We start from the raw sequence: 57,671 nt of genomic DNA, 5'->3' as shown, positions 1-57,671 counted from the left end.
TATTATCTTTAGTCCTAACACCGGAAAATGAGGTCTTTACAAAACAAAGTATAAACGAAGCAATTGAGATAAGCCAGGTTCGTTTAGTATCAACAGATTTGCCTACAGAAGAGATATTTTTTTAAATCAAAAGTGTAAGAAGAAACTATTATAGTAATTTGATACAAAATAAGGAGGAAAAAAGAATGATAACTCAAATACGTGTGGACGATCGACTAATCCATGGTCAAGTAGCTGTAGTTTGGACGAAAGAATTAAATGCGCCATTATTAGTGGTTGCTAATGATGAAGCAGCAAAAAATGAGGTCATGCAAATGACATTGAAGATGGCTGTACCAAATGGAATGAAACTATTGATTCGTTCGGTGGATGATGCTATCAATATATTCAATGATCCAAGAGGAGCCGACAAACGAATTTTTGTCATTGTAAATAGCGTATCCGATGCAAATAAAATAGCTCAAAATGTAGAAAACATAGAAACAGTCAATGTTGCTAACGCAGGTAGATTTGATAAATCTGATCCATCAACGAAAAAAATGATATTTCCTAGTGTGCAGTTGAATCCTAATGAATTAGCTGCAGCAAAGGAATTAGCTAAATTAGATCGAGTAAATAGTTACAACCAGGTGTTGCCGTCAAATCCGCAATTAAGTTTAGAAGATGCATTAGAGTAGGGAGGAATAAAATATGTTAATGCACGCAACTATGGCAGCTTTAGCAGTATTTATCTGTTTTGCGGGTAACTATTTGACTGGACAAAGTATGATGGAACGTCCATTAGTAGTAGGTCTCGTTACAGGTATTTTAATGGGGGACATGAAAACGGGTATTTTGATGGGAGCCTCTTTGGAAGCCGTATTTTTAGGAAATGTAAATATTGGCGGAGTGATAGCAGCAGAGCCAGTAACGGCCACAACTTTAGCTACAACTTTCGCCATCATTTCTAATGTAGAACAAAAAGCAGCAATGACTCTCGCTGTGCCAATTGGTATGTTAGCTGCATTTGTCGTTATGTTTTTGAAAAATGTTTTCATGAATATCTTTGCTCCAGCTTTAGATAAAGCTGCACGTGAAAATAACCAAAAAATGATCCTTACGCTACATTTTGGTACATGGGTGATCTATTATTTAATCATTGCATCTATTTCTTTCATTGGAATTTTAGCTGGGAGTGGTCCGGTAAATTCCTTTGTTGAACATATCCCTCAAAGTCTAATGAATGGTCTTAGTGCAGCTGGAGGGTTGTTGCCTGCTGTTGGATTTGCCATGTTGATGAAGCTCTTATGGGACAATAAGTTAGCTGTTTTTTATATCCTTGGATTTGTTCTAACCGCTTACTTACAACTGCCGGCAGTGGCTGTTGCTGTGATTGGGGTTGTTATCTGTGTTGTCAGCGCTCAGCGGGATATTGAAATTAGAGAGGTTGGTAAAAATGGTAATAGGCATGACAAAGGGCTAATGACAAAAGCAGAAGAAGAGGAGGACTTTTTCGCATGAGATTCCAAGAAAACTTGACAAAAGAAGAAAAGAAAATGATGCGTTCTGTCTTTTGGCGTTCATGGACGATGAATGCCAGTCGTACTGGAGCAACGCAATACCACGCAGTAGGCGTCATTTATACGCTGCTGCCAGTTATCAATCGTTTTTATCAAACAAAAGAAGAACGTGCAGAGGCAATTGTTCGCCATACAACCTGGTTCAATGCAACGATGCATATTAATAATTTCATTATGGGATTAGTTGCTTCAATGGAAAAGCAAAATAGTGAAGATGAACATTTTGACGCCAGTTCAATCACTGCTGTTAAAGCATCATTAATGGGACCAATATCAGGTATTGGAGATTCATTTTTCTGGGGAATTTTACGGGTAATCGCAGCGGGTATCGGTATCTCTTTAGCAGCAACTGGTTCTCCGCTAGGTGCAATCATATTTTTATTGATTTATAATATTCCGGCTTTTCTCATTCACTATTACGCACTGTATAGCGGTTATTCTGTGGGTGCCAGTTTTATTCAACGAATGTATGAATCAGGTGGAATGAAAATTTTGACAAAAGCTTCAAGTATGTTGGGCTTAATGATGATGGGATCAATGACAGCATCGAATGTCAAATTCAAGACCATCTTAGAAGTGAGCGTGGAAGGCAGCAAAGAAGTGATGAAAATTCAAGATTACCTTGATCAATTATTTATAGGCATCGTACCATTAGCGGTGACGTTATTTGCATTTTGGTTATTACGGAAAAAAGTCAACGTAAATGTAGTAATGTTTGGTATTATGTTTTTAGGTATTATATTAGGACTGTTAGGGATATGCTAGAAAACACTGCTGTTTTTTTCGATATTGATGATACATTATTAGACAATTATAGTGCCTTCAAATGTACCATCCGAAAGTACTATCCTGACTCTTTCCTCGAAGAACCTTTTTTAAAGCGTCTTTATCATGAATTCCGCTGTCATAGCGAAAAGATTTATAAGTTTTATCAAGAAGGAAAATTAGATAAAAAAAAGAAAGACGAACGATGGTTACTAGTGATGGAAACATTAAATTCAAAGAAGAATACCAATTTATCTGAATTAGATGCTTACTATCATTTATGCCAAAGCAAACAGACTTTGTCAGTTGAAATGTCTTTACTTTTAAGTGTTTTGAAAAAAAGTGGAATTCTATGCGGAATTATAACAAATGGATTCACTCAGCAACAGCAAAGTAAACTAGATCAATTAGAACTTGATCGTTTTATCGAACCGAGATGGCAATTTATTTCAGAAAAGTTAGGTGATGCAAAACCAAGTGTAAGCTGTTTTCGAAAAGTTTCTAAACAATTGCCAGAAAAGATAACAAAAATTTATTATTTAGGGGATAGTTATCAAAATGATGTTATTCCATCTAGATTAGCCGGCTGGTGTCCGATCTGGTTGAATCATTTTGTTGATGATGAAGCAGCAGAGATTCTACAAGCTAAAACCGACAATGAAGCAGCCACCTTGATATTATCTCAATTACTACGTTCGAAATAAGTAGAGCCGTGTCCCATAGGAAAAACTACTGTAGCTAAGAGTATGATTTGATACACTCTGACTGCAGTAGTTTTGATTTTTTAGTATTCCATCTGCTGTAAGTCTTTTTGGAGGATATGGCATTTCCATTTCTTATCATATACTATATTTTTTATGAGGAGGTTTGAGTATGCGACAAGAAACGAGAGAGCAGTTACTGAATTTATTATCTGGAGCAACTACCTTGACAACACAGGAGATTGCTGATTCTATCTCATTAAGCCGCTCAGCAACAAGCTTATATTTGAATGAATTATTAGATAAAAATGAAATACAAAAAAGCGGAACAAAACCAGTGTACTGGTCAATTGCTGAATCAGAAAATAAAGGCGTGAAAGATGCGTTTGCTCAGTATATTGGAAATAATGGTAGTGCTAAACGAGCAATTGAGACGTGTAAGGCAGCAGTATTGTATCCACCATTAGGATTACCACTTCTTTTGCACGGAGCAAGTGGAGTTGGAAAAAGTTTTTTAGCACACTTAATTTTTAAATATCTTAAAGAAAAAAAGTGTAAAGGAACAAAAAATTTCTTTGTCTTCAATTGTGCAGATTACGCTAATAACCCTGAGTTATTATCTTCTATTCTATTCGGACACACAAAAGGTGCTTTTACAGGAGCAGAAAAAGAAAAGGTTGGTCTTTTAGCGCAAGCTGATGATAGTGTTTTATTTTTAGACGAAGTACATCGATTATCTCACGAGAATCAGGAAAAACTATTTCAATTTATGGATACAGGGAATTTTCGGCCTATCGGCGAAGAAGCAGAAATGATTTCTTCGAATGTTCGATTATTATTTGCAACGACTGAAAAGCCTGAAGAAGCACTATTACCGACATTTTATCGACGTATTTCCGTTATTGTTGAATTACCAGCTTTTCATGAACGACCAATATTTGAGCGTCTAGAGCTAGTCAAATATTTGTTTGAACGAGAAGCAAAGCGAATAAAAAAGAATATAGTTATTTCAAACGAGAATTTTTTTGCCTTAACAACACAAGAACTTTCAGGTAATATTGGAAGCTTATCAAATCAGGTAAGGATGAGTTGTGCTGATGCATTAAGGCTGACACCTCATAGTCAAACATTATTTATAGGTCAAGATAAGAAAACAACAGTTAAAATAACTTACCCCTCTACATCTAGTCCATCTATTGAGGAATACCAGATTTTTGCAGAGAGACTGATGCCTATATTAGATATAAATGAATTTGCTGAATTAAAAGAAAAATTACAAAAATTTGATAGTCAATACTTAGAAAATGTAGTGACTTTGTCAAATGATAGTTTGTCTTTAAGTATGAAAACAAGCATCCAAAAACAAAATCGTAGAATCATCGACAATGAAGCGATGACGCTAGAACCCCTTGAAATTGTTTGTAGGTTACTACAAATTTTAAAAGGAAAACTACCAGAAAAAAATTTAAAAGAAAAAATACATCTACTATCAAAACAGTATCCTAGAACTATACTTTTAACTACTAATCTCACAAGAGAGCTTCCTCTAGAAATTCGCCCCTTTGTTACTTTCTTCTTAGGTGTAATGCTGATTGGCAAGGTCTCAGAAGACATCCGTTACCAAGCATTACTAGTAGCTCATGGAAATGCGACTGCTAGTAGTATTCAAGCTGTGGCAAATAAAATGTGTGGAGATTACGTTTTTGATGCTATCAATATGCCTTTATCATCTTCTGCTAGAGATATTATCACAAAAGTTAATGATTGGCTTTCAGAAAGAGATACATCTGAAGGAGTGATCATGCTTGTGGATATGGGCTCATTAACTCATTTATATAAGAGCTTGAAGCCTCAAATTTTAGGAGAATTATTAGTTATTAATAATTTAACTACCTCTTATGCACTAGAGATTGGACAGCAACTAATCAATGGAAATCTTTTTTATGAGATTGCAAAAACGGCAGAAAGTGATTTTGTAACGAATATCCAGTATTTTGAAGGTTTTGCTGTAGAAAAAAATGTCATTATTTCTAGTATATCTGGTCGTGATATTGCTAAGAAAATAAAAATGATCTGTGAAAAATACTTTAATCCTGACATTAAACTAATCGTATTAAACTACGGAGAATTAGTGAGCACATTAGAACGAGCTTCTTCGGAAGAAGGATATTTGAAAGAGACGGCGTTGATCTTGACAACTTCCTATCTGGATAACACAACCCCGGTTCCTAGTATTAATCTAATTGATGTTTTGGATGAAGATGCAGAGAATAAATTGAATAGACAATTGAGAAACCTAATTCATCCTAGTAGTGTTCCATTATTAACGAACGAATTCATCCATTTCTTTTCAAAAGAAGGTTTATCTGAAAAACTCGAATTTTTAAACCCTGATGTGATTATCCGACAAGTAGAAGATGTAGTAGAAAAGTGCGAGAAAAGATTCAGTCTTCAGTTGAATGCTAAAATGAAGTTCAATTTAATGATGCATCTAGCTTTGATGGTCGAACGAACGATACTTGGTGCAGAAGACTATCCAGTCCCAGAAGATATCAACCAGCTGAAAATCAACAACAAATTGTTTTATCAAAATACACAAACGATTTTCTATACTTTGGAACAGTTTTATAAAATCAAAATATCGACATGGGAATTATATATACTTTATGAAATTTTAGTGGGATAGAAAGTATGAATCCATCTGTTTGAATATTTTTTATTTGAGTATGATCAATACCAATAAACGTGTATCATTGATTAGTTTTATTCATTACTTTTAAATATTTATAGTCATAGATAAGCTTCATGTAGGAATTCGTCAGCCGCGTATTATTCTACATGGAGTTTAATTTTTGTATGGTGATCCAGTCAAACTTTATTTAGGATAGAACGTGTAAGCCATGATATTTTTAGAGAATATACGGTTTAAGATATTGAAAGCTGTTCTCAATTTTTTAGTTTAAGAAATTTGAAAAAGCGTTTGATTATTTATATTACGACTTAGTGCAATAAAAAACGTATTTTAACAGTACATGTAGTCGTCTTTATAATAGATAAACTCTGTAAGTTTAGTTAAAAAGCTATAAGTTGCACTTAGTTAAGTGCAAACATTTCATATTGTTGTTAGTTTAGAAAACGCTTATATTAGCAATGTAAGGAGAGATGATAATGCAGCAGCTAACAAAAAGAGAAAGGCAGCTTTTGATTTACTTGGTGGAAATGTCTGAACCGGTAACAATCAAAAAGTTGGCTGAAAAAGAAAATGTTAGTGTTCGGACGATAAAATACGATCTAGATGATATAAGAGAGTGGCTGAATGAACGGAAGCAAGTCCTATATAGCAAACGTAGTCAGGGAATTTGGATGAATATTAGTAGCTCTGATCGAATCAAATTAAAAAGCGAATTGATGGATGTTAATCGTTTTGAAATATTTGCAGATCAAAGTCTCCGAATCAAACGTTTACTAATTATGCTTTTAGTAACAAAAGAAGCTATTACTGGAATGAAAATGGCCAACGCATTAGATGTCAGCAAAGATACGATCATGAATGATTTAGATGTGCTGGAAAATAATTTTCTTAAGGAAGGATTGACCTTGAATCGTCAGGCGCGAAAGGGTTTTTGGATCACAGGAGAAGAACGTCTAGTTCGATTAACGATTGAAGAGATTCTTCAAAAAGAGTTCACGGATTATGACATTTATAAATTAATGTCATTGTTATTGAACGGCGGTGAGACTGAATACTTTGAAATGTATTCTGCTACTGCTACACCTATCCAAGAGGTATTTAATCAAGTAATCATTCGAATGCGGCACTTACTGGAATTTGAAAATCTAGAGAAACTGAATTACGCGGAATTACTAAATATTCTGATTCGAGTGACAATTGCTACCGTTCGCTTACGCAAAGAGGCTACAATTGGTCGTTATCAATTGGTTGCTGAACAAGAATTAGACAAAAACGATCTTTCTTATCGCGTCATGCAGCAGGTCTTTGATTATTATCAGTTGCCACTGTTCGAGGATGAATATCATTATATCTATAGTGATACATTCGACACGATTCACCAGCAAGACGTTATGAAACTAGTTGAGAATGTGATTTATAAAGTAAGTAAAGCAATCAACCATTCTTTTTATCAAGATCCACAATGGTTGACGAATCTGTATGCTCATTTATCTATGCGATTATCGAGAAAGAAAAAATTTGTCAATGAATATAATCCTTTTAAAGAAGATATCAAGCAGAAATACCCGGAATTATTTGATGCAATCAAGCAAGCAGTTCGACAAGAAATAAGTGAACAAAATATTCTGATCAATGATTCTTTCGTGGCATATATCGCCTTACACTTTTTGGTTTCCTACGAAAGAGAAGAAGATCTACGAAGCGTTAGAGCCGTCTACATTTGTTCAACAGGGTTGGGTGTGACTAGTCTGATCAAGCAAAAGATCAATGAAGAATTAAATAATATCACTATCGTGGCATTTGCTTCAGTATTGAATGCGCAAGAAATGATTGCTACCAAAGATCCTGATTTGGTGATTAGTATTTTTCCAATCAATGGCATCGATCGTCCTTTCATCAAAGTCCATCCATTACCCACTGAACAGGACTTGAAAAAAATTCAACAAATAATAAAAAAAATACTAGCTTCTTCCAATCAGCAGGAAAGGCATAACTTGAATCTTAGAGAAACGTCCATCAATAAAGATACTTTAGAAGACTTTAGCAAGGAATTGATTTTGAAAGCTTATACGATTTATGAACGTTTACTTGTCATTTTGGAAGCAGAATTGATCCAAGAATATCGAGAAGCTTTTTTGCTTCATGTATTCTTAATGGTTCATCGTATCACATTTGATCAACAATATATGGCAGAAGGTCGTCAAGTAGATCAGATTATTTTAGACAAAGGAACACTGGTAGGAAAAATCGAAGCAGTTTTTGCAGAAAATAATTTAGGAATCAATCAGTCAGAAATCAGTGCATTATTCTCATATATAAAAGAAGGAGCGTCAAGTTAGTGAAAATGTCAGACGAGGCTTTAAAAATTATCGAGGAAAGTCAAAATCGGGAAAAGTTAAAACAAGTGATTGATCTAATTGAAGAGCGATTAGTAGAACATGCTATTGTACCAACCGAGTTGCAGTGGACCATTCTAATTAATCACTTGAATGAGATGCTGAAACGTTCTCAAAGAAAGGAAACGATTCCCGTAGTCGATCGGGATTTGTTCAAAGAAGTATCCAAAGAAGCCATAACTATTTCTGATGAAATAGTTAGAAGTATCGGTAATTTAACCGATGATGAAATATATGTTTTGTCGATTCATTTTGAAACAGCAAAAAATAATTAATATTTAGGAGGGAACAATCATGATTACAGTAGTTATTGCAGACCGTATGGGTAAAGGACAAAATGTGGCCAAAGGGGTAGAAGCAGCTGGCGGCAAAGCATTTGTCGTACCAGGAATGGGGGCAGATATGCGTTTGGGCGATGTGATGCAACAAGAGCATGCAGATATGGGTATCTCTTTTTGTGGTAGTGGTGGTGCAGGTGCATTAACAGCAGCAACAAAATATGGCTATCCAGAACGACATGGTATGCGTTCGATTGAAGAAGGGATTACAGCTATCAAGGATGGCAAAACTGTTCTAGGTTTCGGCTTTATGGATCAAGAGGAATTAGGGAAACGTCTGACAGAAGAATTTATCAAAAAGCATGGAAAATAGAAAGAGGGACATGAAATGAGCGTTCAAAAGACAATTCAGCAAAAAGTTATCGTCTCCGGTAAAGGGGAAACAAAGCAACATGCTTTTGCATCAGCGTTAGCAGAAATTCAAAACAAAATAATGGAACAATCAAACGTATTATTGCGAATCGAACCAGTCAATGTGGATATTTTAAAGGCGGTCGAAAACAAATACACAGAACGCTTTCTATTTTTCTTCTTCCCACGGCAACGTATCAGCTATGAAGTCGAACTTTCTATTACTGTGGCTGTAACAGAAATAAAATTGGCAGACATATCGTTCAGCCAGCAAATGACTGAAGATCCAAATGGGATTGCCATTCCATTTGTAACTAAAAAAATCTAATTTTGAATTATAAGGGGGAAAGAATAACGTGGATTTCGTAATCATTCTAGTCAAATCGGTTATTATCGGGGGATTACTTGGTTTTGCAGCATCTGTCGGGGCAGCTCGAATGTTTCATGCACCTAATACACAAGGTTTAGGAGCTTTTAGAACATTAGGCGAAATGAATGCCTGCATGGGTGATCCAGCTTCTCATTTTTCATTTGGTTTAGGCTTTTTCTTTAATGCATGGGCTTCTTCAGTTGGCGCTGGTGCATTCACACAAGATGTGACGCATCGAATCATTCCCAATTGGGCAGCGGCAGCACTTCTAGCAAAAAACAAAGATGTCACCCAGACCATGCATGATCCGAAAAAAATGGGGATCATTGGAGCGGTTATCGGGGCAGGGGTGGTAGCCTTCTTAAACACAACAGCTGCAGCAATTCCAGAGGCGTTACAAGTGACGGCGGTTTCCGTTTTGGTACCAGCGGCGACGATTCTGATCAATACAGTAATGCCAGTTATTTTTTGGTTGGCAGCTTTAGACGCAGGGAAACGAACTGGTTTTTGGGGCACTCTTTTTGGCGGTATCGCGCAATTGATCATGGGAAATGCGGTACCTGGTGTTGTTCTAGGAATCTTGATTGGTAAAGGCGTCGATGAGAGCGGTTGGAATCGCGTCACGAAGAGCATGATGATCGCTATTGTTTTATTATTTATTTTCAGTGGATTTTTCCGTGGATTTGATATGGAAATGATCAAGAGCTTCCAGCTTCAAGTGCCTAATTGGCTTGATAACTTGCACAACATCTTTAGTGTGAAATAGGAGGAGAATCATGGAGACAACAGAAGAACAAGCAAAAGTATTAGAAGTAAAGCGGCAAAAGAGCTTTTGGTTTGCAGACTGGTCTTTTCCGCTAATCGTAGGAATTATGTCCGCTGCTGTATTTGCAGGAACACACATGTATGTGATGTATGGTGTGGTTGCATTCAATGAAGTTTCGATCGTGGCGATGTTAAAAGCCGGGCTGGATGGCGGATCCTATGGCGCAGCGGCAGCGTTTGGTGCTAGTTTCTTATTTGCCAGAATTTTAGAAGGCTCTTTAGTTGGGATCTTGGACTTAGGCGGTTCGATCCTAACTGGGATCGGAATAGGGGTACCAGCAATTCTCTTAAGTATGAAAATAGCGGCACCAATCGATAATTTTGCACTCTCTTTATTGACTGGTTTGGTTCTAGGTTTGATTGTTGGTGGCATCATTGTCTTGATTCGTAAATTTACGATCAATCAATCAAATTCCACTTTTGGTGCTGACGTCATGATGGGGGCAGGAAATTCATCTGGACGTTTTTTGGGTCCATTAATTATATTAAGCGCGTGTGCAGCATCTATTCCAATCGGCATTGGCGCTACATTAGGAGCACTAGGATTCTATGCTTGGAAAAAACCAATTGCTGGAGGTGCTATTTTAGGAGCAATGATTTTAGGAGCAATCTTCCCGGCAGTAAATTAATAGAAAGAGGGTCATTAAATGTTTGATACTTTGATTAAAAATGGAAGGTTGGTTGATGGATCTAAGATAGAGGTCGCTATAGAAAAAGGCATGATTAAAGCAGTTGCAACAGAAATAAATCAGCCGGCGCAAGAAGTAGTTGACTTGGAGGGAAAGTATTATTTATCCGCTGGGTGGATCGATGATCATGTCCACTGCTATGAAAAGATGAATCTTTATTATGACTATCCTGATCAGATAGGGGTCGAAAAAGGTGTGACGACGGTCATTGATGCTGGAACTACGGGAGCAGAAAACATCCGTGAATTTTATCAATTGACGAAATCGGTCAAGACAAATGTGTATGCGCTAATGAATATCTCTAAATGGGGCATTGTCAAACAAGATGAACTTGCTGATCTAACAAAGATTCAAGAAGATCTAGTAAGTACTGCGTTAGCAGAACTGCCGGAATTTATTGTCGGGATCAAAGCGAGAATGAGTAAGACAGTTGTTGGTGAAAATGGCATTAAGCCATTAGAATTAGCTAAAAAAATCCAGTCAGAAAACAATGATCTGCCATTGATGGTTCATATCGGTTCTGCACCTCCTGAGTTAGAAGAAGTATTGTCAAGAATGGAAAGAGGCGATGTATTGACCCATTGTTTTAATGGAAAACCAAACGGTATTTTAGATCCAAAGACAGATCAAATTAAAAACTTTGTCTGGGATGCTTACAATAATGGTGTTGTCTTTGATATTGGACATGGGACGGATAGCTTTAATTTCCATGTGGCAGAAACCGCACTAAAAGCAGGAATGAAAGCTACCTCTATTAGTACGGATGTCTACATCCGCAATCGTACAAATGGCCCAGTTTTTGATCTAGCAACTACTTTAGAAAAATTGAGGGTAGTCGGCTATTCTTGGGAAGAAATCATTGAAAAAGTTACAGCAGTTCCTGCACGGAATTTTCATTTGAAGAATAAGGGCCAGTTAGCTGTCAATTATGATGCAGATTTGACGATATTTGAGATTGTTGAAAATGAAAAGGAATTGAAAGATTCCAACGGATTTACACGTATAGCTAAAGAACAAATTTTACCGATTAAAACAATTATTGGAGGCGTCATATATGACAATTAGCTATGGAAAGTTTGATTTAAAAGAAGTCATTAATGCATCGGGAAAAATGACGATCCTAGGGGTTTCTAAGGTATCTGAAAGTGTCCTAGCAGCACAACGATTTGGAGGCGAGCATTTTTTTGAGATGAGTGATCTTGCCATCAAAACCGGCGCTTATCTTTCTCAATTACTGAAAGTGGAAGATGCGCAAATCGTTTCTTCTGCTTCAGCAGGGATAGCTCAATCTGTTGCTGCTTTAATCGGACAGGGCAACATGTACCATGTCTATCATCCCTATACAGAAAAAATCGCTAGACGGGAAATCATCATACCTAAGGGACATAATGTAGATTATGGGACACCGGTTGAAGTAATGGTTGCTCAAGGTGGAGGAAAAGTCATAGAAGCTGGCTATGCAAATATGTGTACACCGGAACATGTTTCCATGATGATTACGGAAAAAACTGCTGCGCTTCTATATATTAAAAGTCATCATGCAGTTCAGAAAAGTATGCTGACGGTGGCAGAAATGGTAGAAGTTGCCAAAGCTCATCGTTTGCCATTGATCGTTGATGCAGCTGCGGAAGAAGATTTATTCAAATATAGCGAAATGGGCGTTGACTTAGTGATTTACTCTGGGGCAAAAGCAATCGAAGGTCCGAGTGCCGGACTGGTCATAGGAAAAAAGAAGTATATTCAATGGATTCGGCTACAGTCTAAAGGTATTGGCCGAGCAATGAAAATCGGTAAAGATAATATTTTAGGCTTTACCCAGGCACTAGAAGATTATTTAAAAAATGGGAGCGAATCCGGTGACTCCATGAAGCAACGATTAACGCCTTTTGTTAACGCAATCAATCAACTTCCTGACCTATCAGCGAAAATAGTTCAAGATGGTGCCGGCAGAGATATTTATCGAGCAAGTGTAACGATTAATGGCGATAAAAGTGCGAAAGAAGTCATTCAGGAATTAAAAGCACGAAATCCAGCAGTCTACACCCGAGAATATCAAGCAAATAACGGAATCATTGAGTTCGACATTCGTTCCGTCAGCCAAAACGAAATGGAAAAAATCATAAAAAGATTGAGAGAAATCATGTAGGAGGCTTTTAAATTGTCAGTTATCCCAAATTATTATAAAAATCGTGTATGTTTAAATGTATTAGCTCATTCAGTTGAAAATGCAAAAGCATGCTATGAAGCAGCGGAAGGGCATGTCGTACTAGGTGTGCTATCGAAAAATTATGCTAGTGATGAAGCAGCAATCGAAGATATGAAAAGGTACCAAGACGCAACCAATAATGCGTTGTCAGTTGGATTAGGCGCTGGAGATCCAAACCAAAGTCAGATGGTTTCGCGTTTATCTGGGGTTTTACAACCACAACATGTCAATCAAGTATTTACTGGCATGGGGACTTCTCGTGCTTTATTGGGTCAAAATGATACGGTCATCAATGGATTGGTTTCACCAACAGGTAAGATCGGCTATGTCAATATTGCTACAGGTCCGTTAAGTTCACAAGCGCCAGCAGCTGAAGTGCCTATTGAAACTGCCATTCAAATGCTGCAAGACATGGGAGGTACTTCAATCAAGTATTTCCCGATGAAAGGCTTAGCACATAGGGAAGAATTTAAAGCAGTTGCGGAAGCTTGCGCAAAATATGATTTCTATTTAGAGCCAACAGGAGGAATTGATCTTTCAAACTTTGAAGAAATTCTGAAAATTGCAATCGATGCAGGTGTAAAAAAAGTGATTCCTCATGTTTACAGTTCAATTATAGATAAAGAAACAGGAGATACGCGTATAGGAGACGTAAGGATACTATTAAGCATGGTAAAAAAAATTATTCACTAACTCATTAGAAAATAAGAAGCTTATTCCAGAATGAAATGGAATAAGCTTTTTATAATTAATTACGGAAATTGTTAATGTAGATAATAATTTAGATGTACGTAAGCAGAAGTACAGAAATGTAAGATTTTCCAATAGTATTTTATTCAACATAATAAATTGTATATCAATTTTTTAGCGAAATTTCTATTTATTCCAAAAATTTCAGTTATTACGGAATCATTTTGTGCTTAATAAAAAGAAACCGTTTTTATATACTGTAAGTGTAGAAAGAAAGGCGGTAGGAAAATGAAAAAAATTATTGCAATCACATCCTGTCCAGTTGGCATTGCCCATACATACATGGCAGCAGAAAACTTAGAGAAGGCGGGGAAAGCAGTTGGCGCCGAGGTAAAAGTCGAAACACATGGTTCTATCGGTATCGAAAATGAATTGACTGCAAAAGATATCGAAGAAGCAGCTGGTGTAATCATCGCAGCGGATACTAAAATAGATAAAACACGATTTGGCGGCAAACCATTGATAACCGTAGGCGTGCAAGAAGGAATTCATCATGCAGATGAATTGGTAGGAGAGATTTTAGCAGGAAAAGCGCCAATCTATAAAAGTACAGAGACCACTATTTCTGCCGAAAATAAAAGTGAATCAGAAAATTTAGGTAAGAAAATCTATAAGAGTTTGATGAATGGTGTTTCATATATGGTGCCATTCGTAGTTACAGGAGGATTATTGATCGCGATTTCATTAACATTGGGTGGAACAGCGACGCCTGAAGGAATCAAGATACCAGAAGGAACGATTTGGGCAACGATGAATAGTATCGGAAGTATTGCTATGGGATTGATGGTTCCAATCTTATCTGCATTTATTGCGCAAAGCATTGCAGATCGTCCGGGACTTGTTCCTGGATTTGTTGGGGGGATGTTAGCAGCAAATGGCGCATTATATGGTAGTGATGCGAATGCAGGGTTCTTAGGCGGAATCATCACTGGATTTTTAGCAGGTTTCATTGCTTTAGGAATCAAGAAAGTACGAGTACCGAAAGCTTTACAATCGATTATGCCAATCATTGTTATCCCAATTTTAGGATCATTGGCAGTTGGTTTTGTGTTTATCTACGTTATTGGAGAACCAGTAGCTCTTTTATTTAGTTCGTTGACTCACTTTTTAGCAGGGATGCAAGGAGGAAGTGAATTTGTTTTAGCTATGATCTTAGGAGCAATGATTGCTTTTGATATGGGTGGACCGTTCAATAAAGTAGCCTTTCTGTTCGGGTCTGGCTTGATTGCAGAAGGAAATTATTCCATTATGGGTCCAATTGCTGTAGCTATCTGTATCCCTCCGTTAGCATTAGGATTGGCATCATTGACATTGAAAACCAAATTTACAAAAACAGAACGAGAAGCTGGTAAGGCATCCTTAGCAATGGGGCTGTTCGGGATCACAGAAGGTGCGATTCCGTTTGCTTCAACAGATCCATTACGAGTGATTCCAAGCATTGTAGTCGGAGCGATGACAGGAAGTGTCATCGCAATGCTTTCAGGAGTGACAGATCATGTCGCTCATGGCGGTCCAATCGTAGCAGTTTTAGGAGCAGTCGATCATGTAGCCATGTTTTTTGTAGCAGTGATTGCAGGTATTGCTGTCACCGTGTTAATGTTAAGAATCTTGAAACGAACATTACAACATACTGCAGTTGCTGCAGCAAATGGGGTAGCGGTAGCGGATTTAACAGAATCTGAAACAAGGGATGTTTATACAAAACCTGAAACGTTTGATTCTATTACGGATATTATGTCAGATGAAGCAATCGTTCTAGGAGAAACAGCAACAACAAAAGACGGAGTAATCGAAGATTTAGTCCAACGTTTAGAAAAAACAGCGGCGATCACAGATAAAAACGGATTTAAAGAAGTCATCTATGATAGAGAAAAGGAAAGTACAACGGGAATCGGCATGGGAATCGCTATTCCACACGGAAAATCAGCTTATGTTCGTAAACCAACGGTGGCTTTTGCCAAAAGTCAAGATGGAGTAGAGTGGCATTCTTTAGATGGAAAACTTGCACATATGATCTTTATGATTGCTGTACCTGAAAACAGCCAAGGAGATATGCACTTGAAAATACTGCAACGTCTTTCACGTAAATTGATGGATGATGATTTCCGTCAAGCATTGATGGATGCGCCAGATAAAGCAGCGGTTCACCAATTATTAAGTGAAATGTAATAACATAAGATGAAAAATCGACCGTGATGAGACATAATAGATGTGTTATCATGATCGATTTTTTATTTGGAAGGGAGTTTCTGCTTATTATGAATCAGCGTCAGCAATCTTTGATTTACCAATTAATTGAAACGAATAATTATATCACAATAAAAAAGCTAGCAGAGCATTTCCATGTGTCGGAAAGAACGGTTCATAGCGATTTGAATGTCATCGAAACTTGGTTCAGGGACAAACAGCTGCCTTTGATGATTGAAAGAAAAAAGGGTACAGGAATCTTGTTGAATGGTCTGCCTCACGAAAAGGAACAATTGAAACGAGCACTTAATGAAGAGGCACAAACAGAAATGGATAAAAACCAGCTTCGTCAATTATTGATTTTCCATCTGCTAGTAGCAAAAGACGGATTTAGTCTTGAAGAGCTTTCAGAAAAACTATATGTTGGAAAACGTACGATTCGTAAAGAATTGACAGAGCTGAAAAGCTTTTTTGAGTACCATCATTTACAGCTAGTATCCAAAACAAAACTTGGCACTTTTCTTAAAGGCGATGAACAAGAAAAAAGACAGCTGCTTGTTAAGACGCTACGCAATATGCAGAAAGAAGATCCACAAAGTCCTTCGTTGAAAGAATTTTTTGCCAAAGATACGTTAAAAGTCATCCAACATACATTAAAAGAAGTTTTCTATGAAAATCATCTAGAACAACCAGGAGGACTGACTAGTGTAGAGATTCATATCTATTTTATGCTTGAGCGAATGAAACAGTACCAGAAAGTGAAATTAAGTAAAGACGAAAATGAAGTCGTTGAGCATACCCAAGCACAGCAGTTAAGTAGTCAGATCTTAGCAAAGTTAGCTACTATTTACCCAATTGAATTTTCTCCTGATGAAATCAATTATCTGGCTTTACGTATCGCCAATCTTTTTACAAACTCACAAGCAGCCACACGATTTCAAAAGGAATCTAGTACACTTGCTGATCATTTGATTGTACAAGTGGAGCAGTTTTTAGGTTATTCATTGAAAGAAGATCAGTTACTGAAACAAAACTTAAGGTCTCATTTATCTTCGACCTATTTTCGACTCCATTACGGCTTGCAGATTTCTAATCCACTGACGAAAAATGTATTTAGTACGTACACACAACTTTTTTTAGTTTTACAGTTGATTCTAGAAGATTATTTTGAGAAAGAAAATTTTTATGTTCCGCAAGATGAGACAGCTTATTTAACGATCCATTTCCAAGCGGCGATCGAGCGACACAAACATCAGAAAAGTAAAAGATATCAAGCCGTTTTAGTTAGTGAATATTCAAAAGCTATGGCTACTTTTCTTGAAGCACGGCTGAACAGAGAACTTCCGGAATTAACGATTATAGATTTAATTGAATATAAGCCAGAACTAGAGAGGGAAGACTTTCCACCTGTTGATTTTATTTTAGCTACATTACCGTTTAAACATGCAAATATTCCAGTAATCGAGATTTCACCAATGATCACAGAAACTGACCTGGCTTATCTGACAAAATATATGCTGGAACATGTACCTATCAAGAAGAAAAAAACGTTTGATCTAGCAAGCTTTACTCATCCATTTTTGATCTTTCCTCATCTTGAATGGGCTGACCCAGTAGATATTTTAAATTTTATGGGGAATGTCTTAGTAGAACATCATTATGTGGAGCCGGAATTCGTCGATTCTGTCTTGGAACGAGACCGTCACGCCAGTACTAGAGTGGCACCATTTGTAACGATTCCTCACGGTAATCCGCTGTATGTAAAACATTCGATGATTTCTATTGCAACAATGAAAGAACCGATCCTATGGCATGGGGAACAGATACGTATCGTACTGCTGTTAGCAATAAAGAGAAAGGATTTGAAACATGCAGAGTTCAAAAAAATTTTTTCTGTTATTCACTATTTAGAAAAGCAACCAGAACAAATGGCACAGTTGATGCAATCCAATCATCCACTAGAGATTTTAACCTTGTTGTCTAGTTATGAATAAGCAGATATTAAAAAACTGCCTTTATATCTATAATAATTCTATCTATTTATTTAGAAGTAGAAAACTAAATACAAAAAAAAGAGGATGTGGTCAAAGTTGTGTCACATCCTTAAATACATGTTAGAAACAATCATTTTGAGTCAAAAAACAACGATGGAAAAGACTATTAAAAGAGATTAAGACATGGCAGATGATGAAGGAAGTAGGGGTATAGTAAGCCAATAGATTTCTTGAATATGATGCGAGAACAATTATTCGTCTTTTAAGAAAAAAAGTAGTAGAATCAGTTCATATTAAAAATAAAAAACCTTCCATTTTTGTAGGGTTGGAGGAGGTCACTACCTTGAAAAAAATCGGCTTTTTAAGCTTTGGACATTGGATGGAGCAAGGATCACTCGTGAAAACAGCTCAAGATGCTTATTTGCAATCAATCGATTTAGCAGTGGAAGCAGAAAAAATTGGAGTAGACGGAGCGTTTTTCCGCGTACATCATTTTGCCCCTCAGATTGGGTCGCCGTTTCCTTTGTTAGCTGCAATCGGCGCAAAGACGAATAAGATCGAAATCGGTACAGGACTTATCGATATGCGCTATGAAAACCCTTATTATATGGCAGAAAATGCCGGATTGACAGATATCATCACGCAAGGAAGAGTGCAACTAGGAGTGGGGCGTGGTTCACCTGAACAAGTCCTAGATGGCTGGAAATACTTTGGTTATGATTACAGTGAAGAAGAAATCAAAGAGGTAACACGGGAACGCACCCTTGAATTCTTGGAATTACTTGAAGGAAAATCATTTGCAGAACCAAATCCTCAACCAATGTTCCCACAAGGATCAGGAAAATTACGGATCGAACCTTATTCAGAAGGATTACGACAAAGAATCTGGTGGGGAGCTGGTTCACAGCAAACGGCAATCTGGGCAGCACAACATGGAATGAATCTGCAATCATCTACATTAGTCAATTACGAATCCCATGAGCCGTTCCATATCCAACAAGCAAACCAATTACGTGCGTATAAAGAAGCGTGGAAGCAAGCAAGTCATGATTTTGAACCAAGAACATTGGTCACTCGCTCGATCCAGCCAATCACCACTGATTTGGATCGACGCTTATTTGGACAAGACGGTAATCCGCAACAAGATGCTGTCGGCTATCTTGCTTATCATCGGAACCCGACGATTTTTGGAAAAACTTTTGCAGGTGAACCTGATCAATTAATCAAGGAGCTAGCTGAAGATGAAGCAATCAAAGAAGCAGACACAGTACTTGTCACGATTCCTAATACTTTGGGGGTAGAATACAACATGCACTTGCTTGAAACAATCGTAAAAGATATCGCTCCAGAATTAGGTTGGCGGTAAAAAGGATATTTCTGTAAGTGCAGGATACTTGAGTGAAAAAATAAACACTTCTAATAATCAGTTTAAAGCAAACTCCAAAAGCTAGACTTGAAAATCTGACTTTTGGAGTTTTTTTGTGAATAAACATATAGATAGGGGTACTTATTTTGGATATTCCATTGAGCAGTGAAAATAAGATAAATGAAAAAATTGTTTGTTTATTCATCATTTAGAAAATATTCGATATACTCCGTTTAGTAGATAGAATCGGTTGATATCTGTAGGGTATCATTAGTGTTTTTTACTTTTGTCTCACGCTCTTTTTTGTCTCATTTCATATAAACAATTATTTACTTTGTACTATTTATTTCATTTCTGTGATTTTAATACTTTTTGCTAGATTTTTTACATCAGCTGGAATAACTTTCCCGACTTCTGATTGCTGTGCATTTGACATGCCGCAAGCCATTGCGTACCTTACACATTCTTTTAAAGGATAATTCTGTTCTAATGAATGAGCAAAACCTCCAACAGTGGCATCCCCAGAGCCTGTTGTATTAATGACAGGAATCTTAGGGATCTCAACATTCCAAAATTCTTCTTTTACTTTGACTACTGCACCATACGAGCCGCAAGAAATCATGATAACATCGATATCTTTAAATAAAGGATTTGTTTTTAAATGGTATTTTATATCGCTTTTTTTAGTAATTTTTTGATGGATGATATCTGAAAACTCATGGATATTAGGTTTGATAAACATCGGTTTATACTTACTTGCTAAGACTTCACGGAGATGTTGTCCAGATATATCCATTAATATATAGATGGAAGGATCTATTTGTTCTTTGATATATTGTAATAATTTAGCATACAAAAAGGGGTCTTGATTGTTGACAGAACCATTTATTGTAATGACTGAAAGGTAATTATTTGTGCTGATTTGTTTGATATCATTCATTAATTTTTTGATAGTAGTATCTGCTATTTCAGGACCAGCTTCCACTAGCTCTGTCTGCGTTTCACCATCATGCATGATGGTGACGGCACCTCTTGATTCTTCTGCAATAGGTAAAAAATGCAAATCAAACAAATTTTCATTTTGCAGCATATCTTGAATCATACCGCCAAAATAACCGCCCAAAAACCCCGTTAAAATAACTGATGAACCTAGTAAAGCAGAAGCTCGTCCGCAATTGATTCCCTTGCCGCCTACATAGCGTACCGGAGAAGCAAAGCGTGTCATCGTACCTAATTCAAAGTGTTTTGTAAAATAAATGGAATCAATGGATGGGTTCATCGTGATTGTCAGTATCATTTTTTGGCTCCTTTAATATGGTTAAGTATTTTGAATAATGATGGAAATCTTGTTCTGATAAATGATTATCGGTTATTAGATAATCAAAATCGGTTAATTTTCTAAAAGTATAGACATCTGATTTATTTAATTTTGAATAATCTGCAACAATACATTTGATTTTGGCTGCATTGAGCGCTGCATTTTGAATATTTCCCTCAATAAATTGAGCAGTTGTGACATTGTTTTCAAATATTCCATTTGTTGCAGCGAAAGAGATATCGACATTCAAACTTTCAAAAGATCTTTCTGCAACTTCCCCAATGAACTCTTCTGTAATAGGAGAAAATTCGCCACCAGTAAGTAAAATCCGATAACTAGAATGATTCTTCAAATAGTTGAAAGCAATCAAACTATTTGTAATTACAAATAGATTTTTCTTTTGAATGAAAGGGAGTGCATACAGGATTGTTGTACCGGCGCCTACATAAATAGTAGAATTATCCGGAATTATACTGTTCATGACTTGACCAATATATTTTTTTTCGGCTACATTCGTATCAATCTTTTCTTGAGTCGATAGTTCTCGATTATAAGGTTCCTTTCGTTCAACGCCGCCATACAGCTTTTTTACTTTATTTTTTTTTGCTAATTCAGTGACATCTCGGCGTATGGTCATTTCTGATACGCCTAATTTGTTAGCGATTTCTGAATTAGTTAAATAAAAATCTTTCTCTAATAACGTAATGATTCGTTCTTGTCTTTCTTTTTTCAACATATAAATTACTCCTTTAACATAAAAGTCAAGTTTTGTTCGACTTTGTTCTTCTTAATTATATAGATAAACGATTTTATTTTCAAGTAGATCAAATTTAACAAAATAAATTTCTTTTGAAAGCGTTGACAAAACGAACTAACAGAAATATAATATTCTTGTAAACAAAGATGAACTTAGTAGAACACGAAATTAACAAACTTAATCAAAAAGAGGGTGGAGAAATGGAATATAAAGAGATGTTTGTTCCTAGTCTGATTCAATTAGCGGTAGACGTAAAAAATAAAGAAGAAGCTTTTTTAATAGCTGCCCAACGATTAGAAAAAATGGGGTACGTCAATGAGAATTATTTGAATGGGCTAATTGCAAGAGAAAGAAAATTTCCTACAGGATTGATTACTAAGTATTTAAATATTGCACTGCCACATTCGGAATGTGAATATGTCGAAAAGCCATTCGTTTTTGTTATGCAGCTGAAGAACCCAATTTATTTTTATCAAATGGGGGATAATCAGGAAATGACTGTAGAAAATCTATTTTTTTTAGGAATCAAAGAACCAAAAGAACAAGTAGGATTACTTCAAGCGTTTATGAATTTATTCATGGATGAAACATTCGTAGAAAATTATAAGAAACAAGAAACACCGCAAAAAATATACGAACTTATTACAAATTATATTTAGGAGGAAGAAAAATGAAGAACCGGTTAATTGTCGCATGTGGAAGTGGCGTAGCAACGAGTCAGACAATCGCGAGTAAGATCCAAAGTATGTTAGAAGATGATGGCATTACATTTCCTGTAGAAGCAGTTGATTACAAATCAATCCAAAATGAGCTTCCTACTGCTGGAATCTATGTGTATGTCGCACAGCCTGATGATGAAGTACTTGAACAAGCAAAAGATTTAGGTATTGAAGTATTTCCAGGAATTCCATTTTTAACTGGAATGGGCGTAGAACCTATTTATGACAGTATCAAAGAGTTAATACAGTAAAGGAGGATTGTTGGATAAAAAATTGTCTCGTAGTTTTTCTACTATATTTCAAAAGAAAGAAGGTTTATTTATGGAAGTCTTCCAAACCGTGATCAATTATGTTTTGAATTTAGGATCAGCTATTTTTGTTCCTTTGATTATTTTGATACTTGGATTATTGGCAGGGATGAAATTTAAAAAAGCATTCATGTCTGCATTGACTTTAGGGATCGCTTTTAGCGGGATGTCTATGGTCATTGGCTATATGTCTAACGCAGTAAGTCCAGCATCAGAAGCATTGGCTAAAAATACGGGAATCAGTTTGCCGGCGCTCGATCTAGGGTGGACGGGTGCAGCAAGCATCACATGGTCGTGGAGTTACGCTTTTATATTCTTTGCAGTAACGATTGGGGTCAATTTTGTACTCTTACTTTTTAATTGGACGAAGACGTTAAATGTTGATATGTGGAATGTTTGGGGGAAAGCTTTAACTGCTTATTTAGTTTATTATGTTTCTGGTAGTTTGGCTGCAGGCTTTCTTACAGCAATGGTTCAAGTTATATTGGAATTAAAGCTTGGTGATATGTTTCAGAAGCATATACAGGATCTCACAGGGATTCCATTAGTAACAGTGACTCATTTTATGACATCTGCCGCTGTCTTGTTGCTCCCTTTCAATATGATCATGGATAAAATACCTGCATTGAATAAACGAGCGGATACGAATGCATTGAAGAAGAAAATTGGGATCTTCTCTGAAAACTCTGCAATGGGATTCATTATTGGCTTGGGACTTGGCTTTGCTGCTGCGTACGGTGTCTCAGGTTCTCTTAATCTGGCAGTACAGACTGCGACTGCATTAAGTCTGTTCCCGATGATCTCTAAAATGTTCATGCAATCTTTGTCTCCTTTAGCAGACGCGATGTCAGAATTTATGAAAAAGCGATTTAAGGATCGTGAAGTATATATTGGATTGGACTGGCCGATATTAGCTGGTCGTTCAGAGATTTGGGTTACTGCTATTTTACTTGTTCCTGTGTTTATCGGTTATGCTATTATTTTGCCAGGAAACCAAGTATTACCATTAGCAGGGATCATCAACTATTCGATTGCGGTCGGCGGATTGCTTCTAACAGGAGGAAACTTGGCTCGTATGCTGATCCTGGGAATCCTCACGATGCCTATTTATTTGTACGGTGCCACTTATCTTGCGCCAATACTCAGTGATTTAGCAGAAAAAAGCGGAGCAGTTGAGGGAATCAAGAAAGGACAGTTGATCACATGGTCATCAATAGAAGGGCCGGAGTTCAGGGTTTTATTTGCGGAGGCATTTAATAGAAATATTCTCGCTATTGTAGGATGCGTAATTTTTCTAGGATTGTTTGTTCTACTTTATAAATATATGATAAAAGCGAAAGTCCCGAGCGAACGTTATGCTGAACTGCAAAAATAGCATCGAAATGGTGGGAAAGCAATGAAAAGAGAAGAGATAGAAAAAATAAAATGGACAGTCGTTCTTTGTGGTACACTTCTGCTATTTCTATATGGACTCTTTACTCAGAATATCATCATCAATCTATTGGTCATTTTTTTCGCACTAGTGATCTATAAATATGGAAATCACGTTTTATTCAGAGAGTACGATGAAAAAAGAAAACAGAAAATAGAAGAATCAATGAAAATAAAAGAAGCTACCAAAGAAATATTGAGAGAAAAAAGTTTTATAAAAAGATAATGGAGGGGTCATTATGTCAGATGGACGTATGTTATTTGAGAGAGAGCGACAGGACATGGCACGTATCGTAAGAGTGATTTTCGAAAGGAAAAATACAAATGTGGCAGGAGGGAATTTTTCCTTTAAAACCACTGATGATCAAGGAAAAGACTACATTATCATGACACCGACCATGATGTCAGAAGCCTATCTTGGAGAGATTTCTCCTGCACAAGTTCTAGTAGTAGAACCAAGAACGCGTAGAATCGTTGATGGAGTCGGTCATTTAACTCGTGAAATCAATATGCATGAAGCGATGTACGAGACTAATCCAGCAATCAAAGCTGTCTTGCATGCACATGCGCCTAATGCAATGTTCTGGGCGACTACTGGGTTGCCTATGCCTAATTTGACAGAAGCCACAGCTAAAGTAAAAGAGATTCCTGTCATGGACTTTGAGCCTAATTGCTCTGAAGAACTTGCTGAATTGACAAGCGATTATGTAAAAACACATGATTTAGAGTTGCCCCATATGTTATTACTCAATTCACATGGCGTATTGATCAACACAGGTGGAGAATCAGGAATCGAAGCTATCCATAAAGCACTGCAAATCCTTGATACAGTCGAATGGAATGCAGAAATCGCTTATAAACAGACGATTTTCCAAGCACTAGGGATTACTGATGGGTTTTATTCGAAAGGTGAGAAAATCGGTAGATTGGAAGATTTGAAACATAAAACGGCTATTTATAATAAATCTGTTATTACAGCTAGCGGAGACTAACCTATCTGGCAAAAAAACTACGACTTTCACACACTATGATCCAGATTGATGTCTGCTTCAGGTTGTGTCATATAAGTCGTAGTTCTTTTCTTTTATTTAGTTAGAAGATGCTCTGTCCATTCCCTCGCTTGCTCGATTTCGTCCATCGTCAACTGATGACCTGTTACAGTTAGCTGAATCGTCACATTTGCTTGGCGTGTTTCGAATTGATCGGCCAATTCTTTAAAGGAAGCAGGGGAAACGATTGGATCGTTATCACCATAAGAAAGCCAGACGGTTTTATCCTCTAATGTGGAACGGCTTTGATGGACACCTAGAGACATTGGATGGAAAAACAACCCTTTATTTAGCATGGTCTCACGCTCCAATAATAAATGAGCAGCGATGTTTGCGCCATTTGAATAGCCGACAAGCAGCCAATCGCTTAACGGTATCTGTTCTGTTTCGCTGATATCTTTGATTTTTTCATGGAGCTTATCTGTTTCTTTTTCCAAACTGTCCAGGTCGAATTGATTCAATCCATTACGCTTGAAAAAACGATTCATCCCATCTTCTTGGACCGTGCCACGAAAAGAAAGCAACGTACTGTTTGGTGCAAGAAAGTGAGCGATATCCAGTAAAGAATGTTCATCGCCACCTGTGCCATGAAGTAAGATCAAATGCTTGCCACTTGTTCCTTTTTCAAAAATGTAGGACATTTTGTTCCCTCTTTTCTGTTTCTATAGATGCAAATGAAGTGGCATGAAGAGATTATTCACGTTTTTTATTTGCGTCACTTGTATCGAAAGGACGGACATAGGCTTCAATGGCTTCACGACGTTCTTCTAAGAATGGAGGAAGAGATAGTTTTTCTCCAGCGGATTCTGCTGGTTCATCTTCAAGGAATCCAGGACCGTCAGTTGCTAGTTCAAACAGTACGTGATGAGCGGCTAGGAAGTACTCAGATTGGAAATAGAAACGATCGACGAAACCAGAATTTGGCAATTCAATCTTATTGATTACTTGAATCCAGTATTCCAATGCTTCTTTGTCTGCTACACGCAATGCTAAGTGATGGATATTTCCAAATCCTTCGATTGCTTTTGGCAAGTCTGTCCGATGTTCAATAATGATGCTTGCACCATTTCCGCCTTCACCGATTTCAAATAAGTAGAAATCTCCTGAATGGTCTGTTTCTTTGAATCCTAAGATTTTTTCAAGAATCAAGCGGATATGCTCTAATTGACTGACACGGACAAAGACAGGTCCAAGTCCTGTGATTGCAAATTCTGTCGGTACATTGCTGTTTTTCCAAGGAACGCCAGCTGCTACACCTTGATTGTTTTCGTCAGAGATCAATTGATAATATTGATTATCAAAATCTTCAAACTCGATATATTTTTTGCCGAAACGTTCATTGATTGCTGAATGAGCGACATCATATTTTTCAAATCGTTCCAACCAAAAGTCTAATGCAGCGTCACTTGGCACACGGAAAGAAGCACGAGAGATCGTATCTGTTCCTTTTTTTCCTTTTGGCTGATTTGGGAAATCAAAGAAAGTCATATCTGTTCCTGGTGCACCAGTATCATCTGTAAAGTAAAGATGGTAAGTTTCGATGTCATCTTGGTTAACGGTTTTTTTGATTAAGCGCATTCCTAAAATATCTGTAAAAAAGCGGTAGATTTTTGTTGCGCTAGATGTCATTGCTGTAACGTGGTGAATTCCTCTGATTTGTGTATCCATGATAAATTTCCTCCTGTTGACTTACAAAAAGTAAGTAATTAATTTAGACATAGTATAGAGGGTGCATCTTTATTTTGCAATTAATTTGTCTTCTAAAGTATCAGGAAGGAATCAAGAATGAAAAGAGGAGGAACGGATCAATAAAATAAAAAAACTTACGACTAGCTGTATCGATTTCAAACAAACTAGCTTTAAAAAACTAACTTTAGAATCATTACGGGTGGTCATAAGTCTTTTTATGATTAGATGGAAACGAGCTTCTGAAAGTACTTGGTAAATGTTATTCAAAAGATTGTATCTGTGACAATCAATCGACTCAAAACTAAGCGACTTTTTCACAACCTCTGATTCACGGTGTTCAAAAGCCAGTTTCTCGGTAGTAAGTCAAATTTATGCAAAAATGAGGAAAGCCATTTTCACAAAATTTTTCTTACTACTCGAAACTAAGCGACTTTTTCACAACCTCTTTGGTTAAGTTGAACGCACATCCAGCACAGAATAGTTCCGAACATCAAAACGGTTTCGGCTGGAAGAATATTCAATCGGCTGGCCATCTTTGAGATAGACGACTTGCTGAACTTCCAGTACAGGATCGTTTTCTGCACAGTTCAAATATTGCTGATCATATTCATCACTTTTATCTGCAGAAATAGCACGATAAGCCCCTGCAAAATGGACATTCAATTCTTGATGAAGATGATCATAGATAGAGGCTAACAAATGTTCTTTTTTTAAACCCGGCACAAGATGGACTGGCATAAAGGTATGCTCTAAAACATATGGCTCGCCATCTAAGATCCTTAACCGGTGAATATTGTAGACAGGTTGCTCGGCATCGATCATCAATCGTTCTTGGATATATTGATTAGGGAATTCAACATCAAAATGAATGATTTGACTCTTCAAAGAACGATTTCTGCGTTTCATTTGGAGGCTCAAACCTTCATACTCGTTAGCGGGCGATGTGTCTTTTTGCATGAATGGATGATTCAAAATTTTCGTTCCTGATCCTCGCTGCGAATAGACAAGTCCTTCCATCGCTAAGATATTGATGGCTTTTTTGATTGTCATCCGGCTCGCACCAAATTCTTTTACCAAGTCCACTTGATTAGGCAAAAAACTATCGGGAGGATACTCTTTTGAACGGATTCGTTCCCTTAAAATATTTGCGATTTCTTCGTATTTTGGCACGTTATTCACCTCTTCTAGAGTATAACGAAAGATTATGCTTCCGACAACTCGAAGTAGCATCTGGAACATTGTTTATTCGAAAAAAGAGGATATGACAAGTTTCTTGTCACATCCCCTTAATGATCCATTAAGCAATATCTAAATCTGGTTGTTTATCTAATACTTTCAAGAACGGGTACCAGATAAAGGCAACGATGATAAAGTCGATGACTTGCAGCATACCACCAAGCCATGAATTTGTTGCTAAGACACCGCTTGCAATGATTGGCACAGTCCATGGAACTGAGACGCCAGTTGGTGCAGGGACAAGTCCAGCAGCCATTACCAAATAATTGAACGTCGTTACGATTAGAGGCGCTACGACCCAAGGAATAAGGATTGTTGCATTCAATACGATTGGTAGACCAAAAATCGCTGGTTCATTTACATTGAAAATACCAGGTGCTAAAGCTAATCGACCAACATCACGATACTGTTTCTTTTTAAGAACAAAGGCCATCAATAAAACGACAGCTAAAGTCATTCCAGAGCCACCAATACCAACAGTGAAGGTTTCCATGAATGGTTTTGTGATGATGTGCGGTAATTCTTTTCCATGTTGATAAGCTTCTAAGTTATCAAGCATCAGTGTATTCCAAATCGGGTCCATTACAGAGTTGACGATGATTTGCCCGTGAAGTCCGAAGAACCATAAGAATTGGACAAAGAACAAAGCAATCAATGTTGCAGGTAAACTACTTCCCAAACCAGTTAATGGTTTTTGGATCACTTCATAAACGACATCATGTAAGTTAGCATTGAAAATACCAGTCATCACAGCGTTGATTACTAAGAAAACAGTTAGTGTGACTACAGCAGGGATCAAAGCGGCAAATGATTTTGTTACTGCAGGTGGAACTCCATCAGGCATTTTGATCTGCCAACCGCGTTTCGTGATTCTGCAGTAGATTTCTCCAGCCAAGAAAGCAGCGATCATTCCAATGAACATTCCTTTTGCGCCAAGACGATCAAGTGAAAGAACACCAGTTACATCTTCACCACCAACGGTTTTCATTGCAAAAGGCGTAAGAATCAAGAAGCTGGCAAAAGACACGGCACCACCGAAAATACCTTCAACGTCATAAGATTTTGATAAATAATAGCCGATACCAAAAGTAACAAAAACCGACATGATGCTCATTGTTGCATTTTGCCCATTACCGAATAAGTTCGATAAAGTTCCCTTTGTTGCGTCACTGAAAAAAGGCAAGTTATTGATAACGACAACAATCGAACCGAACATTGTTAAAGGGAAGGAAAGCATAAACGCATCCCGTAAAACTGTAAGGTAACGATTTTGCCCTAATAAATTAGCTAAGGGCATGATTTTCTCAGAAAGCTTGTCCATAAAACCGTTCATTTTTATTCACCTCAAATTTATTTGCAATCGATTACATACAAAGTATAACGCCGAATATTTTAAATGTCTAGTCATTTTTATAAAAAGTATTGATTTATTTTTTTAGGTTCGTTATGATTACGATATCAAGAAGAAAAGAGAGGAAGTACAAAATGAAAACCTACACATTTCCAGAAAATTTTTGGTGGGGTTCTGCTGCTAGCGGACCGCAAACAGAAGGAAGAGTAAGTAATGACGGGAAAGGAGAAAATATTTGGGATCATTGGTATACATTAGAGCCTGAAAAATTCTTTAATCAAGTAGGACCTGAAAAAACTTCGCAAGTTTACACAAAATACAAAGAAGATGTTCAGTTAATGAAAGAAACTGGCCATAACACATTTCGTACATCTATCCAATGGAGTCGTTTGATTCCAGAAGGGACAGGTGAAATCAATCAAAAAGCTGTTTCTTTTTATCGAGATTATTTTACTGAATTGCTGAACAATGGTATCGAGCCTTTTGTAAATCTTTACCATTTTGATATGCCACTGTCCTTGCAAGAAAAAGGCGGATGGTTATCAAGAGAAACGGTTGACGCTTATGTTTCTTATGCAGCCGCGTGTTTTGAATTGTTTGGAGACCTAGTCAAAAAATGGTTTACTCATAACGAGCCAATCGTGCCTGTAGAAGGAGGCTACTTGTATCAATTCCACTATCCAAATCATATCAATATGAAAGAAGCGGTCCAAGTAGGCTATCATGAGAATTTAGCAAGTGCAAAGGCAATCAAAGCCTACCATGAAGGTTGTCATGATGGTGAGATCGGAATCATCTTGAATCTGACACCAAGTTATCCGAGAGATGAAACGAACCCAGAAGATGTAAAAGCGGCGAAGATCGCTGACGCATTCTTCAACCGATCATTCCTTGACCCTGCAGTGAAAGGCGAGTTTCCACAAGAGTTGATCGAGATTGTCAAAACATTGGGGATAATACCTGACATTCATGAAGGAGACTTAGAACTCATCAGAGAAAACACAATTGACCTGTTAGGAATCAATTATTATCAGCCTCGTCGGATCAAAGCAAAAGAAACACCGATCAATCACGAACAAAGCCCCATGCCAGATGATTATTTTGATAATTACGACATGCCCAATAAAAAAATGAATCCATATCGTGGATGGGAAATTTACGAAAAAGGCATCTATGATATTTTAACGAATACAAGAGAAAACTATGGTAATATCAAATGCTATATTTCTGAAAATGGGATGGGAGTCGAAGGAGAAGAACGTTTTGTTAACAGCGAAGGCATGATTGAAGATGATTATCGGATCGAATTTGTGACGGATCATTTGAAATATGTCCATCAAGCAATCCAAGAAGGAACGAATTGTGTGGGTTACCACATGTGGACATGTATGGACAACTGGTCATGGACAAATGCTTACAAAAATCGCTATGGCTTTATCGCTGTTGACTTGGAACAAGACGGCAAACGCACGATTAAAAAATCAGGTCGCTGGTTTAAAAAGGTCTCTGAAAAAAACGGATTTGATGCCTGATATTTTTTGATAAAACGTTCACAAAATGTTTGTCCTAACACTGTAATCGTGCTACACTAACAGTGAAGGAGGCGTTTACAATGGTAGACACTTATCGCAATATTTTAGTAGCAATTGATGGTTCTGAAAAGGCAGAAAAAGCATTTCTTGAGGCAATCACGATTGCCAAACGAAATCAAGCAACGTTGCACATCCTGTATGTCAATGAAGTAACAGGCAATTACTTTGGTGATTTTGCATTTGTTACAACAAGCCTGCAGGAAGAATTGGATGAGGTTGCGGAAAATCAGATGAAAGAACATCGAAACTTGGCAATCGAAAAAGGCCTGACAGATATCGAGACATATGTTCTTTACGGTTATCCAAAGACACTGATCGCTAATTTCCATGAATCGAAAGAACCAATCGATCTGATTGTCATGGGGGCGACAGGTCTGAATGCGGTAGAACGTGCACTAGTAGGCTCCACTACTTCCTATGTAGTCAACCACGCATCATGTAACGTCATGGTTGTAAAATAAATTAAGGGAACAGAAAGCAAAAAAGCATAACGCTTCTTTTGCTTTCTGTTCCTTTTTATTTTTTGCAAAAAATTACTTTACCTGATGAAGTAATCATGCTATGCTGATTACAACGACAGATGGAGTAATATGGAGGAAAGAACATGATTTCAAGTGATGGAATACGCGGATACAATGATGCGATTATTTTATCGATCCTTAACAAAAACGATTCTTATGGATACGAAATTTCTAAAACGATCCGTGAGAGGACAAATGATTCCTATGTAATCAAAGAGACGACACTTTACTCCGTTTTTGCCCGTTTAGAAAAGAATCAATTGATTGTTTCGTACCCTGGTGAAGTGACCCATGGAAAAAAACGGACCTATTATAAAATCACTGAAATAGGACGTAATCTTTTAGAAGAAAAAAAGCAAGAGTGGCTGACGACGAAAGACGTGGTCGATCAATTTTTGGAGGGAAAGTAAATGGATACAATCCGTAACTATTTAGAAAGTCTTTTTATCGGAGTACCCCGAAGTACCGAGATAGAAAAGCTGAAAGCTGATCTGTTGGCAAATATGGAAGATCATTATCATGAATTAATGGGAGAAGGGAAAAATGAACAAGAGGCCATTGGTACAGTCATCTCGACATTTGGTTCAATCGATGAATTATTAGAAGAATTAGATGTCAAAAAAGAAAATCCAAGTCCCGAGACAGAATCAAATTCAGCTTTGATTTATTTAAGTGAAGCGGAAAACTACTGGAAAGAATACAGAGCAGCAGGTCTTCAAGTAGCGTCAGGTGTCCTATTCACTTGTTTATCCTTTGCAGGATTTCTGTTCTTTTGTTCAACAGGCTATGCATTCATGGGTGTTTCTTGTCTGATTTTCGGTATAGCATTAGCTGTCGGTTTTTTCATCGCTTCTGGTATGAAAATCACCCGCTTAAATCACTTTTTGTATAATAGAAAAATACCTGAAAAAGTATTAGCAGAAGCAAAAGAAAAAGAAGAAGCGTATCAGCGAAGTTTTGGCTTCTCGTTGATTGCAGGAATCGGATTATGTATTTTTTCACTTTTCCCACTTTTTGCTTCGATTTTGTGGTATATGGATGGTAGTATCGGTGCCTCTGGATTTTTTGTTACCGTAGGAACGGGTGTCTTTTTGATTATTTATGGCAGTCTTGTCCGTCATTCTTATCGTCAGTTCACTCAAAGCACTTATTCGTGGTAAGTGTGCGCAAATTTGAACACCGTGAGTCAGAGGTTGTGACAGAAGTAGTTAGCTACAAGAATTAGCTTCAAGAAATTTTGGCTTATTTTTCGTAGAAGCTACTTCTGGAACACTAGTTATTCGAAAAAATGACTGTGACACTTTTTTGTCACAGTCATTTTTATATAGAATAATTTAAAAATTCATCATCTAACTCCATAGAATTGTCTAAATCGCTTACCCACGTGAAATCGTTATAGACAGATTTGAGCTGGCTTCTGCGCCATTGAACAGGGATAAAAAGACGCATACTATCTTCATTGAACCCGACTAATAATTTTTTTCCGTCAGTAATGATAGGACGTTGCAACAAAGTAAAATGTGAGACGATTAAATCGACAAGTTCTGAGGTCGTACATTGGTCGATTTGATCTTTTAAATTTTTATAATCAATCGAGCGTTTAGCTAATAGATCGTCAAATCCGTTTTCTGTTAATGATAATAAATAAAAGATTTCTTTTCTGGTTAAAGGCTGTTTAGGCGTGAAAATTCGTTCTCTGTAAGGCATTTGATGGTCTTTCAGCCAATTTGCCATCAGATGGTAACTATGTGTACGAGAAGAATAGATCGTAAGCATAACAAAACTCCTTAAATTTTCCATTAATTTGTTCGATCTGTTGAGATAAATAATAGGTAAGGAGCTGAGCACAAGCGTGAAACAACCCAAACATCAATAGAAATAACTTTCTAAAGTCTTAAATTTGCGACGAGAAACAACTAGACTAATAGAAGGAATGTCTCAGCCATTTGGCTTCCTGTTTGTTTTTCTTGCTTATGCTGCAGCTCCTCGGGAAAGGGTTCTAACAATTTGAAGAAGGTTGATGATTGATCTAGTTTCAATTGTGTGAAATTTGAAATCTGGTGTTTTTACTAGATGAATCATCTAACAACTATGATTATAACTTATAGAACTGTTGTTTTGCATTCTGTTTTGTTATAGTTGTTATAAAGTTTTATTTTATTACAGAACCTATTTAGTTAAGAGCGTATAGTTAAAAGTTAAAATTGCTGATTCACATAGAGTTTATGACTTCTTGGAAATTCTTTTTCAATCAGTTTTTTCATCTGTTTATGAAATTCTTTTTTTTCAGTAAACATAAAGGTTTGGGTATCGTAACCTTCTTCATGTAGGAAATAGATTATTCCTTTTTCTGTGTTTTGCGTATAAGCTTTTATACTCCTGTCTTTTTTGAAAGAACAGATCGTATAGTTTTCTATTTGGTCTGGGAGACGTTTGATTTTCTTCAAAATGACTTTTTTATCCTCAAGTTTCATTTTTTCACCTGACTTTATTTTTTATCATATGGAAATCATAGCGCCATTGGTTATATGAAAACAAGAAGGATACTGAAATATATATAAATCGAATAGCGGGTATTTGTTATTAGAATAACTAGTCCAAATAAATGACAACTATTTTCTGATTTATTACAAATGTTTTTTCAAATAAATTTGATTACCAAGAAAAGGTAGTGGTATATTTACTGAGGGATACTTTGAAAAACATATGATAGAAACAGTAACAGCATCATGAAAAAATTTTTTTATAAAAATGGAGGGATTGATTTGATGGAAGAACAGTATGTACAAGCAATGACGATCGCAGGATCAGATAGCGATGGAAGCGCAGGGATGCAAGCAGATATGCATACATTCTTTACAAGAAGTGTTTACGGTGTTTCTGTCATGACCGCATGTGTTGCAGGAAATTCTTACGGAATCGGAGCAAGTGTGACCTTGCCAACCGATTTTATCGATAAAGAATTTGAACTGATTGCAGAGGACTTTCAAATACGTGCAGCTAAAACAGGTATGCTAGCAGATTCAAATTTGATTGAGACAGTTGTAAAAAATTATCAAAAATATGATTTTGGTCCATTAGTCGTGGATCCCGTGATCGTAACGAAACATGGAAATCTTTTACTAGAAGAATCTGCTTTACAAAGCTTGAAAGAAAAACTTGTCCCTTTGGCAGAAGTACTGACACCTAATTTTTACGAAGCAGAAAAGCTGACTGGACGGACATTAGCAACTGAAGAAGATTTTGTGCAAGCAGCAAAAGAACTGCAAGATATGGGTGCGAAAAACGTCATGATCAAAGGACATCATGCAAAAGATGCGCAGCAAGAAACAGTCAACGACTACGTATTGCTTGAATCAGGAAAATCATTTTGGCTGAATGCGCCATTTTATCCTACTGACCGGATCAATGGAACTGGCGATTCGTTATCTGCATGTATTGCAGCCGAATTAGCTAAAGGAAAAACAGTAGAACAAGCAATCCGATTGGCAAAAGACTATGTAAACCGTGCGATTCGTGAAGAAATAAACGTAGGGCATAAATATGGACCAATCAATCATTGGGCAGCCGGTGAATTAGAGTAAAAGAAAGAGGTTGTGAAAAATTCGCTTAGTTTCGAGTATTAAGAAAAATTTTGTGAAAATGGCTTTCTACATTTTTGCATAAATTTGGCTTAATACCGAGAAACTGGCTTTTGAACACCGTTTACCAAGAGGTCGTGAGCCTGCCGTCCAGCTCCGAGTCATAAGGAACAAGTTCAAAAAACAGCTTCTCATGTTTGATGAATATTGTGACTTGTGATCGAGGAGTTGGCAGGAGAACACCGTTTATTCGGAAGAAGGGACTGTGACAAGATTTTTGTCACAGTCCCTTTAACCTTAGTATATTTTTCTCTACTTGAATGGAAAAATTATAAGATTGGAGAAAACAATCGAGAAATTTGTTGTTTGAATAACAGCCAGTTAGACATTTCCTTCACTGTTTCAGTTGTCATTGGTGAACAATGTGTCTCATCTTCTTTGAACTGAGTAGCAAGCTCTTCTAAAAACTCAGGATCGTAAATGACAGCACTTGTTTCAAAATTCAATCGGTAGCTACGAATATCTTGATTTGCTGAACCTACCATGCAGATTTCATCATCCATTATTAATGTTTTTGCATGGAGGAAGCCATTCTCATAGACAAGGATCTGTACATTTTCCTTGATGAGCTGACGAGCATAATATTGTGTTGCTCGATAAATAAAAGGATGATCCGGTTTATTGGGGATCATGATTTTCACATCGACACCAGAAGCAGTTGCGATTTTCAAAGCAGCAATGACACTTTCATCAGGAACGAGGTAAGGTGTCTGTATCCAAACACGTTTTTTAGCAGAAGTAATCAATTTGATAAACGAAAGCTTGATTTGTTCTCGTTCGTTATTTGGTCCGCTTGAGACAAGCTGGATGGACGTATCAGCAAGTTTGGATTCATCTCGATCGGCTTTTTTAAAGAAATAATTCAAATGATAGCCGACCTTTTTTTCTTCAGACACTGAAACGTTCCAGTCTGTTAAAAAACGAAGTTGAAGCAAAGAAGAAGCAGCACCGAAAATTCGTATATGCGTATCACGCCAATAACCGAATTTTTTTGTCGTATTTACATATTGATTGGCAATATTGAAACCACCGGTGTAACTGATCTTTCCATCGATCACAACGATTTTTCGGTGATCATGGTAATTCAATCGGAAACGAAGCAATGCTTTTTGCGAGGTAACAAATGTATGGACATGTCCACCATTTTTGATTAGACGATTGAAATCTTTTGCTTTTGTGCCATGGGAGCCAAATGCATCATATAATATACGAACTTCTACGCCTTCTGCGGCTTTTTCTTCTAAAACGCGTAAGACTTGCTGACCGATATTATCTGTCACAAATGCGTAATATTCGATATGGATCGAATGTTTGGCTTTTTTTAGATCTTGAAGCAGTGAATCTAATTTCTTTTGTCCGTCTGTGAGAAGAGTGACAGAATTCATTCTTGTCAGCGGCATACGATTTAATGAAGAGAAGAAGTCGACAAATTGTTGTTTGTCTTTGTCGCCCATGTCAGGATCGTAATGTTCAATGGTATCTCCTCTAAAAGACTGAAAGTTTTCTAATTCTTTCAAGTCACTTTGTCGGAGATAGAATTTTTTCTTATCCGTTAATCCACGTCCGAAAAATAAATATAATACAAAACCCACCCCAGGAAGGGCAAACAATACTAAGAGCCATGCCCAAATAGCTGCTACATCTCGGGGTTTAATCAAGATCGCCACTAAAGCAATAAGTGCATTCAATAGATAAAGGGCGGATATAATACTAGATACCACAAAAATGTTCCTCCTTACATACAATAACATTAGTATAGCATGATAGAAGAAAGAAGCCTACCAAGGTGAATATACTTTTCACTCTTTTCATGAAAATGTAGGTAAATCGGGCTAAAGTAGTTGCTTTTTGTAGTTTAATAAGGTAGGATATTATTACAGTTGAATATCTCCTTAGGGGAGTAACCGGCAACATTTTGTTGCGATAATATCAACAGTAAGTTAACCAAATGGTTTTCTGGTATTGTATGAAATGGTGAGACCTAAGACAAATGCGCATTTGTCTTAGGTCTCTTTTTTTTCAGACAGGACTAGGACCGAGATCAAAAAATGGGGGATGAAATTTGGAAAACAAGGAACAAGCACAACAAGCGGTCTATAAAGAAACGATCGATTCGTTGATGCAGCAAACGCAGAGCTCAACCGATGGATTGAGCACCACGCAAGCGAAGGAAAAATTAGAAAGAGATGGCTTGAACCAGCTAAAAGAAAAGCCGAAGAAGCCAACTTGGAAATTGTTCTTAGAAACCTTCAAAGATGCAATGGTTATCGTATTGCTGATTGTCGCACTTATTCAGATGGTCATGGGAGACTACATCGAATTCTTAGTTATTTTTGCAGTGTTGATGTTGAATTCTATCATCAGTGTTGTCCAAACAAAAAAAGCAGAAAGTTCTTTAGAGGCATTGAAAAATCTTTCAGCACCTGATGCTCGAGTGATTCGTGACGGTAAAGAAAAAACGATTCCGGCAAACGAACTTGTCGTAGGGGATATCGTGTTGTTAGACGCAGGCGATTATGTACCTGCTGATGGACGATTACTGGATGCAGGTTCATTAAAAGTAGATGAAGGCATGCTGACAGGAGAGTCGACTTCCGCAGAAAAAGAAGTAATGGATATCACAAGTACTGTTCCAATCGGTGATCGTACGAATATGGTATTCAGTGGAACAATCGTAACTTACGGACGCGGTAAATTCTTAGTGACTTCAACTGGGAACAATACGGAGATCGGACAAGTTGCTGGTCTTTTGGAATCAACAACTGAGCAAGTCACTCCGTTACAACGAGGTCTGGATAAATTCAGTAAAAAACTAAGTCTGGCTATTTTGGCATTATCTCTATTGATTTTAGGTATCCAATTGTTCCGTATTTATCTTGGAGAAGGTACAGGAGATATGACTGCAGATATCGTGAGTGCAGTGATGTTTGCCGTAGCCGTAGCCGTAGCTGCTATTCCAGAAGCATTACAGTCTATCGTAACAATCGTGTTATCTTTGGGAACGAATAAAATGGCGAAACGTCATGCCATTATCCGAAAACTTCCAGCAGTTGAGACACTTGGCTCGACAAGTATCATCTGTACAGATAAAACTGGTACATTGACACAAAACAAAATGACAGTTGTTGACTACTTTTTAGGGAATGGCGATACTGGAGATTTCACAAACGATCCTTCAAAGTGGACAGCTGACGAACGCCGTTTGATTGAAATCAGTGTCTTAGCGAATGATGCATCGATCAGTGAAGACGGTACTAAATTGGGCGATCCTACGGAAGTAGCGTTTATCGATTTTAGTGAAAAACTAAACCAGCCTTATCAGGAAATTCGAAACAACTACCCAAGACAAGCAGAACTTCCTTTTGACTCAGATCGAAAATTGATGTCTACTGGACACACGATCGATAACGAAAATTACTTATTTGTCAAAGGTGGACCAGATATCGTCTTCCAACGCAGTAAAAAAGTATTACTGAATGGCGAAGTTGTTCCGATGACGGATGAATTGATGAAAAAATTCCAAGAGCAAAATGAAGCTTTTTCAACACGCGCATTACGTGTACTAGCTTTTGCTTACCGTCCACTTGATAATTTTGATTTATCATTTGAAGATGAAGATGATTTGATCCTGGTTGGTTTGCTTGCTATGATCGATCCTCCACGTGCTGAAGTCACTCAAGCGGTGACAGAAGCAAGAAGTGCAGGAATCAAAACGATCATGATCACTGGTGACCACAAAACAACAGCTGTTGCTATCGCAAAACAAATCGGGATTTTTGAAGAAGGAAACTTAGCTCTGACTGGAACGGAATTAGATGAATTAACAGAAGATCAACTAAACGAAGTTTTAGAAAAAGTGACCGTTTATGCACGTGTTTCTCCTGAAAATAAAATCCGTATCGTTCGTGCTTGGCAAAATAAAGGTCATATCTCCGCTATGACAGGTGATGGCGTAAATGATGCACCAGCATTGAAACAAGCAGACATCGGGATTGCTATGGGAACTGGTACAGATGTGGCAAAAGATGCAGCAGCGATGGTATTGACGGATGATAACTTTGCTTCTATTGTCAGCGCAGTAGAAGTAGGACGTAACGTGTTTGATAATATCAAGAAAGCTATTTCTTATCTATTTGCCGGAAACTTAGGTGCGATCATTGCGATCATCTTTGCCTTAGTTGCTGACTGGTCCAATCCATTTACAGCATTACAACTGCTGTTCATCAATTTAGTCAATGACTCACTGCCAGCGATTGCATTAGGTACAGAAAAAGCAGAACCCGCTACGATGAACCGTCCGCCAAGAGATCCAAATTCAGGAATCTTTACGGACAAAACATTGATTTCTGTAACGTATCGTGGTGTACTGATTGGGATTGCTGTTATCTTCGCTCAATGGCTTGGCATGCAGCATTCACCTGAATTCGGTGTAGCTATGTCATTTTCAACATTGATTTGGTGTCGGACACTGCAAACATTCCCAGCACGTTCAAATACACAAACAGCTATCCAAGCAGGGTTCTTCTCTAACAGAAGTGTCTTACTAGCTGTAGTTGTATGTAGCGCGCTTTACTGCTTAACAATGATCCCAGGACTGAAAGAAGTCTTCTCTATCCCATCAGCATTTGGATTGACAGAAGTCTTTACATGTATGGGGATCGCTCTTGTGACAATCATCTTGATGGAAATCACGAAATTGATCATTGTACGAGTACAAGGAAATAAATAAAACGAATCAAGGAGGTAGTGACAGAAGTGGTCAGCTTCAAGAAATAAGAAGGAATGTACGAAAATTGCTTCTCAAATTTTTGTGGCATTTCGGCTTATTTCTGAAGAAGTTACTTCAGGAACACCGTGTATCAGAGGTTGTGAAATCAGCGTTCTGATCTGAGTATTAGCTCAACAAACGGAAAAATAGTTCCTCATATTTTGCCGTTTGTTGAGCTAATGCCGAGGGTCAGCTGATTGAACACCGTTTATTCGGAATAAGGGACTGTGACACGACGTTTGTCACAGTCCTTTTTTATTTATAATAGACGGAAAGTAAAACATTTTTTTATTCATCAAAAGAGATATAATAGATGAAAGAGGAGAACAATTTATTCTGAAAAGTGAAAACATCTAACAAAAATCAAAAAGTAAGAGGGATTCAAATGAATGAAAAAGAATGGGATGATTTTGCGGAAGAATATTATGAAATCCAGCAAGAATCACAAACAACTATTGCAGAAGATGTAAGAGAATATCTGAAGTCGGAGAAAGTCCTGCCTGCTGAAATAGTAGCAGATGTTGCCGGAGGATCTGGCAGATTTATTTCTTTAGCAAAAGAAGTTAATCACTACGATTTGATCGATTTTTCTTCAGGAATGCTAGCAAATGCAAAAAAAGAAGCAGAGAAAATTGACTTGTCAAATGTTTCCTTTATCAAACGATCATTAGAAGAATTTATCCAATCCAGTGAGACATATGAAGTGGTTTTTACAGCAGCGAACCCAGCTTTGACACATCCCAATCAATTAGAAAAACTGATGAAAAAGGCAAGCAAATGGTGCGTGATAATGAGAGTAGTGGAATCAATCGATGATGTTTTTTATCCTATCGAAAAGCAACTAGGAATGATAGAAGAAGATCCTAATACAACCCCATTTATCATGGATCAATTTGAATCATATTTAATTGATAAAGGAATCAAAGTAAAGAAAAACGATTTTACTTATTTTGCACAGGAATCAATTACTGAAGAGTGGATGAAGATGTACTATGAAGATTACGCAAAAGATCCTGTTGTGACTAGATATATTCGCAAACTATTCAGTGAAAAACAAGAAATCATCAGTACGACTAGGTTGACCTATCGATTGCTTCTCTGGTCCAAGGACAAAAAAAAATTCCCCCACATTTCGTGAAGGGATCTTTTTTATGCGTTTATTATATTTTGTAATAACGAATATCATTTTCAATTTTTGTAATCGAGAAAGGTACGTCTGATGTATATTCTGCGCTTTCTCCATGTTCAGGAAGCGATTCGCTGAAAATCATTTCATATTCGTCAACAGAGATTCGTTTTCGAGAATCCAGCATCTCTTGATGAGATTGTGCGAAGAGATATTCTTGATAGTTTTCCTCCAGATAACCTGTAAAAAATTCACTTACTGCACCAGAACCGTAGCTGAATAAACCAATGCGGTCTCCTGGCTGCAATGATTTCGAATTTTCCAGTAGAGAAGTTAGTCCAAGGTATAATGAACCAGTGTAAAGATTACCGATTCGTCGGCTGTAACGAATGCTTTCTTCATAGCGAGCCAGTAGCCGTTCTTGATTTCCTTCATCTGTTTGGTCTAATACGCTTTGCAATGCTTTTTTTCCCATCTTCGTATATGGGATATGGAAAGCAATCGCTTGATAATCTTCGAGTCCTCGACCCGATAATTCTTTATGTCGATTCCAAACTTTTTGGAACGATTCAATATACGTAGAATTAGACAAAGGTCCATCGACAACAGGAAATTCACTGTAATCTGGACGCCAGAAATCATAGATATCTTCTGTCAGAAATACGCTGTCGTCTTCGATCGATAAAATACGCGGATTTTGAGTAATCATCATCGCAACAGCACCGACACCTTGCGTCACTTCACCCCCGCTTGCCAAGCCGTAACGAGCAATATCACTTGCTATGACTAGTACTTTTCGTTCTGGATGATTTTTGACATATTCTTTTGCCATGTGCAAAGCTGCGGTGCCACCGTAGCAAGCTTCTTTTACTTCAAAAGAACGAGCAAAAGATTGGATTTTTAGTAAATGGTGGATAATTACCGCACTCGCTTTTGAATGGTCAATTCCGGATTCTGTTCCGACGATGACCATGTCGATTCGCTCACGGTCTTTTTCTGTCACGATCTTGCTGGCAGCATTTGCCCCTAGTGTAATGATATCTTCATTCGCACGATTGACTGCCATTTGGTCTTGACCAATACCGATATGATATTTTGCAGGGTCATCTCCACGGCTTTCTGCTAAATCTGTCATATCTAAATATAAATTAGGAATAAAAAAGGAAAGACGATCAATCCCTATTTTCATTTCAACACCTCTTTACTCATGATAAAAAACTTACTTTACTAAAGTATCATAAAAAGATTAAAAGAAATATAAAAAAGCGAATATTTAAGGATTGTTAAAATTTAATCTTAGAAAAAAACAACTGGAACAAGAGCTATTTGTTTTTATAGCAAAGAATGGTATATTTTTGTAGGAGGTGGCTTACTTGAAAGAAGTCGTAATGATAGATGCTGCAAGAACGCCAATAGGAAAGTATCGCGGAAGTTTAAGTTCATTTACTGCAGTTGAATTAGGCACACTTGTGACCAAAGAATTATTAGATAAAACAAAACTGAAAAAAGATAAAATAGATCAAGTAATATTTGGAAATGTCCTGCAGGCTGGTAATGGTCAAAATGTTGCTAGACAAATTGCTTTGAACAGCGGTATCCCAGTGGATGTCCCTGCAATGACAATCAATGAAGTTTGTGGATCTGGTATGAAAGCAGTGATTTTAGCACGCCAGCTGATCCAATTAGGTGAAGCAGAGCTTGTGGTAGCCGGCGGAACAGAGAGTATGTCACAAGCACCTATGCTGAAACCCTATCAGTCAGAAACAAATGAATATGGCGAACCAATTTCCAGTATGGTCAATGACGGATTGACTGACGCATTTTCAAATACACATATGGGATTAACCGCAGAGAATGTGGCAACTCAATTTTCTGTGAGCAGAGAAGAGCAGGATCGTTATGCCTTGGCATCCCAGTTGAAAGCAGCTCAAGCTGTTGAAGCTGGCGTATTTTCTGAGGAGATCATTCCGGTCAAGATTTCTGCTGAAGACGTGTTATCTGAGGATGAAGCAGTTCGTGGAAATAGTACATTGGAAAAATTGGGTACATTACGTACAGTATTCTCGGAAGAAGGAACAGTAACAGCAGGTAATGCTTCTCCATTGAATGACGGTGCCTCAGTGGTGATCCTTGCATCCAAAGAATACGCAGAGAATAATAATCTGCCTTATTTGGCAACCATCAAAGAAGTAGCGGAAGTTGGTATTGATCCAAGCATCATGGGAATCGCTCCAATCACAGCCATTCAAAAATTGACAGATAAAGCAGGAATAGCTTTACCAATGATCGATCTTTTTGAAATCAATGAAGCATTTGCGGCTTCATCTATTGTGGTCAATCGAGAACTACAGTTAGATGAAGAAAAGGTCAATATCTATGGAGGAGCAATCGCATTAGGACATCCAATTGGGGCAAGCGGTGCACGGATTTTGACCACGTTAGCTTACGGATTGCTTCGTGAGCAGAAGAGATACGGTGTTGCTTCATTATGTATTGGTGGAGGTTTAGGCTTGGCAGTCTTGTTAGAAGCGAATACGGAGCAAACACGTGAGGATTTGCAAAAAAAAAAGTTCTATCAGCTCACGCCATCTGAACGGCGCAGTCAATTAGTCGAAAAAGGTGTATTGACACAGGAAAATGCACTGATTTTTGAGGAACAAACACTTTCTGAAGAGCTCTCAGATCACATGATTGAAAACCAAGTGAGCGAAGTGGAGATCCCAATGGGCATTGCACAAAATTTCCAAATCAATGGCAAGAAAAAATGGATCCCGATGGCTACAGAAGAACCATCTGTTATTGCAGCTGCAAGCAATGGCGCAAAAATCTGTGGAGATATCTGTGCAGAAACACCTCAACGGTTGATGCGTGGACAAATCGTTCTATCAGGAAAATCGGAGTATCAAGCAGTGATCGATGCAGTGAATCATCGAAAAGAAGAACTGATTCTTTGTGCAAATGAAAGCTATCCTTCCATCGTGAAACGCGGGGGCGGTGTTCAAGATATCTCTACACGGGAATTTATGGGAAGTTTCCATGCCTACCTATCTATTGATTTTTTAGTGGATGTAAAAGATGCAATGGGTGCCAACATGATCAACTCGATTCTTGAGAGTGTAGCAGACAAATTACGGGGATGGTTCCCTGAGGAAGAGATTCTATTCAGTATTTTAAGTAATTTTGCTACAGAATCGTTGGCTTCTGCCTGTTGTGAAATTCCCTTTGAACGCTTAGGGAGAAGCAAAGAAATTGGTGAACAAATCGCTAAAAAAATCCAACAAGCAGGGGAGTATGCGAAGCTGGATCCTTATCGTGCAGCGACGCATAATAAAGGAATCATGAATGGTATAGAAGCTGTAGTAGCAGCTACAGGAAATGATACACGTGCGGTAAGTGCTTCGATCCATGCCTATGCGGCAAGAAACGGATTATACCAAGGATTAACAGACTGGCAGATTAAAGAAAATAAACTAGTTGGGAAGTTAACGGTACCTTTGGCTGTGGCCACAGTAGGCGGAGCTTCTAATATCTTGCCAAAAGCTAAAGTATCCTTAGCTATGCTAGATGTTGATTCAGCCAAGGAACTAGCACAAGTAATGGCTGCTGTAGGGTTAGCTCAAAATCTTGCTGCTTTGCGAGCATTAGTTACAGAAGGAATCCAAAAAGGACACATGGGGCTTCAAGCTCGTTCATTAGCGATCTCAATTGGGGCAGTTGGTGAGGAAATCGAGCAAGTTGCGCAAAAATTACGTGAAGCAGAAAAGATGAATCAGCAGACAGCTATACAACTATTGGAAAAAATCCGGGAAAAATAAAAGAACAATATCTTTAGAGGAATAAAGCAAGATTTGCAGTTATTTTAGTTACTGTAGATCTTGTCTTTTTTTCTTTTACGAGAAAAATGTGTTCATTGTTAAAATATATTTCTAGCTATAATTAGGTGTGCGCACAAAATAGAAAAGAATGGAGAACTTATGAATAAGAAAAAATTTACTGTACTATTGTGTATTTGTTTCGGTTTATTTTTACTAGGATATAAAACACCAATGTCTTATGCACATATAAATGGTGGAGATTGGTCGGCACGTACATATAATCGGTATTGGATGAGTGAATTAAATGATAATGTACGTCTTTCAGAATTATCTATTCCAGGGACCCATAATTCAGCAACAGGAACGTTCTCAGGTATAGCAAGTGGATACGTAAAGACACAAAGTATCGATATCCGCAAGCAGCTTGACAATGGAATACGTTTTTTAGATATACGTGCGCGTGCTATTGATGGTGCTTTTACGATGCATCACGACAGGTACTATCTAAACCAGAATTTCGGTGATGTACTTAATAAAACAGTGGCCTTTCTTCGTGACAATCCTGGAGAAGTAGTCTATATGAGATTGAAACAAGAATACAGTAGTGTAAATGACCATACATTCAACCATATTCTTAATACAAGATATTTACAAGATAGTCGTTGGAGAGATTACTTTTATTATGGAAATGCTAATCCGACTCTTAGAGAGACACGAGGAAAAATCGTCATTTTTTGTAATTTCTTGGGAAATAATGTCGGAATCCCTTATCCGTCAAGTTTTGATATACAAGACTATTGGAATCCAGTGAATCCAAATGATAAACGGTGGGCCGTCGAGCAACAATTCGACAAGGCACACCAAAGCAGAGGAATAAATGGTGTCAAATATATCAATTATCTAAGTGCAAATGGATTTTGGAATGGTGTATTGGGATACGCAGATGTAATCAATCATTTTTCTTTTTACCGGATAATAAATAGAAATATCAAACATACGGGAATCGTACCTATCGACTATCCAAGTGAGTGGCTCGTTAATTCCATCATCGATATCAATCATCGTTTATTGAAAGACCGTGAAAGCAAAGGGAAATACGATGGATATATCACTTCTATCCAATGTGAAGCAGATACCTCAAAAGTTGTGGATTGGAATCAAGGAAATAACAGAGGAATCATTTACCATAACGCTGGGAGTAGAAATCAAAAGTGGTACTTAGATTATGATGTTGCGAGTAAAGCATACATATTGCGAAGTCAACGTAACAGGGATCATGTGTTAGCAGAAAATAGTTCTTTTGGTATAGATGTAACGAACCAGCCAAGTATACAAAATCGTGCAAGATGGCGATTGTTATCGTCTGGGCTAGAGCATATGCTAGGAGATGTGTATTATTTGCAAAATGCTCATAGTAACCGAATACTAGAAGTAAGAGATGGCGTATACAACAATAATCAAGAATTGATTACTGCGCCAGTCGCTCATATACAAAGACAACGATTTGTGATCCATAGAGAAGATTGATAAAGAAAATCAATCATAGCGAATTCATTAATTGTTGATCATTAGTTATTTATTCAACGGAACGAAATAATAAAAAATACTATATGACTATAAAGAAACCGCTTGGCATTTGTTTAACCTACCAAGCGGTTTTTTATTCAACCAACGGATTAACTTCAACAGTTTCTACAGTTGAATGTTTCTATCTTTCCGTAATCGCTGTCGCTGAAAATTGTTCAATTAAAGGAATCAAAGCCAATTTGACTTTGTATTTTCGTTCAAGTGCTTTTTCGATGGCAAATTCATTTTCAGCAGTCATAGAAATAGTTGCTAACTTACGAGGTTCATCGGCATTTTTTTCATAAATAACTACTTCTTGTTCATTTTGTTCTGTGTAAAATTTAGGATACTCAGCAACAGCTTTTGAAAAATCAGCAAAACTTAAAGCGGCATTCGTATCAGTTGAGCGTGTATTTTCAGTTGTGTCCGCTTTTGGTTCTTCCACTTTTTCTTCTGGCACACTGACTGTTTCTTCTGTCACTGGTGTTGCAACGGCTTGTGCAGTTGGTTCATCGTTTTTCAAACGTTGATCATTCCAGTAAGATACGATCTCAATAAGAAGATTGTCACGGAATCGTTCGAAAATACCGTTTTCTCCTGAACGGATCCGCTTTAATACAGTATTGAAATTATCATCGATAGGCACATTGATTCGTGTATCTTCATTTGTTTTTCCAGCTAATCCGATCGTTAAGATTTGACGGTTTTTGGGATCAAGCATGACTTGTAATGGCAAACCATAACGTCTCAAGCTTTCATTTTCTAGAGAACGGAATAACTGTCCTCTTACACCATCCAATGAAGGACGGAATTGATTTAATAATTTTTGTTTCTGTTTTTTCTTCATATGTTCTCTCCTTCGCTCATACCCTTTCGATTATAAGAAAAAAAAAGCCAAATGAAAAGGAGTAATGCAAAAAAACTTGCGTATACGCAAATTACAACAGAAAAATTTGCTTATTTTTCCATTTTTTGAAAGAAAAATAAAAAAATGGAACAGGTTATGTGGATAGATAACCTGTTCCAATCTTTTTATTTTTTCGGTATCAAGGCAAAAATAGGTAACTCAGGTGAATAAATGACTTCATGTTCGTGCCAAGTTGTGACCATTAGTGAATGATTGAACCGTTTTTTCAGCTCTTCGATGATTTGATCATGTGTCCAGTTTCTTGCAGGGAAATGTTGGATCTTCTCTGCATCGATCAAAAAGACAAAATCGGAATGAAAAGTCTGAATGACGTCTTCCGAGAGAGAATTCAAGCGTTCGATTGGATCCATAACATCACCTTTCGTCTTAGAATTGGGTAGTATCTGGGTCTTTTGCCTTGCCAACTACACCATCTAACTGATCAATTTGTTTCATTTCTTCTTCTGTCAATTCAAAATCAAACAGTTCAGTATTTTCTTTGATTCTGCTTGGTGTGACAGATTTAGGAAGAGGAAGGAATCCGTGTTGCAACGACCAACGTAAAGCGACTTGTGCGATCGTCTTGTCATGCGCTTCAGCGATTTGTTTCATTTCAGGGACATCGAAGATTTTACCAGTGCCTAATGGGCTATATGCTTCAAGGATCATCTCATGTTTTTTTGCATACTCAACTACATCTGGCTGCAATTCACCCGGTGCAAGGAAAACCTGATTGACCATTGGCATGATTTTTGCTGTTTTAGCAAGTGTATCTAGATGGTGGGGCAAGAAATTGCTCACACCGATTGCTTTGATTTTACCTGCTTCATACAGTTCTTCAAATGCACGCCATGTATCTGCGTTTGCTTGTTCCCAATTATCACGAAAAGCAACTGGATTTGGCCAGTGAATCAAGAACAGATCTACATAATCTGTTTGAAGTTTCTTTAATGATTCTTCAAAAGAAGACATCACAAGTTCATAACTGTGATTGGCATTCCATAATTTTGTTGTTAGGAAGATCTCTTTTCTAGGAATGCCACTTTCCTTAATCGCTTGGCCGACACTTTCTTCATTCTTGTATCCTTGGGCAGTATCGATATGGCGATAACCTGCAGCCAGTGCTTCTTTAACAGAGGAAACAGCGACATCCCCATCAGGTGTTTGCCATGTGCCGAATCCTACTACTGGAATTTCGTAACCATTTGATAGACGATACGTGCTTGTTAATGAATTCATACTTTCAGCTCCTTTTTTATTCGTTCATCTATAAGTTTAGCGCATTTTCCAAAAAAAAGAATCCATTTTGTTTCTACTATTGAAATTTTTGTTTAAAAGAAAATGATTTTGATTCTGGTATTTTTGATTTTTTTCCGTAAACTAAGACAGAAGGGAATGAGGAAATGGATATCTATTTAAAAAAAGCAATCCTGCATATTATTGACAGAGAGACGGGTTCGCCGGTCTTTTCGCAAAAAGAGCTGGATCTGACAAAAGAATATATTCGTGATTTTCTTCAAAAGAAAATCCAAAAAATCTCTTCTGCCCAAACGAAAACTGGACAATTGGCAGAAGAAAGCATGATCGTTGAATCACTTAAAATCGCTCAAGAAAATTTTGTGGAAGCAAGTGAAGCAATCGTTCAGCGATGGTTCGATATTTACCAAGAAAGTGAAGAGGCGCCAAGTGCAGATGTATTTGTCGTTTTGTATGAATTAGATACAGTGATGTACTTATCTTTATTGAAAGTCAATTATCGTGAGGCTTATACGCATTTTGTTGAAGCAGACGAAGTAGGAATTGACAACCGTTTGATTTTGAACCGAGCAATACTAGGCGCGAAAACACAAAAAGCAGATGAAGCCTTCGCGGTGAACTTGTCCGATTGGACCTATGAATTGATTGAAAAAAAATATGAGTTTTCCGGTAAAAAAGAGCTTTATTTTTCTGGAAGAGTGATCGAAAGTGTTCCTGCACCTTCTTTAGAAGAAAATGTAAAAGTGATCCAAAAAGTAGCCAAGCATCTTGGAAAAAAATTCGAGACAGAAGAATTTGATATCATGGCTGATTTAAAAGAAGCTGTCTATGACACGATAGAAGAAAAAGGACGGTTGGATCATGAGATGATCGCAGAAAAAGTCTTCAAGGAAAACATTACGGCAAAACTGGCTTTTAAAGAAGAAGTACAGGAACAAGGGTTTGTCCCAGAAGCACCTCCTGTAAAAGAAGTACAAGAAATTTCTGAGAAAAAATTTGGAAAACAAAAATTTAAATTATCAAACGGAATCGAACTGATTGTACCAGTCGATGTATATCGCAACCCAGATTTGATTGAATTTGTGAATAATCCAGATGGTACGATATCTGTGATGATCAAAAATGTGGATGAAGTATTAAATCGTTTATAAAAGTGACTGGAACATTAGATGTTCAACTACCGATGTTTAGTTGAATGAATGGTCCATGAGAAGGATCTGAAAGGACGAATATAACAAAAAAAGAGCGTGAGACAAAAGTAAAGAACACTTTTGTCTCACGCTCTAAAAACGTATAAACGCTTCTGCCCCAGCCTCTTTTCCTACGATTAGTCAAGTAAAAGGTGCAAGAAAAATAGCTCGTAAACGAAAGCGACAAAATCAAGGCACACCAAATAAAGCCCCGTTCGTAAAAAATTTTCGATCTGGGCAAAGAAGTGGTATACTGTAAGTGGTTTAGTTAATGGTCCACTGAGACCGCGTACGCATAGTCGTACTCTGTATGTGCCCTAACCATAGCGTGCATACATTTCAGAAGCTTGTTCATACAAGCAACTGTGGCAACCTTCTCTTTCTTAGGGATAGGTTGCTTTTTTAATTTGTAGTAATAATCGACAATATGATTAGGAGCTGCGCGTTGCTGGCGAATCATATTTCGAATGGTGAAGAAAATAATTTTCCGTGCTTTGGGATTACCACGCTTATTGATGCGGTCTTGGCCAGTATACTTACCTGATTGATACCGTCGGATGTCGATTCCGACAAAAGCATTCAATTGTTTATGGGTTTTAAATCGTGTGATATCTCCTAATTCACCGAGCAATAAAGCGGCTGTGAGTGCGCCAATCCCAGGGAACGTTTGGTACAACAAAAAGCAAGGAGAGCCTTCGGCTTTTTTGATCATTTGTGTCGCCAGTGCTTCTTTTTGTTCGAGTAAATCTTGGAGAAGTTCGGCGTAATAGATTGTTTTTTGACATTGGATACTGTCTTTTTCAACAGCTGGATAGGCACACTGTGCATAGTGGATGATTTGATCTGCCTTTTGCTCGGCACGATTCGCGGAGATTTTTTTCCGTGTTTCGTTGATCAGTTTATTTTTTATTTTTGTCCGAGTAGATGCCAATACAAAATCTGGATGGGGAAAAAGACGGATCAATGTCAATGCGTAAGGGGTCAGCCTGTTTGAAAAGAACTGTTCAAGCTCTGGAAAAGTCAACTGAAGACAGTTGTGTAAATCCATGCGCAGACGAGTGATTTTCTTCTCAATTTCTTGATAAAAACGGGCTAAATCGCGCATCTCTAAGTAAAAATTGCTTTGTACTTCTTTTGGCTGACGTTGACTTTTAAGATGAGTCTGTGCGAGCCGATGGGCATCCGATTTATCTGTTTTCCAACTGCGTAAGGTGCTTTCTTCCATCTGTTTTTTCGCTTCTAACGGGTTTAACAAACAGTAAGAAAAGTGATGATCTTGAAAGAACTTTTCGACTGGTCTGGAATAAATCCCCGTTGCTTCAAAAACAATCAATGGACGTTCAGGCAAGTGCTGGATCTCTTCGAGTAATGCATGAAATCCTCTTTGAGTGTGTTCAATCTCGTCTTCAAATAAGCAGGTGTCGTCTTTGTATAGGACACTGTAGCTGTGTCCCATTGAAACATCTAATGCAAGAATGTAAGGCATTTGTTTTCCTCCTTTTTAAGTTTTGAAAGAACTTTACTGCTTCATTTCGATTCCAATTTCCTATACACGGGCTCATGGCCCCAACATACGTAAACCTGATTCTAAAATGACAGTAAAGAAGTTCGGTTTTTGATAGGGACTCGTAGTCCTCAAGGCTTTGTTCGAACTTTCTTTCACTCTTCACTATAATCTAAAAATAGAAAATAGAGGAGAACATCATTCGTCAATGATGTTCCCCTCTAATCTTAGTATGTTTTATCTAATAAAATTTTAAGACCATCGATTATTGATCGATTTTTTCTGCCGCATTTTTAGGGACTTCAGAAGCTTTTATTTCTTCCCAGCTTAATACACCTTTACGAGGATTGACTTTGAGTTTAAGATACGCATTCATCTTTAATGGATGTTCTCTTTTTTCGCGAAGCGTCACTTGTTTTTTTTCTCCATCTTTATTATAAGCCGCTTGCTTGTAGATATAAGTCGTGAATTTCTCTCCGTTATCTGCTTGGATAGCTGATATTTCGCCATTCGTCGTGATTTTTGTATAATAGGCTTCACCGCCGTAAAAATAATGATAAGCTGCAAAACTTCCGCCGAGAAAGATGCATAAAACGACAAGTACGCCAATTAATTTTTTCATGTACTTCACCTCTCCTCTTATTATTAACGAAATAGAAGATTTCGTCTATTGAAAGTTGTTGGCGACAGCTGAATTTTAAACTTTTCCTCATTTTGTTCTTATTGCTTCAAAAGAAAGGTAAGGACTAGCTTGAAGCTTTTCTCAAAAAACACAATTTTTTATTTATAAAAGGTACTTTTTTCGTGTGTAAGATAGGCGAGTGCTCTTAGTTGACTTTGACCAATTTTGACGTATAATAAGCTTAGTTCGAATCTTACAAAAAGTAAGCCGGACGTATTCTTTTTGATTTATTCAAAAAAAGACTATAATAAAAAAGTGAGAGCTGAAATCCTTCAGTGATCTATATTATTTAGGAGGTTTGTAAATTATGGCAAAAGAACATTACGACAGAAGTAAACCACACGTTAACATTGGTACAATTGGACACGTTGACCATGGGAAAACTACTTTAACTGCTGCGATCACTACAGTATTAGGCAAAAAAGGCCTAGCAAATCCTCAAGACTATGCTAGTATTGATGCAGCTCCAGAAGAACGTGAACGTGGAATTACGATCAATACCGCACACGTAGAATATGAAACAGAAAAACGCCACTATGCGCATATCGATGCACCAGGACACGCGGACTATGTGAAAAACATGATTACAGGGGCAGCCCAAATGGATGGTGCCATCTTAGTCGTTTCTGCAACTGATGGTCCGATGCCTCAAACACGTGAACACATTTTGTTGTCACGTCAAGTTGGTGTAAAATACCTAATTGTTTTCTTAAACAAAGTAGATTTAGTCGATGATGAAGAATTGATTGATTTGGTAGAAATGGAAGTTCGCGAGTTATTGAGCGAATATGGTTTCCCAGGCGATGACACTCCTGTGATCAAAGGTTCCGCATTAAAAGCATTGCAAGGCGATCCCGATGCTGAAGCTGCTATTATGGAACTGATGGATACAGTGGATGAATATATCCCAACGCCAGAACGTGATACAGATAAACCATTACTATTACCAGTGGAAGATGTTTTCTCCATTACAGGACGAGGAACTGTTGCCTCAGGTCGTATTGACCGCGGTGCTGTTCGTGTCGGTGATGAAGTAGAGATCGTAGGGATCAAACCTGAAACACAAAAAGCAGTTGTCACAGGTGTAGAAATGTTCCGTAAAACGTTAGATTACGGGGAAGCTGGAGATAACGTCGGCGTACTGTTACGTGGTATCCAACGGGACGATATCGAACGTGGACAAGTACTTGCTAAACCAGGTTCCATTACTCCACATACAAAATTCAAAGCTGAAGTGTACGTGTTGACCAAAGAAGAAGGTGGACGTCATACACCATTCTTTAACAACTACCGCCCACAATTCTACTTCCGTACAACTGACGTTACTGGAACAATCACGTTACCAGAAGATACAGAAATGGTCATGCCTGGTGACAATGTGACGATTGATGTTGAGTTGATCCACCCAATCGCTGTTGAAAACGGAACGACCTTCTCGATTCGTGAAGGTGGCCGTACAGTAGGTTCAGGTATCGTTACAGAAATCGAAGCATAAGAAACGCGACTCGAATATTTTGGCAATGAAAAATGTTTAAAATGAAAAAGCGGTCAAAACAGAAATCCTGTTTTGACCGCTTTTTTTGTTCTACAATTGTACAATAAGAGAGGGTAGGAGCCGTACCTCACGCTTTGGTTCAGTCTCTTTTATTTATACTGTGAGTGTTTCCTTACAATACGCAGTTTTTAGTACTTTCTTCGTATCCATTTTTTCAAACCACTTATTCGACCTTGTGTCTGCTCAACTGGCGCATTATCAATAATCAGCAAGGCAATCATAACGTATGCAATCCAGCTATCTCGCGAATATAGGGTGTAGCGTGAAACCCAGTTCGTAGCGTACTTGCTTTTGTATTCTCTTAATCCATGGAAAGAATAAAAATGAGAGCCAAACTCGTAAACCAAGTAAGCAATTCTTTCCTGTAAAAAACTCTTTCTGGAAGTACCAACATTTGAAAGAGGGGCCATCCCTAAATTGAACCATTGGATATGTTCTTCTTTCATATAAGCAAACAAATGCAGGAACAAGAAATCCATACTGCCGGAAGGTGCTTTTTTGGGATCATATCGCATCAAATCGATCGTTCCTACTTTGTTGTTCGTGTAAGTAGGCATGATCGTCGCAAAAGCGACAATTTCTTCTTGAGTATTTTTGACTACAGCAATAGGCGCTCTTTGTAAATAATCTTCAGAGAAAAAGCCTAAAGAAAAACCTTTTTCTTTTCGTGAACCCAACCAATTATCAGAAATATTTTTGAAAATACTCATTTGCTCAGCAGAAAATGGCGGTTGTAAGACATCAAATGTAAATCCTTCTCGTTCAATTCGGTTCAAGACAGCCCGAGTGCCCTTCATTTTTTTCCCTGATGTTGTAAAACTATTCAGGTCTACATAAGCTTCCTCCCCCATTTTAATGAAGTCATAGCCGAATTCATGCAAAATCATAACGATCTCTTCGCTTGTTTCGTAGAAAACAGGTAAATAACATAATCGGTCTGTCTCTTCGATGAAAGCTTCAATTGCTTCTGGAAAATCTTCTTTCTTACCAGAAGGATCGCCCATTACGACGCATTTATTATTGAAGCAAGCGAATTGGAGAAGCACAGTTGGTTCACCGTCTTTTTCGTAGACAAACATCCGCTTGTCTTTTAAGAAGATCAATTGACTGTCGGAGTTTCCTCCATAAGTTGTGAGGATCTTCAGTGCCTTTTCTTCATTAAAGGCTTCGCCAATCTGTTTCTTTTCTCCTTGAAGAAAATGGACAAATAGAACGATCATGAAACTAACGGCGATAATGGCCAACAACCCTGAAAACCAAATCTTTTCAGAAGGGAATAAGAAAAAGGAAATAAAATGGTGACGCCGATGTGGAAAATCAGGCAGATTGTATACACCAATAACAATATAAAGCAATGTCAATGCACCGATAATGATTCCGTCGATCGTACGCCATTCCCACGAATAGATGAGTTGTTCCCGAAATAGTTCGTTTTTGGACGCAAGAATGATCAGAAACAGAATAGACAAGAAAATCACCGGTGTGAAGCTAAAATCGCTTAATAAAACATAAAATAAAGCGAGTGCGATCAAGAAAATTGTAGGCAGATAGGCTCGTTTTACGCGTGCAGCGATCCCTCTCCCCATAACAATCAAAAGAAATCCTAATAATATACTAGGAAACTGGATAATAAAGTGGAATTTCAATGGGTTCAAACTATGAAGCCAGCGAAACTCTGTAAAAGCTTGCGGAATAGTGGCAGAAAGTACCAACATGATTCCAGAAAAGTATAAAAGTACAACCACGATTTTATGCGCGATTTCTGTTGCTAACTGCTTAGGGATACCTGAATAACGCTGATCAAAAGTGGAACCGATATTTTTGAAGAAAAAGACGATTCCAATCAAAAACGGAATGATGTAGTAGAACAGACGATAAAGCAAGATCCACACAACGACTGTTTCTCTTGGCACACCAATAGCAGATAATCCGATAATCATCATCACATCGAAACTGCCGATCTCGCCAGGAATCATAGACACGATCCCTATCACTGAAGCAGCAATGAATAACGGAATCGTTTGCCACAGATCGATTCGGATTTCCATTAGGTAACCAACAGAAAGGAAACTGAACAGGACACCAGACCATTCCAATAATGAAACAAGCAAGAGCTGTCCTTGCGTTTTAAGTGAGGTACCACCAAGGAATCCTTTCTTTTTGAAAGTAGTGAATAAAAAGACAACAGGAAAATACAGACCACCGCCAATCAGCCATATCCAATATTGCTTCAAGAAAGGAGCGACTGGTGTGAAGACTACAAGTAAAAAAGAAAGCAGACTGTAAATAGAAAGTCCAGCCATCAAAAACAAGAAAACTTTCGATAATGCTTGGATCACGTTTCTGCTCTCTTTCTTTTGTCCATATAGTTCAGAGCGAAGCCCCACACTAACAAACCCGCCGAAACCGGCAATATTGTTGATTGTATTGATCAGCCAGCTTGTCTCAAACAAGTAACGAGGATTCTGCTTTTGTTCAAGCATCCGATTCAAAATAATATCATAACCAATCATAGGTAACACAGAGACAAGACCAATCAACAGCATAAGTCCGCTTTTCCAAATAGGTATAGTGGCAAACGTTTCTCCTAATTGCTGGATAGATAGAGTTTTACCGATGGACATCAATTCACCGACAATAATGACAATGACAGAAATCAAAAAGATTGTTTTGAAAAGTCCTAGATGGTTTTTCAGCCATTGTATGGTAGTTTTTAACAAATAAATCACCTTCTATTCCTAATAATTATGTTTCAGAAAGAAATTGAAGAACTTCTCGGTTGAAGCGTTCAGGATCTTTTCTAGCTAATTCATGTCCTTGTTCTTTTACAAGTACAAAAGAAGCTTTTGGTATAGTTTTAGCTATATACAGAGAATGTTTCAGCTTGATTACATCTTTTTTTCCTACAATAATTAATGTTGGGGAGTTGATTTTTTTTAAATCATTTTCTGTAAGGCCGATATCATGTAGCAATAGTTTAATAACTAACAGATTTTTGCGAAGGCTTGGGCGAAATAAAGAGAGCAACCATACCCATGCATAATGAAAATTGCTGATGACTCTGGCAGAAAAACGAACACCTTTAACTAGCGTGTTTCCAGAATTTAAAATCAGTCGATGAACTTTTTGAGGAAAGCTGCTAGCAAATACCAATGCCAAATTTGCGCCATCACTAAATCCAAGAAAATCTGCCTGATTGATTTTTTCTAGCAACATAATCGTATTCAGATCCTCAGCCATCAAATGAAAATTCAATATAGATGCTTCATTTGTTGAACGGCCATGTCCTCTGCTGTCTACTAGATAAACGGTATAGTAGCGTTCAAGTACGGGAACCTGTTCTGAAAAAAAGCGGCCGCTGCCATCATTGCCATGCAGTAAAAAGAGTGGGAAGCCTTGACCACTCTTTTCATAATAAATTTTGCTCCCGTCTGACATTTTTGCATATTTCTTTTCTTTTTTCACATAATCACCTACTGTGTAAAGTATAACGATTATAACAGTCATTGGGCAATTGTTTTTACTGAAAAACAACGATCATTTTCGTAAGATGATAAAAAACACAGGAAAATTCATTTTTTCTTAAGGTGTACACAGAATTTAAGGAAGAAATAGCCAAGAAGATAAAGAAATAGTAAGATAAAAAAGATGTCAAAATAACTAGGTGATGAAATGAAGCGAAAACGATTATCTATTATCCGTATTCTTTTTTACATGATCATTCTAACGGTCATTGGTGCGGTGTTGTTTTTAGGAGGAAGAACTTATCGCTCGGTAAAACGGGTGGAAAGCTATCAAATAGAAATAACGACAGCTGCAAAAAATTATCATATGGAAGCATACGAAAAATTGATCAAGGCAATAATCTTGACCGAATCAAAAGGAAAAGGCACAGATCTCATGCAGAGTTCAGAGAGTTTGCATGGAGAAGCCGATGTCATTGATAATCCAGCTGACAGTATTGATCAAGGGGTCAAATATTTGGCGGAGATGATAATGGAAGCAAAAAAACAAGGATGTGACCTGTGGACTGCTGTCCAAGCGTATAATTTTGGGAAAGATTATATTGCCTATGTAAAAAATCATGGCGGAGAAAACACAGTAGAACTAGCAGAAGCGTATTCTAAAGATGTGTTGAGCCCACTTTTAGGAAATGAAGAAGGAAAACAGTACCGCTATTGGCGGATCCAGTCCTTGCTTTACAACGGCGGCTATCTCTATCATAATGGAGGTAATATGTTTTATCCTGATATTGTCAAAATGAATGAAAAAATAATAGAGACTTACGAAAAAGTCTTTAAATAAACGAGTAGGAAATATCCAAACATAATAAAATGAGCTGAAAGAAGGAGTGCGCAAATAGTGGAAAAAAGGCAAAAAATGGAAAATCAAAAAGTGGGGTACACAACCAAAGATTGGATGTTGCGGTTTGTGAAGGGAATGTTTATCGGTTCAGGATTTATCTTGCCGGGGGTCAGCGGGGGTGCATTAGCAGCTGTT

At 37.5% G+C, this 57,671-nt stretch carries 53 protein-coding genes (2 of these 53 cut by a window edge); 36 read left to right on the top strand and 17 right to left on the bottom strand.

Annotated features, from left to right (window positions below):
• The 18 genes from FTX43_RS12795 to FTX43_RS12710 form a co-directional block, all read left to right on the top strand.
• On the top strand, window positions 1-125 hold the 3' portion of the coding sequence (locus tag FTX43_RS12795) for a PTS mannose transporter subunit IIA (protein WP_049142212.1). It extends 292 nt beyond the left edge of the window; 125 of the gene's 417 nt are visible here — the last part of the coding sequence; its start codon lies off the left edge, out of view; it ends in the stop codon at window positions 123-125.
• A gap of 60 nt (window positions 126-185) precedes the next feature.
• The gene (locus tag FTX43_RS12790; protein ID WP_002320347.1) at window positions 186-677 is read left to right on the top strand and encodes a PTS sugar transporter subunit IIB; all 492 of its coding nucleotides are present in this window, start codon (window positions 186-188) and stop codon (window positions 675-677) included.
• Between the two features lie 13 nt (window positions 678-690).
• Window positions 691-1,500 carry a PTS mannose/fructose/sorbose/N-acetylgalactosamine transporter subunit IIC gene (locus FTX43_RS12785; protein ID WP_002320346.1) on the top strand — a complete coding sequence of 270 codons (810 nt, stop codon included), beginning with the start codon at window positions 691-693 and terminating at the stop codon, window positions 1,498-1,500.
• A complete protein-coding gene (locus FTX43_RS12780) occupies window positions 1,497-2,324 on the top strand; it encodes a PTS system mannose/fructose/sorbose family transporter subunit IID (RefSeq protein ID WP_065772728.1) in 828 nt (275 codons plus the stop codon). The genes FTX43_RS12785 and FTX43_RS12780 overlap by 4 nt, the downstream gene beginning before the upstream one ends.
• Entirely contained in the window at window positions 2,318-3,028 is a 711-nt protein-coding gene (locus FTX43_RS12775; RefSeq protein WP_002320344.1) for an HAD family hydrolase, read from the top strand. The genes FTX43_RS12780 and FTX43_RS12775 overlap by 7 nt, the downstream gene beginning before the upstream one ends.
• Window positions 3,029-3,197: 169 nt before the next feature.
• Complete coding sequence (locus FTX43_RS12770) at window positions 3,198-5,711, top strand: sigma 54-interacting transcriptional regulator (RefSeq protein WP_147607104.1); 2,514 nt, start codon at window positions 3,198-3,200, stop codon at window positions 5,709-5,711.
• Between the two features lie 482 nt (window positions 5,712-6,193).
• Complete coding sequence (locus FTX43_RS12765) at window positions 6,194-8,056, top strand: PRD domain-containing protein (protein ID WP_147607103.1); 1,863 nt, start codon at window positions 6,194-6,196, stop codon at window positions 8,054-8,056.
• Entirely contained in the window at window positions 8,056-8,388 is a 333-nt protein-coding gene (locus FTX43_RS12760) for a PRD domain-containing protein (protein ID WP_002291790.1), read from the top strand. The genes FTX43_RS12765 and FTX43_RS12760 overlap by 1 nt, the downstream gene beginning before the upstream one ends.
• A 19-nt stretch (window positions 8,389-8,407) precedes the next feature.
• Window positions 8,408-8,764 (top strand): glycine-rich SFCGS family protein, encoded by a 357-nt coding sequence (locus FTX43_RS12755; RefSeq protein ID WP_002309668.1) that lies wholly within the window; start codon window positions 8,408-8,410, stop codon window positions 8,762-8,764.
• Window positions 8,765-8,779: 15 nt separating this feature from the next.
• The gene (locus FTX43_RS12750; RefSeq protein WP_147607102.1) at window positions 8,780-9,130 is read left to right on the top strand and encodes a DUF4312 family protein; all 351 of its coding nucleotides are present in this window, start codon (window positions 8,780-8,782) and stop codon (window positions 9,128-9,130) included.
• Window positions 9,131-9,158: 28 nt separating this feature from the next.
• Complete coding sequence (locus tag FTX43_RS12745) at window positions 9,159-9,938, top strand: DUF4311 domain-containing protein (RefSeq protein WP_002309666.1); 780 nt, start codon at window positions 9,159-9,161, stop codon at window positions 9,936-9,938.
• 10 nt (window positions 9,939-9,948) lie between these two features.
• On the top strand, window positions 9,949-10,626 hold the full coding sequence (locus FTX43_RS12740; RefSeq protein WP_147607101.1) for a DUF4310 family protein: 678 nt from the start codon (window positions 9,949-9,951) through the stop codon (window positions 10,624-10,626).
• Window positions 10,627-10,644: 18 nt separating this feature from the next.
• A complete protein-coding gene (locus FTX43_RS12735) occupies window positions 10,645-11,751 on the top strand; it encodes an amidohydrolase/deacetylase family metallohydrolase (protein ID WP_147607100.1) in 1,107 nt (368 codons plus the stop codon).
• Complete coding sequence (locus FTX43_RS12730) at window positions 11,741-12,832, top strand: DgaE family pyridoxal phosphate-dependent ammonia lyase (RefSeq protein WP_024634726.1); 1,092 nt, start codon at window positions 11,741-11,743, stop codon at window positions 12,830-12,832. Before FTX43_RS12735 ends, FTX43_RS12730 begins: the two co-directional genes overlap by 11 nt.
• 12 nt (window positions 12,833-12,844) lie before the next feature.
• Window positions 12,845-13,585, top strand: coding sequence for a 2-dehydro-3-deoxy-phosphogluconate aldolase (locus FTX43_RS12725; RefSeq protein ID WP_147607099.1), 741 nt, complete (start codon window positions 12,845-12,847; stop codon window positions 13,583-13,585).
• A gap of 285 nt (window positions 13,586-13,870) precedes the next feature.
• Window positions 13,871-15,811 carry a PTS fructose transporter subunit IIABC gene (locus tag FTX43_RS12720; RefSeq protein WP_147607098.1) on the top strand — a complete coding sequence of 647 codons (1,941 nt, stop codon included), beginning with the start codon at window positions 13,871-13,873 and terminating at the stop codon, window positions 15,809-15,811.
• 89 nt (window positions 15,812-15,900) lie between these two features.
• A complete protein-coding gene (locus FTX43_RS12715) occupies window positions 15,901-17,823 on the top strand; it encodes a BglG family transcription antiterminator (RefSeq protein WP_147607097.1) in 1,923 nt (640 codons plus the stop codon).
• A 343-nt stretch (window positions 17,824-18,166) separates the two neighbouring features.
• Window positions 18,167-19,189 carry an LLM class flavin-dependent oxidoreductase gene (locus FTX43_RS12710; protein WP_147607096.1) on the top strand — a complete coding sequence of 341 codons (1,023 nt, stop codon included), beginning with the start codon at window positions 18,167-18,169 and terminating at the stop codon, window positions 19,187-19,189.
• Between the two features lie 343 nt (window positions 19,190-19,532).
• On the opposite strand, the gene FTX43_RS12705 is transcribed toward FTX43_RS12710, so the two are convergent.
• Window positions 19,533-20,486, bottom strand: coding sequence for a 1-phosphofructokinase family hexose kinase (locus FTX43_RS12705; RefSeq protein WP_002309657.1), 954 nt, complete (start codon window positions 20,484-20,486; stop codon window positions 19,533-19,535).
• A complete protein-coding gene (locus tag FTX43_RS12700) occupies window positions 20,452-21,243 on the bottom strand; it encodes a DeoR/GlpR family DNA-binding transcription regulator (protein WP_104760022.1) in 792 nt (263 codons plus the stop codon). Before FTX43_RS12700 ends, FTX43_RS12705 begins: the two co-directional genes overlap by 35 nt.
• 221 nt (window positions 21,244-21,464) lie before the next feature.
• Here FTX43_RS12700 and FTX43_RS12695 point away from each other — a divergent pair, with 221 nt between their 5' ends.
• The 5 genes from FTX43_RS12695 (at window position 21,465) to FTX43_RS12675 (ending at window position 24,714) form a co-directional block, all read left to right on the top strand.
• Window positions 21,465-21,923 carry a PTS sugar transporter subunit IIA gene (locus FTX43_RS12695; RefSeq protein ID WP_002309655.1) on the top strand — a complete coding sequence of 153 codons (459 nt, stop codon included), beginning with the start codon at window positions 21,465-21,467 and terminating at the stop codon, window positions 21,921-21,923.
• A gap of 11 nt (window positions 21,924-21,934) precedes the next feature.
• Window positions 21,935-22,234 (top strand): PTS sugar transporter subunit IIB, encoded by a 300-nt coding sequence (locus FTX43_RS12690; protein WP_002291814.1) that lies wholly within the window; start codon window positions 21,935-21,937, stop codon window positions 22,232-22,234.
• Between the two features lie 70 nt (window positions 22,235-22,304).
• Entirely contained in the window at window positions 22,305-23,666 is a 1,362-nt protein-coding gene (locus FTX43_RS12685; protein ID WP_147607141.1) for a PTS galactitol transporter subunit IIC, read from the top strand.
• A 21-nt stretch (window positions 23,667-23,687) separates the two neighbouring features.
• Complete coding sequence (locus FTX43_RS12680; protein ID WP_002309652.1) at window positions 23,688-23,948, top strand: hypothetical protein; 261 nt, start codon at window positions 23,688-23,690, stop codon at window positions 23,946-23,948.
• A gap of 13 nt (window positions 23,949-23,961) precedes the next feature.
• The gene (locus FTX43_RS12675; protein WP_002291817.1) at window positions 23,962-24,714 is read left to right on the top strand and encodes a class II aldolase/adducin family protein; all 753 of its coding nucleotides are present in this window, start codon (window positions 23,962-23,964) and stop codon (window positions 24,712-24,714) included.
• Window positions 24,715-24,806: 92 nt separating this feature from the next.
• Here FTX43_RS12675 and FTX43_RS12670 read toward each other — a convergent pair whose 3' ends face one another.
• The 4 genes from FTX43_RS12670 to celB all read right to left on the bottom strand — a co-directional run bounded on the left by FTX43_RS12670 (window position 24,807) and on the right by celB (window position 29,029).
• On the bottom strand, window positions 24,807-25,412 hold the full coding sequence (locus FTX43_RS12670) for an alpha/beta hydrolase (protein ID WP_087062995.1): 606 nt from the start codon (window positions 25,410-25,412) through the stop codon (window positions 24,807-24,809).
• A gap of 52 nt (window positions 25,413-25,464) precedes the next feature.
• Entirely contained in the window at window positions 25,465-26,439 is a 975-nt protein-coding gene (locus FTX43_RS12665; protein ID WP_049142556.1) for a ring-cleaving dioxygenase, read from the bottom strand.
• Window positions 26,440-26,910: 471 nt separating this feature from the next.
• On the bottom strand, window positions 26,911-27,630 hold the full coding sequence (locus FTX43_RS12660; protein ID WP_002309645.1) for a GntR family transcriptional regulator: 720 nt from the start codon (window positions 27,628-27,630) through the stop codon (window positions 26,911-26,913).
• 127 nt (window positions 27,631-27,757) lie between these two features.
• Window positions 27,758-29,029, bottom strand: coding sequence for a PTS cellobiose transporter subunit IIC (gene celB, locus FTX43_RS12655; protein WP_002309644.1), 1,272 nt, complete (start codon window positions 29,027-29,029; stop codon window positions 27,758-27,760).
• Between the two features lie 152 nt (window positions 29,030-29,181).
• Between celB and FTX43_RS12650 the strand changes: the two genes are divergently transcribed.
• The 4 genes from FTX43_RS12650 to FTX43_RS12635 all read left to right on the top strand — a co-directional run bounded on the left by FTX43_RS12650 (window position 29,182) and on the right by FTX43_RS12635 (window position 32,320).
• Entirely contained in the window at window positions 29,182-30,579 is a 1,398-nt protein-coding gene (locus tag FTX43_RS12650) for a glycoside hydrolase family 1 protein (protein WP_002309643.1), read from the top strand.
• Between the two features lie 80 nt (window positions 30,580-30,659).
• On the top strand, window positions 30,660-31,100 hold the full coding sequence (locus FTX43_RS12645; protein WP_002289467.1) for a universal stress protein: 441 nt from the start codon (window positions 30,660-30,662) through the stop codon (window positions 31,098-31,100).
• Window positions 31,101-31,243: 143 nt separating this feature from the next.
• Window positions 31,244-31,570, top strand: a complete 327-nt coding sequence (locus FTX43_RS12640; protein ID WP_002291828.1) for a PadR family transcriptional regulator — start codon at window positions 31,244-31,246, stop codon at window positions 31,568-31,570.
• Complete coding sequence (locus tag FTX43_RS12635; protein ID WP_002313902.1) at window positions 31,571-32,320, top strand: permease prefix domain 1-containing protein; 750 nt, start codon at window positions 31,571-31,573, stop codon at window positions 32,318-32,320. It begins immediately after the preceding gene.
• A gap of 160 nt (window positions 32,321-32,480) precedes the next feature.
• Here FTX43_RS12635 and FTX43_RS12630 read toward each other — a convergent pair whose 3' ends face one another.
• A complete protein-coding gene (locus tag FTX43_RS12630; RefSeq protein WP_002316150.1) occupies window positions 32,481-32,936 on the bottom strand; it encodes a Spx/MgsR family RNA polymerase-binding regulatory protein in 456 nt (151 codons plus the stop codon).
• A 422-nt stretch (window positions 32,937-33,358) separates the two neighbouring features.
• Window positions 33,359-33,634, bottom strand: a complete 276-nt coding sequence (locus FTX43_RS12625) for a hypothetical protein (protein WP_002309639.1) — start codon at window positions 33,632-33,634, stop codon at window positions 33,359-33,361.
• 294 nt (window positions 33,635-33,928) lie between these two features.
• On the opposite strand from FTX43_RS12625, the gene thiD reads away from it, so the two are divergent.
• Entirely contained in the window at window positions 33,929-34,744 is an 816-nt protein-coding gene (gene thiD, locus FTX43_RS12620) for a bifunctional hydroxymethylpyrimidine kinase/phosphomethylpyrimidine kinase (RefSeq protein WP_002309637.1), read from the top strand.
• Window positions 34,745-35,070: 326 nt separating this feature from the next.
• On the opposite strand, the gene cls is transcribed toward thiD, so the two are convergent.
• Window positions 35,071-36,552 carry a cardiolipin synthase gene (cls, locus tag FTX43_RS12610; RefSeq protein WP_002348259.1) on the bottom strand — a complete coding sequence of 494 codons (1,482 nt, stop codon included), beginning with the start codon at window positions 36,550-36,552 and terminating at the stop codon, window positions 35,071-35,073.
• 311 nt (window positions 36,553-36,863) lie between these two features.
• Between cls and FTX43_RS12605 the strand changes: the two genes are divergently transcribed.
• Window positions 36,864-39,530, top strand: coding sequence for a cation-translocating P-type ATPase (locus FTX43_RS12605; protein WP_002316153.1), 2,667 nt, complete (start codon window positions 36,864-36,866; stop codon window positions 39,528-39,530).
• A gap of 424 nt (window positions 39,531-39,954) precedes the next feature.
• Window positions 39,955-40,707, top strand: coding sequence for a class I SAM-dependent methyltransferase (locus tag FTX43_RS12600; RefSeq protein ID WP_047928013.1), 753 nt, complete (start codon window positions 39,955-39,957; stop codon window positions 40,705-40,707).
• A 22-nt stretch (window positions 40,708-40,729) separates the two neighbouring features.
• Here the strand turns inward: FTX43_RS12600 and FTX43_RS12595 are convergent, their stop codons facing one another.
• Window positions 40,730-41,884, bottom strand: a complete 1,155-nt coding sequence (locus FTX43_RS12595) for a hydroxymethylglutaryl-CoA synthase (protein WP_002309630.1) — start codon at window positions 41,882-41,884, stop codon at window positions 40,730-40,732.
• 184 nt (window positions 41,885-42,068) lie between these two features.
• On the opposite strand from FTX43_RS12595, the gene FTX43_RS12590 reads away from it, so the two are divergent.
• Together FTX43_RS12590 and FTX43_RS12585 are read left to right on the top strand one after the other, a co-directional pair.
• On the top strand, window positions 42,069-44,510 hold the full coding sequence (locus tag FTX43_RS12590; RefSeq protein ID WP_080491747.1) for a hydroxymethylglutaryl-CoA reductase, degradative: 2,442 nt from the start codon (window positions 42,069-42,071) through the stop codon (window positions 44,508-44,510).
• Between the two features lie 159 nt (window positions 44,511-44,669).
• Window positions 44,670-46,037 (top strand): phosphatidylinositol-specific phospholipase C, encoded by a 1,368-nt coding sequence (locus FTX43_RS12585; protein ID WP_073490516.1) that lies wholly within the window; start codon window positions 44,670-44,672, stop codon window positions 46,035-46,037.
• A 181-nt stretch (window positions 46,038-46,218) separates the two neighbouring features.
• Here FTX43_RS12585 and FTX43_RS12580 read toward each other — a convergent pair whose 3' ends face one another.
• From FTX43_RS12580 to FTX43_RS12570, 3 genes are all read right to left on the bottom strand, one after another.
• Window positions 46,219-46,923: a hypothetical protein gene (locus FTX43_RS12580; RefSeq protein ID WP_002344122.1), complete on the bottom strand. Its 705-nt coding sequence runs from the start codon at window positions 46,921-46,923 to the stop codon at window positions 46,219-46,221.
• 185 nt (window positions 46,924-47,108) lie between these two features.
• On the bottom strand, window positions 47,109-47,354 hold the full coding sequence (locus FTX43_RS12575) for a hypothetical protein (RefSeq protein WP_002309626.1): 246 nt from the start codon (window positions 47,352-47,354) through the stop codon (window positions 47,109-47,111).
• A 16-nt stretch (window positions 47,355-47,370) separates the two neighbouring features.
• Entirely contained in the window at window positions 47,371-48,222 is an 852-nt protein-coding gene (locus tag FTX43_RS12570; protein WP_002309625.1) for an aldo/keto reductase, read from the bottom strand.
• 164 nt (window positions 48,223-48,386) lie between these two features.
• Here FTX43_RS12570 and FTX43_RS12565 point away from each other — a divergent pair, with 164 nt between their 5' ends.
• Complete coding sequence (locus FTX43_RS12565) at window positions 48,387-49,391, top strand: nucleoid-associated protein (RefSeq protein ID WP_002290131.1); 1,005 nt, start codon at window positions 48,387-48,389, stop codon at window positions 49,389-49,391.
• A 307-nt stretch (window positions 49,392-49,698) separates the two neighbouring features.
• On the opposite strand, the gene FTX43_RS12560 is transcribed toward FTX43_RS12565, so the two are convergent.
• Together FTX43_RS12560 and FTX43_RS12550 are read right to left on the bottom strand one after the other, a co-directional pair.
• Complete coding sequence (locus tag FTX43_RS12560) at window positions 49,699-50,916, bottom strand: IS110 family transposase (protein ID WP_073490895.1); 1,218 nt, start codon at window positions 50,914-50,916, stop codon at window positions 49,699-49,701.
• 283 nt (window positions 50,917-51,199) lie between these two features.
• The gene (locus FTX43_RS12550) at window positions 51,200-51,556 is read right to left on the bottom strand and encodes a YxeA family protein (protein ID WP_147607095.1); all 357 of its coding nucleotides are present in this window, start codon (window positions 51,554-51,556) and stop codon (window positions 51,200-51,202) included.
• Between the two features lie 367 nt (window positions 51,557-51,923).
• Here FTX43_RS12550 and tuf point away from each other — a divergent pair, with 367 nt between their 5' ends.
• A complete protein-coding gene (gene tuf / locus FTX43_RS12545; protein ID WP_002344123.1) occupies window positions 51,924-53,111 on the top strand; it encodes an elongation factor Tu in 1,188 nt (395 codons plus the stop codon).
• Window positions 53,112-53,299: 188 nt separating this feature from the next.
• On the opposite strand, the gene mprF is transcribed toward tuf, so the two are convergent.
• Together mprF and FTX43_RS12535 are read right to left on the bottom strand one after the other, a co-directional pair.
• A complete protein-coding gene (mprF, locus tag FTX43_RS12540; RefSeq protein WP_002313892.1) occupies window positions 53,300-55,891 on the bottom strand; it encodes a bifunctional lysylphosphatidylglycerol flippase/synthetase MprF in 2,592 nt (863 codons plus the stop codon).
• Window positions 55,892-55,916: 25 nt separating this feature from the next.
• Window positions 55,917-56,678, bottom strand: a complete 762-nt coding sequence (locus tag FTX43_RS12535) for an alpha/beta fold hydrolase (RefSeq protein WP_002313891.1) — start codon at window positions 56,676-56,678, stop codon at window positions 55,917-55,919.
• Window positions 56,679-56,843: 165 nt separating this feature from the next.
• Between FTX43_RS12535 and FTX43_RS12530 the strand changes: the two genes are divergently transcribed.
• Together FTX43_RS12530 and FTX43_RS12525 are read left to right on the top strand one after the other, a co-directional pair.
• Window positions 56,844-57,476: a lysozyme family protein gene (locus FTX43_RS12530; RefSeq protein WP_002320675.1), complete on the top strand. Its 633-nt coding sequence runs from the start codon at window positions 56,844-56,846 to the stop codon at window positions 57,474-57,476.
• Window positions 57,477-57,533: 57 nt separating this feature from the next.
• A protein-coding gene (locus tag FTX43_RS12525) for a DUF368 domain-containing protein (protein WP_002309619.1) crosses the window boundary here: on the top strand, window positions 57,534-57,671 show its 5' portion. It continues 723 nt past the right edge of the window; 138 of the gene's 861 nt are visible here — the first part of the coding sequence; the start codon lies at window positions 57,534-57,536; its stop codon lies off the right edge, out of view.

It is taken from the genome of Enterococcus sp. DA9, from assembly GCF_008000875.1.
Lineage (GTDB): Bacteria > Bacillota > Bacilli > Lactobacillales > Enterococcaceae > Enterococcus_B > Enterococcus_B lactis.
The sequence above is the reverse complement of the archived record's forward strand: the minus strand, read 5'-3'. Positions and strand labels throughout refer to the sequence as shown.

Coding starts and splice junctions, on each gene's coding strand:
- FTX43_RS12715 (WP_147607097.1), top strand. CDS start 15,901: ATGAATCAGCGTCAGCAATCTTTGATTTACCAATTAATTGAAACGAAT.
- FTX43_RS12640 (WP_002291828.1), top strand. CDS start 31,244: ATGATTTCAAGTGATGGAATACGCGGATACAATGATGCGATTATTTTA.
- FTX43_RS12560 (WP_073490895.1), bottom strand. CDS start 50,916: ATGCCTTACATTCTTGCATTAGATGTTTCAATGGGACACAGCTACAGT.
- FTX43_RS12690 (WP_002291814.1), top strand. CDS start 21,935: ATGAAGAACCGGTTAATTGTCGCATGTGGAAGTGGCGTAGCAACGAGT.
- FTX43_RS12750 (WP_147607102.1), top strand. CDS start 8,780: ATGAGCGTTCAAAAGACAATTCAGCAAAAAGTTATCGTCTCCGGTAAA.
- FTX43_RS12735 (WP_147607100.1), top strand. CDS start 10,645: ATGTTTGATACTTTGATTAAAAATGGAAGGTTGGTTGATGGATCTAAG.
- FTX43_RS12720 (WP_147607098.1), top strand. CDS start 13,871: ATGAAAAAAATTATTGCAATCACATCCTGTCCAGTTGGCATTGCCCAT.
- FTX43_RS12670 (WP_087062995.1), bottom strand. CDS start 25,412: ATGTCCTACATTTTTGAAAAAGGAACAAGTGGCAAGCATTTGATCTTA.
- FTX43_RS12635 (WP_002313902.1), top strand. CDS start 31,571: ATGGATACAATCCGTAACTATTTAGAAAGTCTTTTTATCGGAGTACCC.
- FTX43_RS12680 (WP_002309652.1), top strand. CDS start 23,688: ATGAAAAGAGAAGAGATAGAAAAAATAAAATGGACAGTCGTTCTTTGT.
- FTX43_RS12575 (WP_002309626.1), bottom strand. CDS start 47,354: ATGGATCCAATCGAACGCTTGAATTCTCTCTCGGAAGACGTCATTCAG.
- FTX43_RS12705 (WP_002309657.1), bottom strand. CDS start 20,486: ATGATACTGACAATCACGATGAACCCATCCATTGATTCCATTTATTTT.
- FTX43_RS12585 (WP_073490516.1), top strand. CDS start 44,670: ATGAATAAGAAAAAATTTACTGTACTATTGTGTATTTGTTTCGGTTTA.
- FTX43_RS12565 (WP_002290131.1), top strand. CDS start 48,387: ATGGATATCTATTTAAAAAAAGCAATCCTGCATATTATTGACAGAGAG.
- FTX43_RS12765 (WP_147607103.1), top strand. CDS start 6,194: ATGCAGCAGCTAACAAAAAGAGAAAGGCAGCTTTTGATTTACTTGGTG.
- FTX43_RS12770 (WP_147607104.1), top strand. CDS start 3,198: ATGCGACAAGAAACGAGAGAGCAGTTACTGAATTTATTATCTGGAGCA.
- FTX43_RS12645 (WP_002289467.1), top strand. CDS start 30,660: ATGGTAGACACTTATCGCAATATTTTAGTAGCAATTGATGGTTCTGAA.
- FTX43_RS12570 (WP_002309625.1), bottom strand. CDS start 48,222: ATGAATTCATTAACAAGCACGTATCGTCTATCAAATGGTTACGAAATT.
- FTX43_RS12595 (WP_002309630.1), bottom strand. CDS start 41,884: ATGAAAATAGGGATTGATCGTCTTTCCTTTTTTATTCCTAATTTATAT.
- celB (WP_002309644.1), bottom strand. CDS start 29,029: ATGAACGGTTTTATGGACAAGCTTTCTGAGAAAATCATGCCCTTAGCT.
- FTX43_RS12790 (WP_002320347.1), top strand. CDS start 186: ATGATAACTCAAATACGTGTGGACGATCGACTAATCCATGGTCAAGTA.
- FTX43_RS12650 (WP_002309643.1), top strand. CDS start 29,182: ATGAAAACCTACACATTTCCAGAAAATTTTTGGTGGGGTTCTGCTGCT.
- cls (WP_002348259.1), bottom strand. CDS start 36,552: ATGTTATTGTATGTAAGGAGGAACATTTTTGTGGTATCTAGTATTATA.
- thiD (WP_002309637.1), top strand. CDS start 33,929: ATGGAAGAACAGTATGTACAAGCAATGACGATCGCAGGATCAGATAGC.
- FTX43_RS12630 (WP_002316150.1), bottom strand. CDS start 32,936: ATGCTTACGATCTATTCTTCTCGTACACATAGTTACCATCTGATGGCA.
- FTX43_RS12665 (WP_049142556.1), bottom strand. CDS start 26,439: ATGGATACACAAATCAGAGGAATTCACCACGTTACAGCAATGACATCT.
- FTX43_RS12700 (WP_104760022.1), bottom strand. CDS start 21,243: ATGTTGAAAAAAGAAAGACAAGAACGAATCATTACGTTATTAGAGAAA.
- FTX43_RS12600 (WP_047928013.1), top strand. CDS start 39,955: ATGAATGAAAAAGAATGGGATGATTTTGCGGAAGAATATTATGAAATC.
- FTX43_RS12685 (WP_147607141.1), top strand. CDS start 22,305: ATGGAAGTCTTCCAAACCGTGATCAATTATGTTTTGAATTTAGGATCA.
- FTX43_RS12675 (WP_002291817.1), top strand. CDS start 23,962: ATGTCAGATGGACGTATGTTATTTGAGAGAGAGCGACAGGACATGGCA.
- FTX43_RS12740 (WP_147607101.1), top strand. CDS start 9,949: ATGGAGACAACAGAAGAACAAGCAAAAGTATTAGAAGTAAAGCGGCAA.
- FTX43_RS12730 (WP_024634726.1), top strand. CDS start 11,741: ATGACAATTAGCTATGGAAAGTTTGATTTAAAAGAAGTCATTAATGCA.
- FTX43_RS12580 (WP_002344122.1), bottom strand. CDS start 46,923: ATGAAGAAAAAACAGAAACAAAAATTATTAAATCAATTCCGTCCTTCA.
- FTX43_RS12625 (WP_002309639.1), bottom strand. CDS start 33,634: ATGAAACTTGAGGATAAAAAAGTCATTTTGAAGAAAATCAAACGTCTC.
- FTX43_RS12755 (WP_002309668.1), top strand. CDS start 8,408: ATGATTACAGTAGTTATTGCAGACCGTATGGGTAAAGGACAAAATGTG.
- tuf (WP_002344123.1), top strand. CDS start 51,924: ATGGCAAAAGAACATTACGACAGAAGTAAACCACACGTTAACATTGGT.
- FTX43_RS12695 (WP_002309655.1), top strand. CDS start 21,465: ATGGAATATAAAGAGATGTTTGTTCCTAGTCTGATTCAATTAGCGGTA.
- FTX43_RS12775 (WP_002320344.1), top strand. CDS start 2,318: ATGCTAGAAAACACTGCTGTTTTTTTCGATATTGATGATACATTATTA.
- FTX43_RS12535 (WP_002313891.1), bottom strand. CDS start 56,678: ATGACTGTTATAATCGTTATACTTTACACAGTAGGTGATTATGTGAAA.
- FTX43_RS12530 (WP_002320675.1), top strand. CDS start 56,844: ATGAAGCGAAAACGATTATCTATTATCCGTATTCTTTTTTACATGATC.
- FTX43_RS12550 (WP_147607095.1), bottom strand. CDS start 51,556: ATGAAAAAATTAATTGGCGTACTTGTCGTTTTATGCATCTTTCTCGGC.
- FTX43_RS12780 (WP_065772728.1), top strand. CDS start 1,497: ATGAGATTCCAAGAAAACTTGACAAAAGAAGAAAAGAAAATGATGCGT.
- FTX43_RS12785 (WP_002320346.1), top strand. CDS start 691: ATGTTAATGCACGCAACTATGGCAGCTTTAGCAGTATTTATCTGTTTT.